Origin of the sequence: Isoptericola sp. NPDC057653 (genome assembly GCF_042799955.1) — a bacterium.
GTDB lineage: Bacteria > Actinomycetota > Actinomycetes > Actinomycetales > Cellulomonadaceae > Isoptericola.
Map to the genome: position 1 here is coordinate 1,044,257 of NZ_JBHVHP010000001.1, position 55,304 is coordinate 1,099,560.

53 protein-coding genes and 1 riboswitch (2 of these 54 running past the window's edge) are annotated in these 55,304 nt (G+C 75.9%); of the genes, 25 read left to right on the forward strand and 28 right to left on the reverse strand.

What is annotated here, in order from left to right:
- From ACFU9A_RS04735 to fbaA, 3 genes are all read left to right on the forward strand, one after another.
- Positions 1-701, forward strand: the 3' portion of a protein-coding gene (locus ACFU9A_RS04735) for an SDR family oxidoreductase (RefSeq protein WP_430574109.1). 133 nt of this gene lie to the left of the window's left edge; the window shows 701 of its 834 coding nt (coding positions 134-834); its start codon lies off the left edge, out of view; the stop codon is at positions 699-701.
- On the forward strand, positions 698-1,381 hold the full coding sequence (locus ACFU9A_RS04740) for a TrmH family RNA methyltransferase (RefSeq protein WP_430574110.1): 684 nt from the start codon (positions 698-700) through the stop codon (positions 1,379-1,381). The genes ACFU9A_RS04735 and ACFU9A_RS04740 overlap by 4 nt, the downstream gene beginning before the upstream one ends.
- A gap of 108 nt (positions 1,382-1,489) precedes the next feature.
- Positions 1,490-2,509 (forward strand): class II fructose-bisphosphate aldolase, encoded by a 1,020-nt coding sequence (fbaA, locus tag ACFU9A_RS04745; protein ID WP_430574111.1) that lies wholly within the window; start codon positions 1,490-1,492, stop codon positions 2,507-2,509.
- A gap of 111 nt (positions 2,510-2,620) precedes the next feature.
- On the opposite strand, the gene ACFU9A_RS04750 is transcribed toward fbaA, so the two are convergent.
- On the reverse strand, positions 2,621-2,947 hold the full coding sequence (locus ACFU9A_RS04750) for an STAS domain-containing protein (protein ID WP_139820970.1): 327 nt from the start codon (positions 2,945-2,947) through the stop codon (positions 2,621-2,623).
- A gap of 228 nt (positions 2,948-3,175) precedes the next feature.
- Here ACFU9A_RS04750 and ACFU9A_RS04755 point away from each other — a divergent pair, with 228 nt between their 5' ends.
- Positions 3,176-5,341: a SpoIIE family protein phosphatase gene (locus ACFU9A_RS04755; RefSeq protein WP_430574112.1), complete on the forward strand. Its 2,166-nt coding sequence runs from the start codon at positions 3,176-3,178 to the stop codon at positions 5,339-5,341.
- 67 nt (positions 5,342-5,408) lie between these two features.
- Here ACFU9A_RS04755 and ACFU9A_RS04760 read toward each other — a convergent pair whose 3' ends face one another.
- Positions 5,409-5,867 carry a DUF3151 domain-containing protein gene (locus ACFU9A_RS04760; protein WP_430574113.1) on the reverse strand — a complete coding sequence of 153 codons (459 nt, stop codon included), beginning with the start codon at positions 5,865-5,867 and terminating at the stop codon, positions 5,409-5,411.
- A 68-nt stretch (positions 5,868-5,935) separates the two neighbouring features.
- On the opposite strand from ACFU9A_RS04760, the gene ACFU9A_RS04765 reads away from it, so the two are divergent.
- The 5 genes from ACFU9A_RS04765 (at position 5,936) to purD (ending at position 10,281) form a co-directional block, all read left to right on the forward strand.
- A complete protein-coding gene (locus ACFU9A_RS04765; protein WP_380326122.1) occupies positions 5,936-6,298 on the forward strand; it encodes an STAS domain-containing protein in 363 nt (120 codons plus the stop codon).
- A 128-nt stretch (positions 6,299-6,426) separates the two neighbouring features.
- Positions 6,427-7,719 (forward strand): adenylosuccinate synthase, encoded by a 1,293-nt coding sequence (locus ACFU9A_RS04770; RefSeq protein ID WP_430574114.1) that lies wholly within the window; start codon positions 6,427-6,429, stop codon positions 7,717-7,719.
- A gap of 1 nt (position 7,720) precedes the next feature.
- Positions 7,721-8,455, forward strand: coding sequence for a transporter substrate-binding domain-containing protein (locus ACFU9A_RS04775; RefSeq protein WP_430574115.1), 735 nt, complete (start codon positions 7,721-7,723; stop codon positions 8,453-8,455).
- 19 nt (positions 8,456-8,474) lie between these two features.
- Positions 8,475-8,939 (forward strand): PPOX class F420-dependent oxidoreductase, encoded by a 465-nt coding sequence (locus ACFU9A_RS04780; RefSeq protein WP_430574116.1) that lies wholly within the window; start codon positions 8,475-8,477, stop codon positions 8,937-8,939.
- Positions 8,940-9,000: 61 nt separating this feature from the next.
- Entirely contained in the window at positions 9,001-10,281 is a 1,281-nt protein-coding gene (gene purD / locus ACFU9A_RS04785; protein WP_430574117.1) for a phosphoribosylamine--glycine ligase, read from the forward strand.
- Positions 10,282-10,303: 22 nt separating this feature from the next.
- On the opposite strand, the gene ACFU9A_RS04790 is transcribed toward purD, so the two are convergent.
- Positions 10,304-11,821 (reverse strand): AAA family ATPase, encoded by a 1,518-nt coding sequence (locus tag ACFU9A_RS04790; RefSeq protein ID WP_430574118.1) that lies wholly within the window; start codon positions 11,819-11,821, stop codon positions 10,304-10,306.
- Between the two features lie 18 nt (positions 11,822-11,839).
- On the opposite strand from ACFU9A_RS04790, the gene ACFU9A_RS04795 reads away from it, so the two are divergent.
- Positions 11,840-12,811, forward strand: a complete 972-nt coding sequence (locus ACFU9A_RS04795; RefSeq protein ID WP_430574119.1) for a phosphoribosylaminoimidazolesuccinocarboxamide synthase — start codon at positions 11,840-11,842, stop codon at positions 12,809-12,811.
- A 16-nt stretch (positions 12,812-12,827) separates the two neighbouring features.
- Here ACFU9A_RS04795 and ACFU9A_RS04800 read toward each other — a convergent pair whose 3' ends face one another.
- Positions 12,828-13,703, reverse strand: a complete 876-nt coding sequence (locus ACFU9A_RS04800; protein ID WP_430574120.1) for a septum formation family protein — start codon at positions 13,701-13,703, stop codon at positions 12,828-12,830.
- A gap of 222 nt (positions 13,704-13,925) precedes the next feature.
- Here ACFU9A_RS04800 and purS point away from each other — a divergent pair, with 222 nt between their 5' ends.
- The 3 genes from purS to ACFU9A_RS04815 are packed head-to-tail and all read left to right on the forward strand — an operon-like array spanning position 13,926 to position 15,426.
- Positions 13,926-14,189: a phosphoribosylformylglycinamidine synthase subunit PurS gene (gene purS, locus ACFU9A_RS04805; protein ID WP_430574121.1), complete on the forward strand. Its 264-nt coding sequence runs from the start codon at positions 13,926-13,928 to the stop codon at positions 14,187-14,189.
- Positions 14,189-14,908, forward strand: coding sequence for a phosphoribosylformylglycinamidine synthase subunit PurQ (purQ, locus tag ACFU9A_RS04810; RefSeq protein WP_430574122.1), 720 nt, complete (start codon positions 14,189-14,191; stop codon positions 14,906-14,908). Before purS ends, purQ begins: the two co-directional genes overlap by 1 nt.
- Positions 14,905-15,426: a GNAT family N-acetyltransferase gene (locus ACFU9A_RS04815; RefSeq protein WP_430574123.1), complete on the forward strand. Its 522-nt coding sequence runs from the start codon at positions 14,905-14,907 to the stop codon at positions 15,424-15,426. The genes purQ and ACFU9A_RS04815 overlap by 4 nt, the downstream gene beginning before the upstream one ends.
- A 24-nt stretch (positions 15,427-15,450) precedes the next feature.
- Here ACFU9A_RS04815 and ACFU9A_RS04820 read toward each other — a convergent pair whose 3' ends face one another.
- The 3 genes from ACFU9A_RS04820 to ACFU9A_RS04830 form a co-directional block, all read right to left on the reverse strand.
- Positions 15,451-15,837 (reverse strand): VOC family protein, encoded by a 387-nt coding sequence (locus ACFU9A_RS04820; RefSeq protein WP_430574124.1) that lies wholly within the window; start codon positions 15,835-15,837, stop codon positions 15,451-15,453.
- A gap of 71 nt (positions 15,838-15,908) precedes the next feature.
- Complete coding sequence (locus ACFU9A_RS04825) at positions 15,909-16,820, reverse strand: LLM class flavin-dependent oxidoreductase (RefSeq protein WP_430574125.1); 912 nt, start codon at positions 16,818-16,820, stop codon at positions 15,909-15,911.
- Between the two features lie 62 nt (positions 16,821-16,882).
- Entirely contained in the window at positions 16,883-17,656 is a 774-nt protein-coding gene (locus ACFU9A_RS04830; protein WP_430574126.1) for an MBL fold metallo-hydrolase, read from the reverse strand.
- A 118-nt stretch (positions 17,657-17,774) separates the two neighbouring features.
- Here ACFU9A_RS04830 and ACFU9A_RS04835 point away from each other — a divergent pair, with 118 nt between their 5' ends.
- The gene (locus ACFU9A_RS04835) at positions 17,775-18,578 is read left to right on the forward strand and encodes a DNA polymerase beta superfamily protein (RefSeq protein WP_430574127.1); all 804 of its coding nucleotides are present in this window, start codon (positions 17,775-17,777) and stop codon (positions 18,576-18,578) included.
- An 8-nt stretch (positions 18,579-18,586) separates the two neighbouring features.
- Here the strand turns inward: ACFU9A_RS04835 and ACFU9A_RS04840 are convergent, their stop codons facing one another.
- The 5 genes from ACFU9A_RS04840 to ACFU9A_RS04860 all read right to left on the reverse strand — a co-directional run bounded on the left by ACFU9A_RS04840 (position 18,587) and on the right by ACFU9A_RS04860 (position 29,410).
- A complete protein-coding gene (locus ACFU9A_RS04840) occupies positions 18,587-19,660 on the reverse strand; it encodes an LLM class flavin-dependent oxidoreductase (protein WP_430574128.1) in 1,074 nt (357 codons plus the stop codon).
- Positions 19,661-19,781: 121 nt separating this feature from the next.
- The gene (gene recD, locus ACFU9A_RS04845; RefSeq protein ID WP_430574129.1) at positions 19,782-21,758 is read right to left on the reverse strand and encodes an exodeoxyribonuclease V subunit alpha; all 1,977 of its coding nucleotides are present in this window, start codon (positions 21,756-21,758) and stop codon (positions 19,782-19,784) included.
- Complete coding sequence (locus ACFU9A_RS04850) at positions 21,755-25,279, reverse strand: UvrD-helicase domain-containing protein (protein WP_430574130.1); 3,525 nt, start codon at positions 25,277-25,279, stop codon at positions 21,755-21,757. The genes recD and ACFU9A_RS04850 overlap by 4 nt, the downstream gene beginning before the upstream one ends.
- Complete coding sequence (gene recC, locus ACFU9A_RS04855) at positions 25,276-28,701, reverse strand: exodeoxyribonuclease V subunit gamma (protein ID WP_430574131.1); 3,426 nt, start codon at positions 28,699-28,701, stop codon at positions 25,276-25,278. The genes ACFU9A_RS04850 and recC overlap by 4 nt, the downstream gene beginning before the upstream one ends.
- A gap of 184 nt (positions 28,702-28,885) precedes the next feature.
- On the reverse strand, positions 28,886-29,410 hold the full coding sequence (locus tag ACFU9A_RS04860) for a DUF1992 domain-containing protein (protein ID WP_430574132.1): 525 nt from the start codon (positions 29,408-29,410) through the stop codon (positions 28,886-28,888).
- A gap of 73 nt (positions 29,411-29,483) precedes the next feature.
- Between ACFU9A_RS04860 and ACFU9A_RS04865 the strand changes: the two genes are divergently transcribed.
- The 5 genes from ACFU9A_RS04865 to ACFU9A_RS04885 all read left to right on the forward strand — a co-directional run bounded on the left by ACFU9A_RS04865 (position 29,484) and on the right by ACFU9A_RS04885 (position 33,978).
- A complete protein-coding gene (locus ACFU9A_RS04865) occupies positions 29,484-30,083 on the forward strand; it encodes a TetR/AcrR family transcriptional regulator (protein ID WP_430574133.1) in 600 nt (199 codons plus the stop codon).
- Between the two features lie 139 nt (positions 30,084-30,222).
- A complete protein-coding gene (locus ACFU9A_RS04870; protein ID WP_430574134.1) occupies positions 30,223-30,936 on the forward strand; it encodes an ABC transporter ATP-binding protein in 714 nt (237 codons plus the stop codon).
- Positions 30,936-31,862 carry a hypothetical protein gene (locus tag ACFU9A_RS04875; RefSeq protein WP_430574135.1) on the forward strand — a complete coding sequence of 309 codons (927 nt, stop codon included), beginning with the start codon at positions 30,936-30,938 and terminating at the stop codon, positions 31,860-31,862. Before ACFU9A_RS04870 ends, ACFU9A_RS04875 begins: the two co-directional genes overlap by 1 nt.
- Before the next feature lie 134 nt (positions 31,863-31,996).
- On the forward strand, positions 31,997-33,322 hold the full coding sequence (locus ACFU9A_RS04880; protein WP_430574136.1) for a sensor histidine kinase: 1,326 nt from the start codon (positions 31,997-31,999) through the stop codon (positions 33,320-33,322).
- Entirely contained in the window at positions 33,319-33,978 is a 660-nt protein-coding gene (locus tag ACFU9A_RS04885; RefSeq protein ID WP_430574137.1) for a response regulator, read from the forward strand. The genes ACFU9A_RS04880 and ACFU9A_RS04885 overlap by 4 nt, the downstream gene beginning before the upstream one ends.
- Positions 33,979-33,987: 9 nt before the next feature.
- Here the strand turns inward: ACFU9A_RS04885 and ACFU9A_RS04890 are convergent, their stop codons facing one another.
- From ACFU9A_RS04890 to ACFU9A_RS04900, 3 genes are all read right to left on the reverse strand, one after another.
- Positions 33,988-34,386 (reverse strand): hypothetical protein, encoded by a 399-nt coding sequence (locus ACFU9A_RS04890; RefSeq protein ID WP_430574138.1) that lies wholly within the window; start codon positions 34,384-34,386, stop codon positions 33,988-33,990.
- 102 nt (positions 34,387-34,488) lie between these two features.
- Positions 34,489-36,471: a DUF5107 domain-containing protein gene (locus ACFU9A_RS04895; RefSeq protein WP_430574139.1), complete on the reverse strand. Its 1,983-nt coding sequence runs from the start codon at positions 36,469-36,471 to the stop codon at positions 34,489-34,491.
- A 73-nt stretch (positions 36,472-36,544) separates the two neighbouring features.
- The gene (locus ACFU9A_RS04900) at positions 36,545-37,132 is read right to left on the reverse strand and encodes a TetR/AcrR family transcriptional regulator (RefSeq protein WP_430574140.1); all 588 of its coding nucleotides are present in this window, start codon (positions 37,130-37,132) and stop codon (positions 36,545-36,547) included.
- Positions 37,133-37,238: 106 nt separating this feature from the next.
- On the opposite strand from ACFU9A_RS04900, the gene ACFU9A_RS04905 reads away from it, so the two are divergent.
- Positions 37,239-37,625: a DUF1304 domain-containing protein gene (locus tag ACFU9A_RS04905; RefSeq protein WP_430574141.1), complete on the forward strand. Its 387-nt coding sequence runs from the start codon at positions 37,239-37,241 to the stop codon at positions 37,623-37,625.
- Between the two features lie 49 nt (positions 37,626-37,674).
- Complete coding sequence (locus ACFU9A_RS04910) at positions 37,675-38,691, forward strand: NADP-dependent oxidoreductase (RefSeq protein WP_430574142.1); 1,017 nt, start codon at positions 37,675-37,677, stop codon at positions 38,689-38,691.
- Positions 38,692-38,697: 6 nt separating this feature from the next.
- Here the strand turns inward: ACFU9A_RS04910 and ACFU9A_RS04915 are convergent, their stop codons facing one another.
- The 9 genes from ACFU9A_RS04915 to ACFU9A_RS04955 form a co-directional block, all read right to left on the reverse strand.
- Positions 38,698-39,429 carry a class I SAM-dependent DNA methyltransferase gene (locus ACFU9A_RS04915; protein ID WP_430574143.1) on the reverse strand — a complete coding sequence of 244 codons (732 nt, stop codon included), beginning with the start codon at positions 39,427-39,429 and terminating at the stop codon, positions 38,698-38,700.
- 58 nt (positions 39,430-39,487) lie between these two features.
- Positions 39,488-39,973, reverse strand: coding sequence for a hypothetical protein (locus tag ACFU9A_RS04920; protein WP_430574144.1), 486 nt, complete (start codon positions 39,971-39,973; stop codon positions 39,488-39,490).
- A gap of 64 nt (positions 39,974-40,037) precedes the next feature.
- On the reverse strand, positions 40,038-41,237 hold the full coding sequence (locus tag ACFU9A_RS04925; RefSeq protein WP_430575341.1) for an O-succinylhomoserine sulfhydrylase: 1,200 nt from the start codon (positions 41,235-41,237) through the stop codon (positions 40,038-40,040).
- A gap of 74 nt (positions 41,238-41,311) precedes the next feature.
- On the reverse strand, positions 41,312-41,788 hold the full coding sequence (locus ACFU9A_RS04930; protein WP_430574145.1) for a rhodanese-like domain-containing protein: 477 nt from the start codon (positions 41,786-41,788) through the stop codon (positions 41,312-41,314).
- A 257-nt stretch (positions 41,789-42,045) separates the two neighbouring features.
- Complete coding sequence (locus tag ACFU9A_RS04935; protein ID WP_430574146.1) at positions 42,046-42,648, reverse strand: OmpA family protein; 603 nt, start codon at positions 42,646-42,648, stop codon at positions 42,046-42,048.
- A 4-nt stretch (positions 42,649-42,652) separates the two neighbouring features.
- The gene (locus ACFU9A_RS04940) at positions 42,653-43,312 is read right to left on the reverse strand and encodes a hypothetical protein (protein ID WP_430574147.1); all 660 of its coding nucleotides are present in this window, start codon (positions 43,310-43,312) and stop codon (positions 42,653-42,655) included.
- Positions 43,313-43,410: 98 nt separating this feature from the next.
- The gene (locus ACFU9A_RS04945) at positions 43,411-43,983 is read right to left on the reverse strand and encodes a hypothetical protein (RefSeq protein ID WP_430574148.1); all 573 of its coding nucleotides are present in this window, start codon (positions 43,981-43,983) and stop codon (positions 43,411-43,413) included.
- Between the two features lie 125 nt (positions 43,984-44,108).
- Positions 44,109-45,311, reverse strand: a complete 1,203-nt coding sequence (locus ACFU9A_RS04950; protein WP_430574149.1) for a protein kinase — start codon at positions 45,309-45,311, stop codon at positions 44,109-44,111.
- Entirely contained in the window at positions 45,311-45,967 is a 657-nt protein-coding gene (locus ACFU9A_RS04955) for an RNA polymerase sigma factor (RefSeq protein ID WP_430574150.1), read from the reverse strand. Before ACFU9A_RS04955 ends, ACFU9A_RS04950 begins: the two co-directional genes overlap by 1 nt.
- Positions 45,968-46,053: 86 nt before the next feature.
- A riboswitch (SAM riboswitch) is annotated at positions 46,054-46,171 on the forward strand.
- 34 nt (positions 46,172-46,205) lie between these two features.
- Here ACFU9A_RS04955 and ACFU9A_RS04960 point away from each other — a divergent pair.
- The gene (locus ACFU9A_RS04960; RefSeq protein WP_430574151.1) at positions 46,206-47,657 is read left to right on the forward strand and encodes an aminotransferase class V-fold PLP-dependent enzyme; all 1,452 of its coding nucleotides are present in this window, start codon (positions 46,206-46,208) and stop codon (positions 47,655-47,657) included.
- 78 nt (positions 47,658-47,735) lie between these two features.
- Here ACFU9A_RS04960 and ACFU9A_RS04965 read toward each other — a convergent pair whose 3' ends face one another.
- From ACFU9A_RS04965 to ACFU9A_RS04975, 3 genes are all read right to left on the reverse strand, one after another.
- Positions 47,736-47,909 (reverse strand): CsbD family protein, encoded by a 174-nt coding sequence (locus ACFU9A_RS04965; RefSeq protein WP_380327194.1) that lies wholly within the window; start codon positions 47,907-47,909, stop codon positions 47,736-47,738.
- Between the two features lie 96 nt (positions 47,910-48,005).
- Positions 48,006-48,662 carry a hypothetical protein gene (locus ACFU9A_RS04970; protein ID WP_430574152.1) on the reverse strand — a complete coding sequence of 219 codons (657 nt, stop codon included), beginning with the start codon at positions 48,660-48,662 and terminating at the stop codon, positions 48,006-48,008.
- A 100-nt stretch (positions 48,663-48,762) separates the two neighbouring features.
- On the reverse strand, positions 48,763-50,238 hold the full coding sequence (locus tag ACFU9A_RS04975; RefSeq protein ID WP_430574153.1) for an amidase: 1,476 nt from the start codon (positions 50,236-50,238) through the stop codon (positions 48,763-48,765).
- Between the two features lie 50 nt (positions 50,239-50,288).
- Between ACFU9A_RS04975 and ACFU9A_RS04980 the strand changes: the two genes are divergently transcribed.
- From ACFU9A_RS04980 to ACFU9A_RS04990, 3 genes are read left to right on the forward strand one after another with little or no spacing between them, the layout of a single operon-like run.
- Positions 50,289-50,852 (forward strand): GNAT family N-acetyltransferase, encoded by a 564-nt coding sequence (locus tag ACFU9A_RS04980; RefSeq protein ID WP_430574154.1) that lies wholly within the window; start codon positions 50,289-50,291, stop codon positions 50,850-50,852.
- A gap of 52 nt (positions 50,853-50,904) precedes the next feature.
- A complete protein-coding gene (locus tag ACFU9A_RS04985; RefSeq protein ID WP_430574155.1) occupies positions 50,905-52,407 on the forward strand; it encodes a peptide MFS transporter in 1,503 nt (500 codons plus the stop codon).
- 18 nt (positions 52,408-52,425) lie between these two features.
- Positions 52,426-54,540 (forward strand): CocE/NonD family hydrolase, encoded by a 2,115-nt coding sequence (locus ACFU9A_RS04990; protein ID WP_430574156.1) that lies wholly within the window; start codon positions 52,426-52,428, stop codon positions 54,538-54,540.
- A gap of 3 nt (positions 54,541-54,543) precedes the next feature.
- Here ACFU9A_RS04990 and ACFU9A_RS04995 read toward each other — a convergent pair whose 3' ends face one another.
- Positions 54,544-55,304 carry the 3' portion of an LLM class flavin-dependent oxidoreductase gene (locus tag ACFU9A_RS04995; RefSeq protein WP_430574157.1) on the reverse strand. Its footprint extends 160 nt past the window's final position, so the window shows 761 of its 921 coding nt (coding positions 161-921); its start codon lies off the right edge, out of view; the stop codon is at positions 54,544-54,546.

A 55,304-nucleotide genomic window follows, 5' to 3' on the forward strand; every position in this document is an offset into this window, starting at 1 on the left:
ACGCGGTGGACCTGCTCGCGGACGACGACGCGGCCGTGATCTCGGCCCTGGCCGCCGCGTTCGACGGCGCGGACGCCGTGGTCGACACCAGCAACGGCATGACTCCCGGCGCGCAGGCCGTGTTCACGACCGGCGCCCGGCGCGTCGCGGAGGCGGCCGGTCGCGCGGGCGCCGGCCGCGTCGTCGTGCTCTCGATCGCCGCGGTGGACCGGAGCGCGTACCCGTACTACCGCGCGCACGCCGAGCAGGAGCGCGTGTACGCGGCCGGGCCCGCGCCGGTGACGGTCGTGCGGGTCACGCAGTTCCACGAGTTCCTCGGCATCTTCTTCGGCGCCGACAGCCGGCTCGGCGCCTGGTCGCGCCTCGGCCTGCTGCCGTACCCGCGCGGCTGCCGCTTCCAGACGATCGACCTGCGCGACGTCGCCCGCGCCCTCGTCGACGCCGCGCAGGGCGACGACCCGCTGGGCGTCGCGCCCGCGCCGGGACCCAGCGGCGCGCCGACGGCCACCGTCGGCGGCCCGCAGGTGCTCGCCGTCCGCACCATGGCCCGCGCGTGGCGCCGGGCGCACGGCTCGCGGCGGGTGCCGGTGGGTGTGCCCCTGCCCGGGCCGCTCGGTGAGTTCTTCCGCGCGGGCCGCAACCTCGTGCCCGACGCCGCCGTCGGCACCACGACCTACGACGACTGGCTGGCCGGCCGGTGAGCGCCGACGAGCGCGAGGTCGGCGTCGGCCCCTGGCCCGGCGGCCCGGACGCGTGGCCGCGCACGCCCGACGGCGCCCCGGACCCCCGCTACGACCCGGACCTGCTGGCGCACGGCGACCGGCGCAACGTCGTCGACCGGTACCGGTACCGGACCGTCGAGGCGGTGGTCGCCGACCTCGACGCCCGCCGCCCCGCCGACCGGCAGCTGCACGTCGCCATCGAGAACTGGGCGCACGACCTCAACATCGGCTCCGTGGTGCGCACCGCGAACGCGTTCAATGCCGCCGGCGTGCACGTCGTCGGGCGGCGGCGGTGGAACCGGCGCGGCGCCATGGTGACCGACCGCTACCTGCACACCCACCACCACCCGGACGCGGCGGCGCTGGCCGCGTGGGCGGCGACGGCGGACGACGGCGCCGCCCTGCCGGTGGTCGGGATCGACAACGTGCCCGGGTCGGTGCCGCTGGAGGGCTACGCGCTGCCGGCGCGGTGCGTGCTGCTGTTCGGGCAGGAGTCCACGGGCCTCACGCCGGAGGCCCAGGACGCGTGCGACGTCGTCCTCCACATCACCCAGCACGGGTCCACGCGCTCCCTCAACGCGGGCGCCGCGGGGGCGATCGCGATGCACGCGTGGGCCTCGCGGTGGCTCGCGCCGTCTCACCCAGCCGACGGAACGTGACTCCCATGACGCGGACGTGAGAAAATCCGGGTGCATGCGGGTCGCACGGCGCCCGTCGCGACGAAGCCCCGCTGCATCCTCGTACGCCCCGTCATTGGAGTACCGCAGATGCCTATCGCAACCCCCGAGGTCTACGCCGAGATGATCGACCGGGCGAAGGCCGGCAAGTTCGCCTACCCCGCCGTCAACATCACGTCGTCGCAGACCGTCACCGCCGCGCTCCAGGGCTTCGCCGAGGCCGAGTCGGACGGCATCATCCAGGTCTCCGTCGGCGGCGGCGAGTACGCCTCGGGCGCCACGATCAAGGACCGCGTCGTCGGCTCGCTGGCCCTGGCCGCCTACGCCACCGAGGTCGCGAAGAACTACTCGGTGAACATCGCCATCCACACCGACCACTGCGTCAAGAAGAACCTCGACTCCTGGGTGCGCCCGCTGCTCGCCCTCGAGGCCGAGCAGGTCAAGGCCGGCAAGAACCCGACCTTCCAGTCGCACATGTTCGACGGTTCGGACATCCCGCTGGAGGAGAACCTCGTCATCGCCGCGGAGCTCCTCGAGCTCTCGCAGGCCGCGCGCACCATCCTCGAGATCGAGGTCGGCGTCGTGGGCGGCGAGGAGGACGGTCACGAGGCCGCCATCAACGACAAGCTCTACACGACGGCCGAGGACGGCCTCGCCACCGTCAAGGCGCTCGGTGCGGGCGAGAAGGGCCGCTACCTGACGGCCCTCACCTTCGGCAACGTGCACGGCGTGTACAAGCCGGGTGCCGTGAAGCTGCGCCCGTCGATCCTCGCGGACATCCAGAAGGCCGTGGGCGACGAGATCGGCAAGGAGAACCCGTTCGACCTCGTGTTCCACGGTGGTTCGGGCTCCACGGCCGAGGAGATCTCCGAGGCCGTCGACAACGGCGTCATCAAGATGAACATCGACACCGACACCCAGTACGCGTTCACGCGCCCGGTCGTCGACCACATGTTCAAGAACTACGACGGCGTGCTCAAGATCGACGGCGAGGTGGGCAACAAGAAGGCCTACGACCCGCGCGCCTGGGGCAAGCTGGCCGAGGCCGGCATGGCCGCCCGCATCGTCGAGGCCGCGCAGCAGCTGCGCTCCGCCGGCCACAAGATGTGACCCTCGCGCCGAGGTAGCTCGACACTCGGCGAGGTAGTTCGAAGGGGCGGTCCGCACATGGTGCCGGCCGCCCCTTCGACTACCTCGGCGAGAGCCGCACGGCGTCGCCGCCTATCGGGGTGCCGGGGTCTCGAGGTCGAAGCCCGGGTCGACGTCGACGATCTCCAGCAGCTCGCCGATGCGCGTGACCTCGAGGAGGAAGCGGACGGTGGGCGGGGCGCGCAGCACCCGCACGCGGTGCGGGCTGCGCGACGCGAGCCGTGCGAGGAACGCCACGCCGGAGGAGTCCATGAACGTGACGTGGTGGGCGTCGATCTCGACGGGGAGCCCGGAGCCCTCGGCGTCGGAGATCGCCTCGCCCAGCTCCGCGCCGATGTCGGCGTCGATCTCGCCGGACAGCACGACGCGGGCGCGCGAGGCCCCGACGATGACGTGCACGCTGGCGGGATCGCCCAGCTCAGGCGGCAGATCCGCTTCCCTGACGTCCGCACGCCGCAGGTCACGTGGGGTCGTGTTCGATCCGTCGTGCACGGTGCTCCTTCCACGCGCGGGGCGTTCATCTCGAGTCTCGGCCGACACCAATCTACGGTTGAATGACCAGCAAGAACACCAACCAGGGCGGGGAATCTTGGCAGTGGAGGCATTATGACCGAATCATCCGGTCCTGTGCCGCCCCTTCCCGAGGGGTTTCTTGACGCCGCGATCGCGGACGCCATCTTCCCGGTCTTCGTGACCGGACCGTGGGACGAAGGCATGCCCGTGCTGTGGGTGAACGACGCCTTCGCCCGGGAGACGGGCATGGGCGTGGCCGAGCTCGCCCTGCTCGGGGAGCACCCGCTGCTGTCGCTCGTCGACGACGACGCCGAGCGCGCGCGCAGCCAGGACGAGCTGCGCGCGGGACGACCCACGACGCGCATGGTGCGCGGCCGACGCGCCGACGGCGCCCTCACCTGGTGGCAGCTGACGGTGTCGCCCGTGCGGGACGCGGACGGTTCCGCCGGCCGCTGGTTCGGCACCGCCACCGACGTCTCGACCCACGTCGAACGGCAGGCCGCCCAGCTCGCCTCCCTGGAGGTGGAGCGCCGCGAGCGCGCCGACCTGGACCTCATCGCCCAGACGACCGAGCTGCTGGGCGACCTGGAGTACCCGTACGCCCTGCGCGACATCGCCGACCTGCTGCGCTCGCTCGTGCCCTGGGCCGGCTTCTACGTCAACGACGACGGCCTGCTCTTCGCCGACGGCGTTGACGTCGCCTCGCCGCCGAGCGGCCGCGGCCGGAGGCACGCCCGCTACGTCCCCGAGGCCCCCGAGGGGGAGGCCGCGGACGGGCAGCCGCACGAGGCCCACGAGCCCACCCGCGACGAGGTCCAGGACCTGCTCGAGGGGGTCGTCGAGGGGCCCGTGATGCTGCGCCTCGACGCGCGCTTCCCGGCGCACTCGGCCTCCGGGTGGCTGCGCCGCGACCTGCTGCGCCGCGTGGTCGAGGAGACCGGGGCCCTGCCGCGCGCCGTCGTCGTGCACGCCGTCGCCGGCCGCCGCCGCGTGCTCGGCCTCCTCGCCACCTGGCACGGCGTCGGCGTCGCCGCCGACGGCACCGTCACCGAGGACCCCCGGCCCACGGCGCCCGAGCCGCAGCACGTGCACACCGTGATCGAGGTCGTCGCCCGCCGCGCCGGCACCGCCATCGACAACGCGCGCCTGTACGCGCGCGAGCACCGGCTCGCCGAGGCGCTGCAGCGCGCCATGCTGCCCGAGCAGGCCGACGTCTCCGGGCTCGACGTGTGGACGTACTACGCGCCCAACGCCGAGCACGCCCAGGTGGGCGGCGACTGGTACGACGTGCTGCAGATCAGCGACGGCACCGTCGGGCTGGTCGTCGGGGACGTCGTCGGGCACGACGTCGAGGCCGCCGCCGCCATGGGGCAGCTGCGGTCGGTGGTCCGGTCGTACGCGTTCGAGCTCGCCACGCCGGGGATCGTCGTGGACCGCGTCGACCAGCTCGTCACCGGCATGCGGATCCCGCGCTCCGCGTCGATGGTCTACGCGACGCTCCGGCACCAGCCCGACGGCGACGCCTGGACCGTCCAGTACACCCGCGCCGGCCACCTGCCGCCGCTGCTGCTGCGCGACGGCACCGTCACGCAGCTCGCCGGCGGCGCCGGGTCGCTCGTGGGCTTCGGCTCGCGCCCCCGCACCACCGGGCAGGCGGAGCTGCGCCGCGGCGACGTGCTGCTCTTCTACACCGACGGCCTCATCGAGCGCCGCGACCGGTCGCTCAAGGTCGGTCTCGACGCCCTCGTCGAGACGTCCGCGCGCATCACCGCGCGCGACGCCGCCGGCGTGGGGGAGGAGCTGCTGTCCCGGCTCGCCGACGCGCCCGAGGACGACGTCGCGCTCGTCGTCGTCCGCGTGCCCGACCCCGTCGCCGACGCCGAGATCCAGCCGCTGAGCCCCCGCTCGCGGCGGTGGCTGCTGCCCAGCGAGCCCGCGTCCATCGGCCGCGCCCGGCACGCCGTGCTGCGCACCTGCCAGGCGTGGGGGCTGCCGGAGTCGGCGTCCGCGGAGCTCGTCGTCTCCGAGCTGGTCGCCAACGGCGTGCTGCACGGGTGGGGCAACATCGCCCTGCGGCTCTTCGACACCGGCGACGGGCTGCGCATCGAGGTCGAGGACTCCAACCCCGCCCCGCCCGTGACCACCGACGGCCACCCCAACCGCGTCGGCGGGTTCGGGATGCAGATCGTCGAGCGGCTGGCCGACTGGGGGTGGCGGCCCGCCGGGTCCGGCAAGCTCGTGTGGGCCAAGCTGCACGCGAGCTCGGTGACCCCCGGCTGACTCCCGGGGTGCCGTCGTGCGGCACCTCGGCGCCGGGCCGGGGGTCGTGTCGCGGGTCGCGCCCGGGTCAGTCGCGGAGGGCGCGGACCTCGTCGGAGGACGTGCCGGAGTCGCGGAGGAACTGCTCGCAGCGCTCGGCCTCGGCGGTCTCGCCGATCTGGGCGGCCGCGGTCGCGAGGGCCGTGAGGGCGCGCAGGAAGCCCTGGTTCGGCTCGTGGTCGGCGGGGATCGGGCCCTGGCCGCGCCAGCCCGCCCGGCGCAGCGCGTCGAGCCCGCGGTGGTAGCCGGTGCGCGCGTACGCGTACCCCGTGACGGACCGCGCGGCGCTGGGCCCGGCGCCCGCGCCGTCGAGGGTGCGCTCCGCCAGCACGGCCCAGGCCAGCGAGGACGCGGGGTGGTCGGCCGCGAGCTGCGCCGGGTCCGCGCCCACGTCGAGGCCGTCGCGCACCTGGGGGTGGTCGTCGGGCAGGCGGGTCGGGGGCGGGCCGGCGAGCAGGTCGTCCACAGGGGAGGTCATGGGCCCCATTCTGGCCCGGGAGCCGGGCCTCGCGCCTGGGGCGCCGTGCAACGCCCGTCGCGGGTACGCTCGGCAGCATGATCGAGATCGCGACGTCATCGACGACGACGACGCTCGTGATCGCCGGTGACCTCGACCTCGCGGAGCGCGACCAGTTCCCGGAGATCGCCACCCGGGTGGTCGGGCTGCGCCGTCAGCTGCTGGTGATCGACATGTGCCGGGTCACGTTCATGGACTCGACGGGCGCCGCGTTCCTCATCTCGCTGGCCGACTCCGGCCGCAAGCGCGGCGGAGCCACCGTGCTGCGCGGCGCCGACGAGCGCGACCTGTTCGTCCTCGAGGTCTGCGGTGCCCTCGACCTGTTCCGCATCGACCGCGACCACCGGTGCGAGTCCGCCCCGGCACAGCCGGCACCCGCGTCGCACCACCCCGCCGGCTGAGCTCGTCGGGACGCCCGTCGCGGCGGCTCAACGCACGAGGTCACGGGCAGGTAAACTCGGGCGCGGTCCGGCCGAGGAGGCCCGCCTGACGGGTGACATGCCGGGCCTCGTCGACGCGAGGAGATTTCATGCCAGCCGTGGTGCTCGTCGGTGCCCAGTGGGGCGATGAGGGCAAGGGGAAGGCCACGGACCTGCTCGGGTCACGGGTCGACTACGTCGTGAAGTTCAACGGCGGCAACAACGCGGGGCACACCGTCGTCATCGGCGACGAGAAGTACGCCCTGCACCTGCTGCCCTCCGGCATCCTGTCGCCCGGCGTCGTGCCGGTGATCGGCAACGGCGTGGTCGTGGACATCGACGTGCTGTTCGAGGAGCTGGACGACCTCATCGAGCGCGGCGTGGACGTCTCCCGCCTGCTGGTGTCGAGCCAGGCGCACGTCATCGCCGGCTACCACCGCACGCTCGACAAGGTCACCGAGCGCTTCCTGGGCAAGCGCCGCATCGGCACCACGGGCCGCGGCATCGGGCCGGCGTACGCGGACAAGATCAACCGCGTCGGCATCCGCATCGCGGACCTGTTCGACCCCAAGATCCTGCGGGAGAAGGTCGAGGGCTCCCTCGACCAGAAGAACCACCTGCTGGTGAAGGTCTACAACCGTCGCGCCGTCGAGATCGACGAGACCGTCGACGAGCTGCTCGCGCACGCCGAGCGCCTGCGCCCCATGGTCGCGAACACGCCCCTGGTGCTGAACCAGGCGCTGGACGCCGGCAAGAACGTCCTGTTCGAGGCGGGGCAGGCGACGATGCTCGACATCGACCACGGCACGTACCCGTTCGTCACGTCGTCCAGCGCGACCGCCGGCGGCGCGGTGACCGGCTCGGGCATCGGGCCCACCCGCGTCGACTCCGTCATCGGCGTCATCAAGGCGTACACGACGCGCGTCGGCGAGGGCCCGTTCCCCACCGAGCTGTTCGACGACATGGGCGAGTACCTGCTCAAGACCGGCGGCGAGTACGGCGTCACCACGGGCCGCGCGCGCCGCTGCGGCTGGTACGACTCCGTCATCGCCCGCTACGCGGCACGCATCAACGGGCTCACCGACCTCGTGGTCACCAAGCTGGACGTGCTCACGGGCCTCGAGAAGGTGCCGGTCTGCGTCGCGTACGACGTGGACGGCACGCGCTACGACGAGATGCCCGACGACCAGTCCGCGTTCCACCACGCGAAGCCGATCTACGAGGAGATGCCGGGCTGGTGGGAGGACATCTCCGGCGCCCGCACCGTCGAGGACCTGCCCGCCAACGCGCAGGCGTACCTCGCCCGGCTCGAGGAGCTCTCCGGCTGCCGCGTCTCCGCGGTGGGCGTGGGCCCGCGCCGCGACGAGATCATCCCCGTGCACGACCTGATCCACGCGCGCTGACGTGGGGGCTCCCGCGCAGGTCTCCCCGGAGGTCCTCGCCGCGCTCGCCCCGCAGGGGGAGCTGCGCGCGGTGGTCAACCTCGGCAACCCGGTGCTGGCGCAGGGCACGCCGGACGCCCCGTCGGGCGTCACGGTCGACCTCGCGCGGGAGCTTGCGCGCCGTCTCGGCGTGCCCGTGCGCCTCGAGTGCGTGGACGCCGCACGGCTGTCGTTCGCGGCCGTCGCGGAGGGCCGGGTCGACGTCGGCTTCCTGGCCGTCGAGCCCGAGCGGGCGGCGCTGGTCGCGTTCACCGCGCCGTACGTGCTCATCGAGGGCGTGTTCGCCGTCCCGGAGGGCTCGCCCGTGCGCACCGCGGACGACGTCGACCGGCCGGGCGTGCGGGTCGGCGTCAAGCAGGGCTCCGCCTACGACCTGTACCTGACCCGCACGCTGCAGCACGCGGAGGTGGTGCGCGGCGCCGACGGCACCACCGTGTTCGAGGCCGACGGCCTCGAGGTGGCGGCCGGCATCCGGCAGCCGCTGACGCGGTACGTCGCCGAGCACCCCGGGCTGCGGGCCGTCGAGCCGCGGTTCACGGAGATCCGCCAGGCCGTGGCCACGGGTCGCGACCGCGACCCCGCCGCCGTCGCGTGGCTGCGCGACGCGGTCGCGGACCTGGTGGCGGACGGCTTTGTCGCCGCCTCGCTCGTCCGGTCGGGGCAGGACGCCACGGTGCCCACGGGAACATCCGCCTGACCTGCCCGGTTGTCCCGGCATGACGACGTCGAGCACGACCGGGACGGACGAGCAGCGGGCCCTGCTCGCCCTGGTGGCGGACGGCCACCAAGGGGTCCTCACGACCCTGCGGCGCGAGGGTCGCCCTCAGCTGTCCAACGTGCTCTACGCGTGGGACGCGGAGTCGCGGACGGCGCGCGTGTCCGTCACGGCCGACCGAGCCAAGACGCGCAACGCCGCCCGTGACCCGCGCGTCTCTCTGCACGTGAGCGCGCCCGACTTCTGGAGCTACGCCGTCCTCGACGGCACGGCCGAGCTGAGCGACGTGGCCGCCGACCCGCACGATGCCGCCACCGACGAGCTGGTCGAGACGTTCCGCGTCGCGGCCCGCCAGGAGCACCCCGCCTGGGAGGAGTTCCGGAGGGCGATGGTGGCCGACCGCCGCCAGGTGCTGCGCCTGCGCGTCGACCGCGTCTACGGGATGGCCCGACTGCCGCAGCCCTGAGCGGGCCGCGGCGGCGGACGACGCGGCACCCCCGCCGCCGGGGTCGTTAGCATGGTCGCCCGTGAAGATCCTCGTCGTCGGGACCGGTGCCCGCGAGCACGCCATCGTCCACGCCCTCGCGTCGGAGGAGCCCGCGCACGAGCTGCACGCCGCCCCGGGCAACCCCGGCATGGCCGCGCAGGCCGCCCTGCACCCGGTCGACGCGAACGACGGCCGCGCCGTCGCGGCGCTCGCCCGGACCCTGGGCGTCGACCTGGTCGTCGTCGGCCCCGAGGCGCCGCTGGTGGCCGGCGTCGCCGACGCCGTCCGTGAGGCCGGCATCGCCTGCTTCGGCCCGTCGGCCGAGGGCGCCCGCCTCGAGGGGTCCAAGGCGTTCGCCAAGGACGTCATGGCCGCCGCGAACGTGCCGACCGCCATGGCGCACGTGTGCACCACCGTCGACCAGGTCGCCGACGCGCTCGACGCGTTCGGAGCCCCCTACGTCGTCAAGGACGACGGGCTCGCGGCCGGCAAGGGCGTCGTCGTGACGTCCGACCGCGACGCCGCCCTCGCGCACGCCCGCGAAGCGCTCGACGCGCGCGGCGCCGACGGCCGCGTGGTGGTCGAGGAGTACCTCGACGGCCCCGAGGTGTCGCTGTTCTGCCTGAGCGACGGCGCCGCCGTGGTGCCGATGGTGCCCGCCCAGGACTTCAAGCGCGTGGGCGACGACGACGCCGGCCCCAACACCGGCGGCATGGGCGCGTACACGCCGCTCGACTGGGTGCCGACCGGCCTGGTGGCCGAGGTGGTCGAGCGCATCGCGCAGCCCACGGTGGACGAGATGGCCCGCCGCGGCACCCCGTTCGCGGGCGTGCTGTACGTGGGGCTCGCGCTGACCAGCCGCGGCACCCGGGTGGTCGAGTTCAACGCCCGCTTCGGCGACCCGGAGATCCAGGCGGTCCTCGCGCGGCTGCGCACCCCCCTCTCCGGCGTCCTCCTCGCCGCCGCCACCGGTCGCCTCGACGGCATCGAGCCGCTGCGCTGGTCCGACGACGCCGTCGTCAACGTGGTCGTCGCGTCCCAGGGCTACCCCGAGTCGCCGCGCAAGGGCGACCCGATCACCGGCATCGGCGACGCCGAGGCGCTCGACGGCGTGCACGTGCTGCACGCCGGCACCGCCGTCGCCGACGGCGCCCTCGTCTCCGCCGGCGGGCGCGTGCTGTCCGTCGTGGGCCGGGGCGCCGACCTCGCCGCCGCGCGTGCCGCGTCCTACGCGGGCGTCGCCAGGATCGCCCTGGACGGCTCGCACCACCGCAGCGACATCGCCCTCAAGGCCGAGCGCGGCGAGGTCGCCGTCCCCTGACGCCGTCGGGCCGGACCGCGGCTCAGGGGCCGGGGCGGAAGGTCCCGGGGCCGGGGGCCTCCGGGAACCAGCCGAAGGTGTCACCGCCGTCGAGGTCGTCGTCCTCGCCGTCCACGTCGTCGACGTCGGCCGGGTCCATCGCCGCGCCCCCGAGCAGCGAGCGGGTGATCCGCTCGCCGTCGGCGGTCATCTCCGTGACGGCGGCGGCCAGGTCGCCGTCCGCCGCAGGCCGGTCGTCGTCGGCCGCGAGCAGGACGGCCCGGCGGATCGCCTCCTTGACGAAGGACGCCGTCACGCCCTCGGTACGCTCGGCGGCATCGTCGAGGGCCGCGCCGCCGAAGCCCTGCCCACCGCCGTACAGGTCGAAGAGGCGGCGCCGCGCGACGGCGTCGGGCAGCGGGATCTCCACGGCGAGGTCCACGCGCCCCGGGCGCTGCGACAGGGCCCGTTCGAGGAGGTCCGCACGGTTGGTGGTCAGGACGAAGGCGACGTCGGCGTCGGGAGCCAGCCCGTCCATCGCGTCGAGCACCTCGAACAGCAGCGGCTGCGGCCCGTCGTGGAACGAACGGTCCTCGGCGATGAGGTCGCAGTCCTCGAGGACGACGACGGCCGGCTGCATGGCCCGCGCGGTCTCGGCGGCCACCCCCACCAGCTGGAGGGTGCTGCCCGCGAGGAGGATGACGGTGGTCCCGTCGGCGCGACCGACGAGGTGGCGGACGGTGTGGGTCTTCCCCGTGCCGGGCGGCCCGTAGAGCAGCACCCCACGCTTGAGGTGCTGCCCGGCGGCGAGCAGCCGCTCCCGGTGCTCCGCGACGCCGAGGACCTGGCGGGTCACCCGGTCGAGCGTGCCCGACGGCAGGACGACGTCCGCCGCCGGCACGGGGTCGCGCCGGTGGTACGTGACGCCGGCGCTCGTGGCCTCGTAGTCGCCCGCGGTGAACGACACGACCTGACCGCGCAGCACGCTGTGGGCGACCATCGCCTCGCGCAGCTCGGCGAGGAACGCGAGCGCGTCGTCCTGGTCCGGGGCGAGCACCTCGAGCGCCCCCTCCATCCCGAACCGGGGCGCCGCGGCCCGCTGCAGCACGGCCACCGGGGTACCGCCCACCGTCAGGAGCCGGAGCCCGAAGGAGACCACGCGGCGCTCGGAGTCCGGTCCGGTCGCGGTGCGCGTGTAGTCGACGGCGCCGACCGGGAACTGCCGCCACTGCGAGGACTGCTCGACGATCTCCGAGAGCGAGCAGTGCATCCGCTGCTCACCGCCGCCCACCCCGACGACGCGGCCCCCGCCGTGCCGCTCCGCCAGGACGTCGAGCGCGACGTCGGCGTCCACCGTCCGCAGGGGCGAGAGCGTCTCGGCGACGACCGGCAGGGACCGCGGGTCGCGGCCCAGATGCTCGGCCAGGACCTCGGCGATCGTCGTGCCGCCGGAGGTCCGGGACTGCTGCGTCTCTGCCGCCAGCTCGGACACCCGCTGGAAGGCCGCGAGGAAGGGCAGGAGATCCACGGAGGGGACGGCGGTCCCGTCGTCGGGCGACATGCTGGAACACTAGGGGGCGTGACCGACACGCGCGATGCCGACCAGAACGACGCCTTCGCGGGCGGACCGCTCGACCTGCCGGGGTGGCGGCACGTCTACTCCGGCAAGGTGCGCGACCTGTACGAGCCGGACCTGCCGGCCCTGGGCGGCGTGCACCCGCTGGGCGACGTCGTCCTCGTCGTCGCGTCGGACCGCGTGTCCGCCTACGACCACGCGCTGTCCCCGGGCATCCCCGACAAGGGCGTGGTGCTCACCCAGCTCAGCCTGTGGTGGTTCGACCAGCTCGCCGACCTCGTGCCGAACCACGTGGTGTCCACCGAGGCGAGCGCGGAGCCGGGCGACGGCCTGGTGCCCGACGTCGTCGCGGGGCGCGCGATGATCTGCCGCCGCCTGGAGATGTTCCCCGTCGAGTGCGTGGCCCGCGGCTACCTCACCGGCTCCGGGCTGGCCGAGTACCGGGAGTCCGGCGAGGTCACGGGCCTCCCGCTGCCGGCAGGCCTGGTGGACGGGTCGAGGCTGCCCGAGCCGATCTTCACCCCCGCCACCAAGGCGGAGGAGGGCGAGCACGACGAGAACGTGACGTTCGAGGAGGTCGCGCGCCGGGTCGGCGAGGACGCGGCCGCGCGGCTGCGGGAGCTCACGATCGCGGTCTACTCCCGGGCCGAGGAGATCGCCCGGGACCGCGGCGTCATCCTCGCGGACACCAAGCTGGAGTTCGGCGTGGACCCGACGACCGGGGCCACGGTGCTCGGCGACGAGGTCCTCACGCCCGACTCGTCGCGGTTCTGGCCGGCGGACGAGTGGGAGCCGGGCCACGCCCAGCCCAGCTTCGACAAGCAGTTCGTGCGCGACTGGCTGACGTCGCCGGCGTCCGGCTGGGACCGCGCCGCGGACACCACGCCGCCCGCGCTGCCGGCCGAGGTCGTCGAGCGGACGCGCGACCGCTACCTCGAGGCGTACGAGCGGCTGACGGGGGCGCCCCTGCGCTGAGGCGCCCCCGGAGCCGCTAGAGGCCGGAGCCCGCGACGCTCGCGTCGAGCTTCGACCCGTCGCCCGCCTCGGCGACGCAGAGGAGCTGGCGGTCGCCGAGCGTCCACGACACCTCGTCCGGGCCGATGTAGTACGCGGTCAGCGACGTGTCGGCGGGGTCCGAGCCCACGTACGACTCGAAGGCCGGCACGCACGTGTCCGTGAACGCCTGCTCGACGCCGGACTCGCCGGGGAAGTCGCCGCCGGGGAGCTGGGACACCGAGAACACCTCGGCCGCGTGCGGCGCGGCGCAGTCGGCGGGGGTGATGTCGCCGATCGTGGCGGAGCTGCCGGGGTAGTCGAAGCACTCGCCCACCTCGTAGTCGAGCCCCGCGCCCTCCTGGAAGCTCTCCTGGTAGCTGTCCCGGAACGCGTCCTGGAAGTCGTCGTTGTTGACGACGAACGCGGCGAGGCCGATGACCACGATCCAGCCGACGGTGCTCAGCGCGCCCAGCACGATGCCCGCGATGGCCAGGCCGCGGCCCGACCGCGCCGGGTCCTTGGTCCGCACGACGCCGGCGATGCCGAGGCCGAGCGGGATGAGGGCCATGCCGAGGATGCCGGTGACCAGCGCCGCGATCGACACGCCGTCGGTCTTGCGCGGCGGGGCGTAGCCGTACGGGGGCTGCCCGCCGTACGGCGTCGCCGGGGCGGACGGGTCGTACGGGGCCTGCGCCCCGGGCTGGGCGTAGGGCGCCTGGGAGTACGGCGACTGGGAGTACGGGGCCTGCGCGCCGGGCTCCGCGTAGGGCTGCGGCGCGCCCTCCGGTGCGGGGGCGGACGAGCCCGCGTCGGGGGTCGAGTACGGGTCGGGGGCGCTGCCGCCGGAGGGCGGCGGAGTGGGTGCGGACATGCTTCCTCGGGATCGTTGCGGGAGTCGGGACTCGCGGGGTCGGCGGCGCCGGCGTCCGGCAGCGTTCCGCGGCGTCCCGAGGCTAGCGTGCCGACGGTAGACTCGTCGCGGAATCCCGCCGTCGTGCTCCCGCTCTCACGCGCGTCCCCCCGCGGCGCCGCTCGTGCCGGGCTCCCGGAGCGGCGGCCATCTGACTACCCGGTCACGATCCAAGGAGCACCCGTGGGACGCGTCGTCGTCGAGGTCATGCCGAAGCCCGAGATCCTGGACCCCCAGGGCAAGGCCGTCGTCGGGGCGCTGCCCCGTCTCGGATTCACCCAGTTCAGCGGGGTGCGTCAGGGCAAGCGGTTCGAGCTCGAGGTCGACGGCGAGGTGACCCCCGAGGTCCTCGCCGCCGCGCAGCAGGCCGCCGAGACGCTGCTGTCGAACCCCGTCATCGAGGACGTCGTGCGCGTCGCCGACGCCTCCGCCGAGGTCGTCGCCTGATGACCGCGCCCGCCCTCGACGCCGCGCGCATCGGCGTCATCACGTTCCCGGGCACGCTCGACGACCGCGACGCCTCCCGGGCGGTGCGGCTCGCGGGCGGCGAGCCGGTCTCCCTGTGGCACGCGGACGGCGACCTGCACGGCGTGGACGCCGTCGTCCTGCCCGGCGGGTTCTCCTACGGCGACTACCTGCGCGCCGGCGCCATCTCGCGCTTCGCGCCCGCGATGGACGCCGTCGTGGACGCCGCCAAGGGCGGCATGCCCGTGCTCGGCATCTGCAACGGCTTCCAGGTGCTGACCGAGGCGCACCTGCTGCCCGGCTCGATGGTCAAGAACGACCACCTGCACTTCGTGTGCCGCGAGCAGGTGCTGACCGTCGAGAACACGGCGACGGCCTGGACCAACCGCTACGAGCGCGGCCAGCAGATCACCATCCCGCTGAAGAACCAGGACGGGCAGTTCGTCGCCGACGAGCACACCCTCGACGAGCTCGAGGGCGAGGGCCGCGTCGTGTTCCGCTACCAGGGCTGGAACCCGAACGGCTCGCGCCGCGACATCGCGGGCATCACCAACGCGCGCGGCAACGTGGTCGGCCTCATGCCGCACCCCGAGCACGCCGTCGAGGCCGGTTTCGGACCGGACGGCGAGGACGGCCCGCGCAGCGGCACGGACGGGCTCGGCTTCTTCACGTCGGTGCTCGCCGCCCTCGTCCGGGCATGACCGCGACCGCCACGCTGCCGGCGGCCCGCCCCGACGACCTGACCGTCGAGGTCGTCGAGTGGGACGACCCGGCCGCCGCGGGCCTGCGGGCCGCGCAGGAGGCCGAGATGTCCGTCCGCTACGGCGGCGTCGACCCCGCGCCCGCCATCGACCCGCGGTCGATCGTCGTCACCCTGGTCGCCCGGGTGGGGGAGCGCGCGGTCGGCACGGCGGCCGTGCGGGACGTGTCCGGCACGGACGACCGTCGCGGCCAGGGCGCCATGCACCCCGCCGCCACCGGCGAGGTCAAGCGGGTGTTCGTGGACGCCGACGCCCGCGGGCACGGCATCGCGCGCCGGCTCATGGCCGAGCTGGAGCGCGCCGCCCGCCAGGTCGGCTTCCGCCGCTTCGTGCTCGAGACCGGTACCGCCCAGCCCGAGGCGATGTGCCTGTACGAGGCGATCGGGTACGAGCCGATCGACTCGTTCGGCGACCACGTGGGCTCCGAGCAGCAGCGCTGCTACGGCAAGCGGCTCTGACCGTCGCGGCCGGCCGCCGCGGGCTCAGCCCGCGGCGCCGGCGGACCACGCCGGCAGCTGCTGCAGCGTCCAGGAGTTCCCGTCCGGGTCGGCGAACGTGACGAACCGGCCCCACGGCTGGTCGTCCACGCCCTGCGCCTCGACGCCCACGCCCCGCAGGTGCTCCAGGGCCGCGTCGGCGTCCGGCACCACCACCTGGATCGCGTCGAGCTGACCGGGCGCCAGCCCGCCGCCGAGGCCCTCGCCGAAGGCGATGGAGCACGCCGAGCCGGGCGGCGTCATCTGCACGAACCGCAGGTCCTCGTTGACGCGCTGGTCGTGGTCCGCGTGGAAGCCCACGCGCTCGTAGAACTCCTTGGCGCGGTCCACGTCGCTCACGGGCACGTGGATGAGCTCGATCTTCCAGTCCATGACTGCTCCTTCGTCGGTGTTCCGTCGGGCGGTGCTCCGTCGCGGGTGGTCGGTCGTGGCGCGGGGCGTGGTCAGGCGTGCTCGAGCAGCGGGCGCACCTCGCGGCCCAGCAGCTCGACGAGGCCGGCGAGGTCCGGCTCGTCCGCCGTGGGCTGCACGGCGACCGCGGACGCCCCGGCCGCCGCGAGCCGGAGCACGGCGTCGGCGATGGCGCGGGCGTCGCCGGCGGCCCCGATGCCGCGGCCGGGTTCCGCGCCCCACAGGGGCAGCTCGGCGTCCAGGCGCTCCTGGGCCTTGTCGCCGGTGGCGGCGATGAGCGTCGCGTACACCTCGGGCACGGGCCGGCCCACCGGGCTCGCCGCGGCCGTGGCGGCCTCGGCGGCGGCGCGCACGTCGTCGGGGGTGAGCGCGTTGGCGAGGATCACGCCGTCGCCCAGCTCGCCCGCGAGGGCCAGCGAGCGCGGCCCGACGCCGCCCAGCACGAGCGGGACCCGCGGCGCGGGCCAGTCCAGGCGCACGCGGTCGAGGTGCACGTAGCGGCCCGACGTCGTGACCTCCTCGCCGGCGAGCAGCAGGCGCAGCGCCTCGGTGTGCTCGCGCAGCAGCGTCAGCGGCGAGTCCACCCGGACGCCGGCCTGCCCCATCCACGCCTGCACCCCGTGCCCGACGGCGGGGACGAACCGGCCGGGGAACATGCGCGCGAGCGTGGCGACCTCCATCGCGGTGACCGCGGTGCTGCGCAGCGGCGCCGGCATGAGGCCGATCCCGACCCGCACGTGCTCCGTCCACCCGAGCGCGGCCGCCGCGGACGCGACGCCGCTCTGCTTGAAGCAGTCCTCCCACACCCACAGGTCGTCCAGGCCGGCGCCCTCCACGGCCGTGGCGAGGCCGCGCAGCGACTCGGGCGCCATCGTGGGGACGAAGGCGACGCCGAGCCGGACGGCGGGGCGGGCTTCCGGGCGGGGGGCGGGGGTGACCGTCATCCCGCCATCGTGCCGTGGGCCGCCGACACGCGCCCCCGGGCCCCCTCCGGGGTGTGCCGGGGTCAGGCGGGCGCGTCGGCCAGGTACGCCAGCTGCGCCACCACCGACTGCCGCGCCGCGCGCCGCACGGACGGGTCCACGTCGGCGTAGACCTGCGCGACGACGGCGTCCGCGAGGTCGTCGTCGGTGCTCGGGTCGCGGCCCAGCCCCGCCAGGGCGGCCCGGACCTGGTCCAGGCGCTCCAGGCGGTGGGCGCGGTAGGCGCGCACGGCCTCGCCCAGGTCGTCGAGGGCGGGGCCGTGGCCGGGCAGGCCCACCCGGCCGTCGCCCGCGCGCTCCAGGACGTCGAGGCTGGCGAGGTAGTCGCGCAGGGAGCCGTCCGGCTCCGCGATCACGGTGGTGCCGCGGCCCAGCACGGTGTCGCCGGTGAGCACGACCGGCACGTCGTCGGGTCCCGTCACGACGAACGACACCGAGTCCGCGGTGTGTCCGGGGGTGGCGACGACGTCCAGGCGCAGCCCCGCGGCGTCGATCCGCTCGCCGCCGCGCAGGGGCTCGCCGCCGTGGCAGTGCGCCGGGTCGGCCGCGCGGACCGGCGCGCCGGTGAGCTCGTGCAGCCGCGCCGACCCGGCCGTGTGGTCCGCGTGCCGGTGCGTCACCAGCACCACCTCCACGGGTCCGGCGCCGGCGAGCGTGGCCAGGTGCCCCTCGACGTCCGGGCCCGGGTCCACCACCACGCACGACGCCGAGCCCGGCGCCCGCAGCACGTACGAGCGCGTGCCGTCCAGCGTCATCGGGCCGGGGTTGTCCGCGCGGACGACCGTCACGTCGGTCATGGGGTTCGCCTCTCGTGCGACGTCGGGTCTGACCTGCCGGACCACGGTAGTCGAGGCCCTCGGCGGCCCGGCGCGGAAAAGGCGGGACGTCGGGGCGGACCGCGCCTACGGTGGCCCGATGCGTGCCGTCCCCGCCTCCCTGGACCGCGCCGTCGTCGCGGCGATCGACGCTCGCCTCGACGGCGTCGCGGCGACCGACCAGGTCCGCATCCCCTGGGCGATCGAGTCCGGGAGCCGCGCGTGGGGCTTCCCGTCCCCGGACAGCGACTACGACTGCCGGTTCCTCTACCTGCGGTCTCCCGAGGGGTACCTGTCGCTCTGGCCGGCGCGGGACGTGATCGAGACGCCGCTCGACGCCGTCCTCGACGTGAACGGATGGGACCTCGCCAAGGCCGTGCGCCTGCTGGTCAAGGGGAACGTCACCGCGATCGAGTGGCTGCGCTCGCCGATCGTCTACCGCGGCGACGCCGGGTTCCAGGACCGGCTGCTGGCCCTCGCCGGCGAGGTCGTGGACCGTGGCGCGGTGGGCCGGCACTACCTCCACGTGGCCCGGCAGCAGCGGCTGGGCGGGGGCTCGCTCAAGCGGTTCCTCTACGCCCTGCGCCCGGCCGTCGCCCTGCGCTGGCTGGCGGACCACCCCGGGGCCCGCACCCCGCCGATGGACCTGCCGACCCTCGTCGCGGAGAGCTCGCTCCCGGCCGGCGTGCGCTCCGCCGTCGCCGACGTCGTCGCGCTCAAGGCCGTGACCCGCGAGCTCGGGGTCGCGACGCCGCCCGCCGTGCTGGAGCGGTTCGTGGACGCCGAGATCGACCGCGCCGGTGCCTTCGACGAGATGGCCCCGGCGGTCGACCTCGTCGAGGCGCGCGCCCGCGCGGACGAGGTGTTCCGCGCCGAGGTCGCGTCGGCGCCTGCGGTCGTCTGACGCGGGCGTCAGGCGGAGAGGGCCTCGGCGAGCAGCTCGAGGGTCCGGACGCGGCCGGGGGTCGCGTCCAGGGGCTCCGACTCGTAGGTGCCGGCGACGGGCACGACCATGACCTCGTCCACGCCGTGCCGCGTGGCCAGGTCGCGGAGCTGGGCCGCGGCCTGGTGCGGCTCGCCGACCACCCAGCGGGCGCGCATGTCGGCGATGATCTGCTCCGCCATCGGGTCGAGCGGCTCGGCGGCGGCCTGCTCGACGGTCTCCGCGCGGCCCATCGGCTTGCCGGTACGCAGGCGTGCCATCGACCGCAGCTGGGGCAGCGCCCGCTCGTGGGCCTCGACGGCGGTGGGCGCGACGACGACGTTCACCGTGAGGAACGTCTGCGGCTCCGGGTGGGCGGCGCTGGGCCGGTAGTTGTCGCGGTACAGGGCGAGCACCTGGTCGACGCCCGCGCCCGAGAAGTGGTTCGCGAAGACGTACGGCAGCCCCAGCTCCGCGGCCAGACGGGCGGAGTAGTCGCTGGAGCCGAGCAGCCACACCGTCGGCGTGCCGTCGGCGGCGGGCGTGGCGTGGACGTCGTAGATGTTTCCGTCGCCGAGGCGCAGCGCGGCGCCGTCGGGGCTCATCAGGGCGAGGATGTCGCGCACGTGCTGCGGGAACCGTTCGACGTCCGAGGTCGGGCCCGACTGCCGCAGCAGCGCCGTGACCACGGGGTCCGAGCCGGGCGCCCGCCCGATGCCGAGGTCGACGCGGCCCGGCGCGAGCGCCTCGAGGGCGGCGAACTGCTCGGCCACGACGAGGGGCGCGTGGTTGGGCAGCATGACGCCGCCGGAGCCGACGCGGATGCGCTCCGTGACGGCGGCCGCCGCCGCGATCATCACGGGCGGCGTCGACGCGGCCACGGCGGGCATGTTGTGGTGCTCGGCGAACCAGTACCGCTCGAACCCCAGCTCGTCCGCCCGCCGCACCAGCGCGAGGGAGGCGGCCAGCGCCTGGGGGCTGGACTGGCCGGTGCGGACCGGGACGAGGTCCAGCACGGACAGCCGGGGGGAGGTGGGCGCGGGGGTCGAGGCGTCGGCGTTCATCGCCTGGGACAACCCTCGCGGGCCGGGCTCCTATTCCGTGACTATCGACGGCGCGAGCGTGATCTCGGGCGCACCCCGCCCGCGCGAGGGCCCCCAGACCACCCTCACGGCGGCGGGCGCGTCAGGGGAGGGGGTCGCGGAGACCGCTCGCGCGGCGGACGGGGTGCGCGACGGCGGCCCGCACGGCCTCCGCGGTGCCCACGACGCGCACGAACTCCTGCGCGCGCGTGACCGCCGTGTACAGCAGCTCGCGGGTGAGCAGGGGCGAGGTGGGCGGGGGCAGCACGAGGGACACGCGGCGGAACTGGCTGCCCTGCGCCCGGTGCACCGTCATGGCGTGCACGGTCTCGACCGGCGGCAGCCGGTGGGTGCGCAGGCGCAGCGGGTCCCGCGGGTCGCCGAAGGCGGCGACGACGCCGTCCCCCTCGGCCACGAGCACCCCGGTGTCGCCGTTGTACAGGCCCACGTCGGCGTCGTTGGTCGTGACCAGCAGCGGCCGGCCCACGACCCACGGCGTCCCCGGGGCGGCGGGCAGCGCGCCGTCGGCGGTCGCGTCCTCGACCCACGCCTCCACCTGCGCCGCCCAGCGGGCGACGCCGACCGGCCCGCGGCGGTGCGCGACCATCACGCGGTGCGCGGACAGCGCGTCCAGGGCGCCCGCCGCGTCCCCGGCGCGCGCCGCGGCGACCAGCCGCCGCCCGGCGTCGACCGCGTCGTGGTGCAGACCTGCCACGGCGTGCTCGTCGAGGCGCTCCGTGTCGGCCTCGACCAGCTCGACACCGCCGTCGCCCGCGCGCAGGACGTCGAGCACGGCGTCGGCGTCGCCGTCGCGGATCGCCGCGGCCAGCGGCAGGATCGCGGAGTCGGAGCCCTGGCGGTGCACGGTGACCAGTCGCACGACGCCGTTGGCGAGGGAGCGGCGGTCGTCGTCCGCACCGCACGTGGGCTCGCCCGGCTCGCCCGGCTCGGCCGGCGTGGCGGTGGTGAGGTGCTCGGCCAGCGTGCCGACCACCGGCGGGCGGGCGACGAGGTCGCCCAGCACGGCTCCGGCCTCGACGGACGCGAGCTGGTCGGGGTCCCCGACGAGGACGAGCCGGGCGTCCGGGCGCAGCGCCTCGAGCAGCCGCGCCATGAGCGACAGCGGCACCATCGACGTCTCGTCCACCACGACGACGTCGTGCGGCAGGTGGTGCCCCGCGTGGTGGCGGAAGCGGGTGGCGCTGCGATACCCGAGCAGCCGGTGGACGGTGGTCGCGTCGGGGCGCCCGGTCCGCTCGCGGTCCTCCGACGGGAGGGCGCCCACCACCTCGCGCACCGCCTCCTGCAGCCGCGCGGCCGCCTTGCCGGTCGGCGCGGCGAGCGCGACCCGCAGGGGAGGTCCTCCGGTCGGATCCTCGCCGGCGACGTCCTGCAGCACGGCGAGCAGCCGCGCGACCGTGGTGGTCTTGCCGGTGCCGGGCCCGCCCGTGAGCACGGTGAGGCGGCGGCCTGCGGCGTGCGCGGCGGCGAGGCGCTGGCGGACGTCGCCCGCGGCGGGGAACAGGCGGGCGAGCGCCCCCTCGAGCCGGTCGGCGCCGGCGGGGACCAGGGGTGCCGCCTGCAGGCGGGCGTCGACCAGGCGCCGCACGGTGAGCTCGTCGCGCCAGTAGCGGTCGAGGTACAGGCGGCCGCCGACCCAGCGGGCGGGGCGGTCCACGGGCTCGCCGGCGCCGACGGCCACGGCGGGGCTCGCCTCGATCGCGCGCACCCACGCGCCGTGCTCCGGCCAGGGCGGGGGAGCGGCGGCGGGGCTGTCGGCGAGCGCGTCGCCCCGGTCGGCGTCCTCGGGCAGCGCGAGCGCCGCCAGCTCGTCGGGGTCGTCCAGCCGCACGCACACGGACCCGCCGCGCAGGGCGCGGACGGCGAGGGCGACGGCGAGCAGCACCGTGGCGTCCTCCTCGCCGGTGAGCCGGCCGAGCCGGGTCGCGACGTGCACGTCCGTGGCCGCCACCAGCCCGGCGGCGTTGAACTCCCGCAGCAGGCCGGGGGCCGCGGCGGCGACGCGGACGTCGCCGGCGGACTCGGCCGGGCCGCCGGGCAGCGTGGCGGTGTCGGTCATGCGTCGCCTCCGTCGAGCAGCGCGGACAGGGCGGGCACCAGCCCGCGCGGCGGCACCCAGGACACGACGCCGTGGGGCGCGCCGTCGGGCCCGGTGGGCGTGCCCGGCCCGCACATGCCGCGCACGAACAGGTAGAGCCCGCCGCCGAGGTGCACCTCCGGGTCGTAGCCGGGCAGCCGCCAGGCCAGGTAGCGGTGCAGCGCCACGAGGTACAGCACGAGCTGCAGCGGGTAGTGGGCGTGCAGCATGGCGTCGACCGTGGCCTCGGGGCGGTAGTCGTACGCCGTCAGCGGGGTGTCGGGGACGCCCAGGCGGTTGGTCTTGTAGTCGACGACGAGGAACCGCGGGGCGCCGTCGTCGCCCGGGACGCGCAGCACCATGTCGATGGACCCCGTGAGGTAGCCGCGGAGCGGGCGCGCGCCCGGGTCCGCCTCCGCGAGCTCCGCCAGCGCGGCGGGGTAGGCGGCGAACGCGTCGTCGTCGCCGAGGTAACGGCCGAGCAGGGCAGCGATGTCGGTCAGGCCGGCGCCCTCCGACGTCGTCCCCTGCGAGGGGGCGTCACCGTCACCGCCGGCGAGCGGCAGCTCGAACTCGAGCTCGGCGAGCCGGTCGCGCGGGGTGACCTCTGCGAGGGTGCGGCCGGCCGCGAGCGGCCCGAGCGGCGTGCGTGCGACGACGCCCAGGGCGGCGGCGAGCTCCGCCGGGTCGGTGCCGGGCACCCGGGAGGTCGCGGCGGCGGCGCAGCGGGCGAGCAGCTCGGCGTCGAGGTCGGGTGCGGCGGTGTCCGCGTACTCGAGGACCTCGTGCACGAGCGTGCCGAACCCCGTCCCGGCGGGGAGCCCGGACATCGGCGAGGGCAGGTCCGCGCCCGGTGCGTCGACGGCACCCGGGGTGGAGGGGCCGCCCGGCCGGACGGCCGTGGGGGCGGCGTCGGCCGGCTCGTCCTGCACCCCGCCGCCCTCCGGCTCGGACTCCACCCCGCCGGACGCGGGCCCGGCGGCCGCCGTGGGGGCGAGCCCGCCCGGTCGCCCGGTGTGGGCCGCCGCGGTGAGCGCGGAGTACGACGCGCGCCGCCACGTCTGGTCGGGTAGGCGGTCGAGGTGGGCGACGTCGAGGGAGGGCTCGTGCTCCGCGGGCGGGCGCCAGCGCGCGGTCGACGGCTCGGCGGGCACCTCCTCGGCCGAGACGGTGCCGCCGGAACGGCCGGCCAGCGCACCGAAAGCGGCGCGCACCGCGTCGTCGCGCATCGCCTGCTGGGAGGCGTGCGGCGCGGGCTCGCCGCCGAGCGTGCGCTCACCCAGCACGACGCGCGTCAGCCCGCCCTTGGAGGTGTTGGCCTTCGACGGAGCCCAGTGCGCGACGACCTGGTGCCGGGCCCGCGTCAGGGCCACGTACAGCAGGCGCAGGTCCTCGCCGCCCTCCTCGCGGCGGTGCCGCTCCAGGGCCGCGTCGTACCCGAACGAGCCGGGGCCGCCCACGTGCAGGATGCGGCGCCCGTCACCGGCGTGGAAGCGCAGCACCTCGGGCTGGCGCGGCTCGAACCGGTCCCACGCGAACGGCACGTAGACGACGCCGAACTCGAGCCCCTTGCTCGCGTGCACGGTGACGACCTGCACCGCCGCGGCGTCCGTCTCCAGGCGGCGGCTGCGCTCCTCGTCGTAGTCCTGCGCGGCCTCGCGGATGCGGCGACGCAGCCACGCGGTCAGCGCCGACGCGCCCAGCCCCTCGGTCACGGCGGCGACGTGCAGCACCTCGCCCACGTGCCGCAGGTCGGTGAGGTGGCGCTCGCCGGTGCTGGTGCGCATCAGCCGCTCCGCCAGGCCCTCGCGCGTCACCGCCTCCTGCAGCGCCGCGACCCCGCGCGCCCACAGCAGCCGCGACCAGCGGCGCACCGTGTCGGCGAGCGCGTCGTGCGCCGCGTCGTCGGCCGTCGCCAGTCGTTCCGCGTCCCAGCCGACGAACGGCGTGAGCGCGAGCGCGGCCGCCCGGCCGTGCGCGCCCGGCTGCTCCAGCGCGGCGAGGAGCGTCAGCCAGTCGCGCGCGGACGGGGTGGCGAAGACGCTCGACAGCCCGGAGACGACGGCCGGCACCCCGCGCTTCATGAGCTCGGACCGGACCGTCTCGGCCTGGACGTTGGTGCGCGTCAGCACCGCGACGTCGCGCGGTTCGAGCGGGCGCCAGGTGGCGCCCTCGTCGCCGGTCCCGTCGTCGGCGCCGTCGAGCAGCCGGTCGCGCCCGAGCCGGGCGGCGATGTCCGCCGCGACGTCGCGCGCCACGAGCTGGCGCGGCGGGCCGACGGGCGGCGTCTCGCCGGGGGACATCTGCAGCGCGGCGCGCGTCACCTGCCGCAGTCGCAGGGGCGCGCCGCCGTCGAACCGCGAGCCGCGGTGCGCGGCCTCCACCGGCCGCACGACGATCCGCTCGTCGCCCAGCGCCGCCCCGCCCAGCACCGTGTCCAGGGCGCGCAGCAGCGGCTCGTCGCTGCGCCAGCTGGTGCCGAGCGTGGCGACGGCCGTCGCGTCGCGCTGCGCGTCGAGGTACGCCACGACGTCGGCGCCGCGGAAGGCGTAGATCGCCTGCTTGGGGTCGCCGATGAGCACGAGGGTGCGGTGGCCGTGGAACGCGGTGCGCAGGATCTCCCACTGCACGGGGTCGGTGTCCTGGAACTCGTCGACCATCACCACGCGGTAGCGCGCCCGCACGCGGGCCGCCGCCGTCGGCCCGTGCACGGGGTCGACGAGGGCGTCGCGCAGCATGACGAGCAGGTCGTCGTAGTCCAGGAGGTGCTGCGCACGCTTGCGCCGCAGGGTCTCGGTGCGGGTCTCCAGGGCGACCGCCTGGCGCAGCGCGCCCTGGGTCGACGGCGCGCCGCCGGCCGGCTCCGCCGGCTCGACCACGGCCTGGTGGTCGCTGACGGCGGCGCGGCCCAGGTCGGCGGCCATGGGCGGGGTGAGCGCCGGGTGCGCCTCGTCCGCGAAGCGGCGCACGTACAGGTCGTCGGACACCTCGCGCACCAGGTCGGCGACGTCCGCGACGAACGTGGCCGCCGGGTCGACGTCCGCGGCGATGCCGAGCGAGGTGAGCATCTGCTGGCAGAAGCCGTGCGTCGTGGTGATCGTCGCGGCGTCCAGCTGGGACAGCGCGGCCGTGAGCCGGGACCGGCGGCGGTCCAGCTCGGTGGCGTCGACGTCGGCCAGGAGCGCCACCACCGGGTCCGGGTGCGACGCCGGGTCCGGGCCGCGCAGCGCGCGCTCGGCGCTCACCAGGCGCTCGCGCACGCGGTCGCGCAGCTCGGACGTGGCGGCGCGGCCGAACGTCACGAGCATGAGCTCGCGCAGCTCGGCGCGGCCCTCGGCCACGAACCGCGTCGCGAGCGCCGCGATGGTGAACGTCTTGCCGGTGCCGGCGCTCGCCTCCAGCACGGTGGTGCCGTCCGGCAGCGGGCCGCAGACGTCGAAGACCGGGCGGTCGGGCGTGCCCGCCAGCCCGTCGACCGCGTCGGTGCCGATCCCCGCCGTCATGAGGTGCCCTTCTGCTCGTGCGCCAGCAACGGGTCCCACACCCGCCGGGCGAGCGCGCCCAGCCGGGACGGCTCGTCGGGGAACCGTCGCCGGTCGTCGTCGTCCGGGGTGCCGGCGATCGCGTCGAACGACGCGCCGTCCCCCCAGACCATGAGGTGGTACGGATCGGTCTTCTCGAAGCCGCCGGTCCAGGTGTAGCGGGCCTCGCTGGTCGCCTGGCCGGGGTCGCCGGTGCCGCCGGCGCGGGTGGTGGCGTAGGCGTGCGCCGCGTCGGGCGGCAGGGGCAGCGGCGCCCGGGCCGCCTCGGCCCGCAGCGCCACGAGGTCGTCGAGGAGGCGTGCGGCGTCGGACGTGTCCGGGGCCTGGATCAGGCTCCACGCGGCCTTGGCGCCGCGGCCGGGGGCCCGTCCGACGGTGCCCGCGTGCCACCGCTCGCCCTCGGGGAGGCCGCCGTCGCCGTCGGACGCGGCGAGCGCGAGGGTCTGCACCCAGGCGCGCAACCGGTGCTTCGGCCCCAGCTTGGAGTACTCGGCGCGCACCACCCGGCCGCCGTGCACGCCCGGGACCGTGCCGGTGACGAGCACCCCGGAGGGCAGGGCGGTGGCGACGTCGACGGCGCGTGCGGCCTGGTCGGCGCGCACCTGCCGGGCCATGACCTCCACGGGCTGCACGCGCGCGACGACGTCGCGCAGGGACGTGCGTCCGAGCTCGCGAGGCGGCGCCTGGCCGCGCCGCCACTCCGCCTGGAAGGCCCGGCCGGGGTCGGTGCCGCCGAGCACGGCGGTGAGGACGCGGTCGCCGGCGCCCCACGCGGCCAGGGGCGGCATGGCCAGGGGCAGTCGGTCGTCCACCTCGTCCTCGTCCTGCGCGATCCGCACGTCGAGCGTGGTCCGCAGGAACCAGCGCACGGGGTGCTCGAGCATCGCGACCAGGTCGTCGAGGTCGACCTCGGAGGGTGCGGTGGCGTCGAGCGCGAGCGGCTCGGGCACGAGGAGGCCCGGCTCGACGCGCTCCCCGCGCCCGGCGGCCGCGCCGCGGAACGCGGCCTGGTCGAAGCTGAACGGCCCGGGGGTGCCGAGCGCGCCGGCCTCGAAGTTGCGCTCGCCCACCACCTGCAAGGGGTGCCGCACGACGACCTGCCGCCGGGCCGGCCCGCCGTCCGCGGTGGCACCGACCCGGTCGATCGCGTCGAGCAGCTCGGCGACGGGCACGGCGGGCGGCCGGTCGGCGCCGGTGCGCTCGTCGGCGCCGGAGTGCAGCACCACCAGGTGCTCGCGCGCGGCGGTGAGGGCGTCGAGGAAGATCTGCCGGTCCTCGCTGCGCCGGTCACGCTCGCCGAGGCACGCGCCGCGGGCGAGCAGGTCGTCGCCGTCGGGCGTGGCCGAGCGGGGGAACGCGCCGTCCTCCATGCCGAGCAGGCACACCACCCGGTGCGGGACGGCCCGCATCGGCTCCAGCGAGCAGACGGTGAGCGCGCCGGTGCGGAAGCCGGCGCGGGTGGGGCGGCCGGCGAGCCGGTCGGCGAGCAGAGCGCGCACGTCCTCGAGCCGCAGCCCGCCGCCCGAGGTCGCGGCGGGGCGCCCGGCCCCGGCCGCCCGCACGTCGCCGAGCACCCGGCGTGCCTGCACGGACTGCCAGGCGTCGTCCGGGGCGGGGTCGGTGAGCAGGGTGACGGCCCGGTCGAGCGTGTCGAGCCAGTGCTCCAGCGGGTGGGTGCCGTCGAGGTCGGCGAGCAGCCCGGTCAGCCGTGCCACCAGCTCCGCGAACCGGCCCGCGACGTCCACGTCGGTGGAGCCGACGTCGTCCAGCGGCAGCGCCGGGCCCACGAAGCGCGAGTCCTCCTCGGCCATCGCCACGCCCAGCAGCACCCGGTCCAGGGCGGCGTCCCAGGTCCCCTGGCGCACGCGCGGGTCGATGCCGAAGCGGGCCCGCCGCGTGCCGTCCTCGCCCCAGCGCACGCCCACCTCGACGGCCCAGGTGCGCCAGCGGTCGAGGTCGTCGTCGGACAGCCGGAAGCGGCGCCGCACGGGCTCCGTGGTGGCGAGGTCGAGGACCTCGGAGGCGGTGACGCGCCCGTCGGCCAGGCGCAGGAGCGTGGCGAGCACGCCGAGCACGGGGTTGACGACGCCCGGCCCGCGGTCGGCCAGGCTGACGCGCAGCCGCTGCCCCGGGTGCACCTGCGTGACGCCGTCGGGCGCCGCGCCGAACGTCGCCGTGACCAGCGGCGCGAACGACTCCACGTCGGGGCACATGACGATGACGTCGCGCGGCTCCAGCGTCGGGTCGGCGGCGAACAGCCCGGTGAGCACCTCGCGCAGCACCTCCACCTGGCGCGCGCGCCCGTGGCAGGCGTGCACCTGGACGCTGCGGTCCGCGGGGTCGACGGCGTGGGGCGCGGCATCGGGGTCGTCCGCGCGCAGCGCCCCCTGGAGCGCGCCGAGCAGCGTGGCGGGCGGGAGCGGCGCGGCGTGATGCGTGACGTGGAGCTCGGGGGTCTCGTCGCCGGGGGCGTCGAGCGTGCCCGACAGCCGCAGCTGCAGCTCGACGGAGTCGCGCGCGGTGGACGCGAGCAGCGCGTGCCGGGCAGCCGGCGGCACGTCGTCGCGACGCGGGCCGGTGACCGCGCCCCCGGCAGCGAGCTCCCCGACCGCGTCCCACAGCGCGGGGGAGGGGTGCGGCAGCCAGAGGTGCACGTCGCGGTGCAGGGCGAGCGCACGCAGCACGCGGCGCTGGTCCTCGGGCAGGCGGGTGGGGCCGAAGACGGAGATCCGGGCGGGGAGGTCGACGGCGCCCGGGTCCGCGCGCAGCGCGGCGACGGCCTCGGCGAGCACCTCCGCCGGGCCGGGCGCGTCCACACGCTCGCGCACGCGGCGCCACAACCGGGGCTGCCAGGCGAGGTCGTCGGGGACGGGCGCGCCCGCGCCGTCGTCGTCCGCGCCGTCGAGCCAGCGCGCGAGCAGGTCCGGGCGCTGCTGGGCGTACGCGGAGAACAGGTCGGCCACCCGCTGCGCCAGGGCGAGCCGGCGCGAGCGTCGGACGCCGTCACCGTCCTCCCCGACGTACCGGGCGAGCGGGGCCGCCCACGCCTCGTCCAGCGACGCGTCGACCGTCTCCAGCACGGGCCACACGAGGCGCGAGCGGCGCCACGGGTCGTCGTCGTGCTCGACGCCCGTCACCGCCGTCACGGCGGACGCCACCAGGCGCGACGGGGACGAGAAGTCCACGTTGGCGCACACCCCCGCGCCCGACGGGCCGTCCACCCCGAGCCGGTGCGAGAGCCGCTGCGCCAGCCACCGCTCGATGCCGCGCGTGGGCACGGCGACGACGTCGGGCGTGAACGGGTCGTCCGGCGGCGCGGCGAGCACGTCGGCGAGGGGAGAGACCAGCGCGTCGGAGCGCTCGGACCGGTGGACGTGCAGCACGTCGGCCAGGTTACGGGCCTGCGCCGACACGGGCAGTCGGTCATCCACAGGTATCGCGACGGACCAGATCTTCGTCTTCAGGGTCGAGGATGCCGAGGCCTCCTCCTGGCGCTCGGAGCTCGGCGTGGTCGCCCCCGACGGGGCCGCGGCCGCGCGGCGGCTCCCCTGACCGCCTCGGCGCCGGTCAGCGGCGTCGCCGACGGACGCGTCGACGGCGGCGACCGTCGTCGTCCGGCGCCTCGGTCTGACGCCGCTCGCGCGCCTGCGCGGCCCGCGCCGCACGACGCTCGGCCCATGCGGCGACCGTCGCGTCGACGTCGCGCGGCATGGTGACCAGCGGCGGCCCGGCCGGGGGCTGGTAGCGACCACGCAGGACCCGCTCGTTGAACTCCTCGACCTCCTGGCGCGCGTCGTCCTCGCTCCACAGCTCGTCGAGGCGCCCGTCCAGCGCGGCGTCGTCCTTGCGGAGCTGGATGGAGGGCGGCAGCACGACGAGCTTCTCGCGCCGCATGAAGGCCTTCAGCCACCAGTCCGGGTCGTGCAGGTCCCGCAGGTCGAGCGGCTTGCCGCTGCCGGGCAGGTCGTCGAACTCGCCGCGTTCGATCGCCTTCCGGACGTGCATCTCGGCGAGCAGCGCGATCGCCACCTCGTCGTCGATGGCGACCGCGTACGGGTTGAAGAACGGGGCCGGCGGGTGCTCGTCGCTCATCGTGTCTCCCGTCCCGTCTTGTTCCAAGTCAACTGTATTGTATCGAGCGCACGACACCCGGGGGAGGAGCAGGATGCCGAAGCAGGTGGACCACCAGGAACGGCGCGAGGCGATCGCCCACGCGCTGTGGCGCGTCGTCGACCAGCACGGCTGGTCCAGGGCCACCCTCCGCGAGGTCGCCCGCGAGGCGGGCGTCTCGCTGGGGCAGCTGCAGCACTACTTCGCGTCCCGCACGGCGATGCTGACCTTCGCGATGGAGTCCGCCGCCGAGCGCACCGCCGACCGGGTCGCGCGGGGGCTGGCCGCGCTCGACCAGCCCCCGCACCCGCGGGACGTGCTGCGCCTGGTGCTCGTCGAGATGCTGCCCCTGCACCCCGACGCGCGGGCGTCGAGCCGCATGAGCGCCGCGTACGTCCTGGAGGCCCTGCACGACCCGGCGCTGCGCCGGCAGGCGGGCCTCGGGCTCCGCGACGGCAGGGCCATGGTCGAGCGCCTCGTCCGCGATGCGGTCGCGCAGGGCCAGATCGCCCCGGACCGGGACCCGGGCATCGAGACCGATCTGGTCCTGGCGCTGACCGGGTTCTCCCCGCTGCTCGAGCTCGGCGTCGTCGAGCCCCGGGCCGCGCTGGCGGCGATCGACCAGCACCTCGACCGCCTCTTCGCGGGGGCCTGACCCGCACCACCCCCCCCGAAAGGCGCAACGCAGGTTCCGCCCTCCGCCCCAAGACCCGCCCACCCGGTCCCGGGGAGGCTCGGGGTACCGGCACAGGGCTCCGGACGACCGGGGCGCCGGGACGACGAGGGAGGGACGGATGACCACCATCCGGATCGAGGGGCTGCACAAGTCCTATCGCGGCTTCGAGGCCGTGCACGACGTGAGCTTCACGGCACAGCCGGGCCGAGTGCTGGGCCTGCTGGGCCCCAACGGCGCGGGCAAGAGCACGACGCTGCAGGTGCTGCTGGGCCTGGCACGGGCGAGCTCGGGCACGGCGACGTTCGACGGCCGCCGGTACGCCGAGCTGGAGCACCCGGCGCAGGAGGTCGGCGCGCTGCTCGACGCGGGCGGCCTGCACCCCGGACGCACGGGCCGCAACCACCTGCGGGTCCTGGCCACGGCGTCGCGGCTGCCCCCGGGCCGGGTCGACGAGGTGCTCGCCGCCGTCGGCATGACGCCGGCCGCCGACCGCCGCGTGCGCACCTACTCCCTGGGGATGCGGCAGCGCCTCGGCATCGCCGCCGCGCTGCTCGGCCGGCCCCGCGTGCTCGTCCTCGACGAGCCCGCCAACGGCCTCGACCCAGCCGGCATGCGCTGGCTGCGCGAGCTGCTGCGCGCGTTCGCCGAGGACGGCGGCACCGTGCTGCTGGCCAGCCACGTGCTCGGCGAGGTCGCGCAGGTCGCCGACGACCTGGTCGTCGTCGGCCAGGGCCGCGTCGTCGCCGCCGGGCCGCTGGCCGAGCTCGTCACCGACCGGAGCCTCGAGGACGTGTACCTCGACCTCACCGCCGCCACCGAAGGAGTGCGCTGATGTCCCTCGCCGTGTTCAGGGCCGAGCTGCTCAAGCTCCGCACCACCCGGACCCCGTGGGTCGTCGCGGCCGTCGCGGTCGCGGGCATGGTGCTCACCCAGGTCCTCACGCTCGTGCTGCCGCGCACCCTGCGCACCCTGGAGGCGCTGAGCGGGTCGGACGCGGGGTTCCACGTCGGGGCCCAGATGTCCCCGGCGGACACGAGCGAGCTCCTGTCCGGGCTCGCCTCCGCCACCGACCTCGGCACCGCCGCCGCCCAGCGCGGCCTGCTCGACCTCCTGGGCAACGGGCCGGCCGGGTCCGGCTCGAGCGGCGTCACCGCGCTGTGCCTGCTGCTGCTCGGGGCGCTCGCGGCCACGGCCGACTTCCGCACCGGCGGCATCGTGCCGACGGCCCTCGCGGTTCCGGACCGGCTGCGGGTCCTCGCCGGCAAGGCGGGCGCGACGGCGGTGGCGGCGCTCGCCATCGGCGTGGCGCTGGCGCTGGTGACGGCGGTCGGCCTGGTGCTGGCCGTCGCGACGACGCCGGGCGCGAGCCTGGCGATCGGCCCGGTGGAGGCGCTCGGCGTGTGGGCCCGCGGCCTGGCAGTCCTCGTCCTGCTCTCGTGGCTGGGGCTCGCCGTCGGTACCCTCGTGCGGGGGCAGGTCGCGGCGGTCGTCGTGGTCGTGGCGCTGGCCCTCGTGGAACCGATGGTGCAGGCCGCCGCGCTCGTCCTCACGGGCGGCGCGACGACGGCGACGTCGTGGCTGCCGATCACCCTCGGCTCCCTCGCGTCGGCGGGGCAGGGCGCGGCCCAGCTGTTCGGCGCGACCACCGACGCCGGGGCGGGCGTCGGGGTCGCGGCGGCGCTGGCGGGGCTGCTCGCCTGGGCGGCCGTGCTGCTGGTCACCGCCGGAGCGGTGTTCCGACGCCGTGACCTGGCGTGACGCATCACACCGCCTGACCTGGCGTGACCTGCACGGACACCTCCCCGCCCGGCGCACGGACGTCGTACCGTGTGCCGGGCGGCACGCGCCCCGCGACCGCACCCGACCGACCCCACGACACCGACGGAGGACCCGTGCTCGACGCGCTGCGACGGCGGCTCGACGCCCTGGGCGTCCGGACGGCCACGGGCCGGGACGCGCTGCTCGGAGGCGTCGTCGCGGTGCTGTCCGTCGCGCTGTTCCTCGCCGTGCTGCGGGTCGTGTCGTCGGGCCTCGGGGAGACGTTCGGGGCGTCCGCGTCGGTCGGCGCGATGAGCACCGGCGCGACGGTGGCGACGTGCGTCGTCCTGGTCGGGCAGTCGATGGCGCTGACGCTGCGCCGCCGGTGGCCCGTGCTCTGCCTGGCGCTGACGCTGCTGGGCCAGCTCGTGCTGGTGCCGCTGCTGCCGCCGTTCGTGAGCTTCCAGGGGCCCGCGGCCCTGGTGGCGGCCTATTCGGCGGGTGTCTACGCCCCGCGCCGCCCGGCCCTGGGCGCGGCGGCGGGCACCGCCGTCGCGCAGGTGCTGCTCGGGTTCGTGCTCGGCGGCCCCGCGACGGCCGCCGAGCTGGGCGTCCCCGTGGGCACGCAGCTGTGGGGCGGCCTCGTGTCCGCGCTGGTCACGTACGTGGGCGCCGCCCTCGTCGGGGCGTACGTCGGCACGCGGCGGGAGCTGCTGGCGGAGCTGCGGGCGCGCGTGGCGCAGGCCGAGCGCGAGCGCGAGGCGCTCGCGGCGCAGGCGGTCCTCGCCGAGCGCGGCCGCATGGCCCGCGAGCTGCACGACGTCGCGGCGCACCACCTGTCGGGCATCGTCGTGCAGGCCGCCGCCGCGGAACGGCTCGTCGACGGCGACCCGGAACGGGCGCGGGAGTCGCTGCGCTGGATCCGCGCGCAGGGCCGCGAGACGCTCGAGAACCTGCGCCTCGTCGTCGGCATCCTGCGCGACACCGGGGACCGTGGCGAGGACGCGCCGTCGGCCCCGCAGCCCACGCTGGCCGACGTGCCCTCCCTGCTCGACCTCGCCCGCAGCACGGGCACGCGCGTCCAGGAGACGCGCCGCGGCGAGCCCTTCGAGCTGCCGCCGACGGCGCAGCTCACCGTGTACCGGGTGCTGCAGGAGTCGCTCGCCAACGCCCGCCGCCACGCGCCGGGCAGCGCCGTCGACGTCGAGACGGCCTACGACGAGGACGCGATGGAGCTCACCGTGCGCAACGGCCGCGGCGACCCCTCGTCGGCGGCGACGCAGGTCGACGACGAGGTCCCCGGGCACGGCGTCATCGGCATGACGGAGCGCGCGGAGCTCGTGGGCGGCCGGCTCTCGGCGCGGCGTACCTCCGGGGGCGGCTGGCAGGTGCGGCTCACCGTGCCGCGCCCGGAGGGCGCGACGACGGGGGCCCCTCGGGCCGGTCAGGGTGCCCGGTGACGCGCGTCGTGCTGGTCGACGACCAGGCCGTGGTGCGCGCCGGGTTCACCGTCATCCTCGAGAGCGAGGGCCTGGAGGTGGTGGGCGAGGCGTCGAACGGCGCGGACGCCGTGCGCGTGGCCCGCCGCGAGCGGCCGGACGTCGTGTGCATGGACGTCCGGATGCCCGGCGGCGACGGCATCACCGCGACCCGCGAGCTCGCGGGCCCGGGCGTCGCCGACCCCGTGCCGGTGCTCGTGGTCAGCACCTTCGACCTCGACGACTACGTGTTCGGCGCCCTCGAGGCCGGCGCGTCCGGCTTCCTCCTCAAGGACGCCGAGCCCGACGTGCTCGTCGACGCCGTGCGCCGCGTCGCGGCCGGGGACGGCCTCGTGGACCAGACGCTCACCCGCCGCGTCATCGACGAGTTCGCGCGCCGCCGCGGCCCCGTCGCGCCGGACGAGGCGGCCGCGGGCCTGCTCACCGGGCGCGAGCGGGAGATCGTCGCGCTGCTGTGCCGCGGGTCGTCCAACGCGGAGATCGCGGCGGCCCTGTTCCTGGAGCCCAGCACCGTGAAGTCGCACCTGAGCCGGATCATGACCAAGACGGGAGCCCGCGACCGCGTGCAGCTCGTCGTGTGGGCGTACGACTCCGGCCTCGTCGTGCCGGGGGCGTGACGTCCCGGGTCAGCCGTTCCCGGCGTCCGTGATGCGCCACCCGTCGGCGTCGCGGGTGAGGAAGTAGGTCCACCAGTACCCGCCCTCGGGGATCGAGCCGTCGTCGGCGAAGAAACGCCAGTCGACGTCGAACCCCGCGTTCACGGCGCCCGTGCCGACGGTCTCGAGATCGGTGATCTCCAGGCTCGCGGCGTCGTGGCACATGGTCTCGGTGGTCGTCGCGAACGGGAGAGCCGTGAGCTCCTGCGCGGTGGCGCAGTCGTGCGCGTCCACGGCGGTCAGGTAGGCCCGCACGACGTCCTCGGCGGTGGCCTCGGGCGGCGGCACCGCGACGTCCGCGGTCCGGGGCAGCGGGAAGACCTGCGCCATGCCCGTCACGACCACCGCGGCGACGACGGCGAGCGTCACCCATCAGCCCGCGCGCGGCCGTCGGCGCGGTGGGGTCCGGACCGTCTCCGTCGACATGACCGGAACATAGCGCCGCGGCCGACCTCAGGACACTCAGGACACTCAGGACACCGCGGCACGCCCCTCCGACGACCCGTGCATCGAGAAGTCGAGCCGCTCGGGCAGGGGCGCGCCGCCGGCCGCGCGCTCCCAGAGCGCGGCGACGAGCGACTCGCCCTCGCGCAGGTTGGCGGGGACGACGTCGCCGGTCTCGAGGACGTGGCGGGCGGAGGCGCGGTCGTCCAGTCCGAGCAGCGCCTCGACCTCCGCGAGCCTGAACCGGGCGCGCTCGGACGCGGTGGCCTGCGCGGGCGGCTCCGCCGACGCGGCGCTCGCGAGCTGGAGCGCGCGGTCGTGCCGCCCGGAGTCGAGCAGGCGGCGCAGGGCTTCCAGCACGAGGGCGGGACGCTCGACGGAGCCCGGGCCGGCGAGGGCGAGGGCGGCGTCGAGCTCCCGGACCGCGGCGTCGGTGTCGCCCCGCCGCAGCGCGACGTGCGCGAGGGCGCGGTGCGCGGCGGCGCTCGGCGCGGCGTCCAGCGACGCGCGCAGGTGGCGTCCGGCCGTGTCCGGGTCCCCGTCGACGAGCTCGAGGACACCCAGGTGGTAGAGCGCGAACGCGTCGCCGTCGTGGGCTGCGTCCGCCAGCAGGTCGGCCCAGTGACCGCCCCGCACGTGCGCGCGGGCGTCGACGTCGGCCGGGGCGGTGCCGTCGGTCACGAGGCCCTGCCAGGGGCGGTGCGGGCCGTCGGCGACGTCGGGGAACGGCGTCGCCGTCTCGTCGACCCAGCCCGCGGGGCCGCGGAGCAGCGCCTCCACGTGCCCCCAGCCGGAGCCGACGGCGACGGTCTCGCCGGGCGCCTGGCGGGCGACCCGCGCCAGCTCGGCGTCGAGCGCCGCGAGGTCCGCGGCGGGCACGCGGGCCGACGCCGCGGCGCCGGCCCGGGCGAGCCCGTCCTCGGGGCCGGTGGTCGCCGGCACCGGGCCCAGGTCGACCCGCCCGAGCACCTCGGTCCAGGACCACTCCTCGCGCGCGCCCAGCTCGAGGTACTCGAACTGGGTGGTGGCGAGGCCCGCCTGGATCTCGGCGTACCGGCCGCCCTCGGGGGAGAGCCATTCCTGCCAGTGCCGCGACCCGCGGCCGGAGCCCCAGCAGAACAGCTTGCAGGCCGACAGCCGCGGGGTGCTGGCGTGCAGCAGCCCGGTACCCGCCGGGTCCACGGCCAGCGCCCACGGCACGTCGACGCCCCGGCAGTCGACGAAGTAGTCCGCCGCGTCGGCGTGACGGCCCGGCCGGGTGATGTCCACGTCGCCGCGCCACGGCGCCGTGATCCCCGTGAGCCCGGTGGTGTAGTCGGAGAGGTACACGTCGCGCGCCGCCGCGAAGACACGCGTGTCGTCCTCCTCGGGCACCGCGATGTTGGTCCACCAGTACATCGGCACCGGCACGTCGCCGGGGTTGGTCACGCGCACGTGCACCGCCAGCATCGTCGCGTCGTGGCCCAGGTGGACGTCGATCTGCACGACGGCGCCGCGCACCCGCTCGTACTCCCACATCCGCAGGCCGGGCGCGCCGTCCGGACCGGCCACCACGGCCGCGTGCAGCGGGGAGCACGTCGTGGGGGAGTGCCCGCGCGTGCCGACGTTGAACTCGACCCCGCCGGCGAACCACGCGTCGCGCAGGGCCAGGTTCGCGGGCTGCAGCACCCGGTTCGCGTACACGAGGTCGGCGCCGGTGGGGACGTCGACGAGCGACCAGATCCGGCCCCCGAGCCCCGGCACGACCGTCGCCCGCAGATGCGCGTTCTCCAGCACGACGACGTCGAGGCGGCCGGGCGTGCGGTCGCGGCCGTAGTCCGACTGCGGGTGGTACGGGAACACCCACGGCGGGGCCGCCGCCTCCACCCGGTCGGCGATGTCGGCGGGGACCGTGGTGCGGTCCGGGGGCTGGTGGGGCACCTTCTCCGGCTCGAGCGGGGGGAACGGGCCCTCCGCGCCGACCGCCGCCACCGGCAGCTCCATCGTCTCGTGCCGCAGGGTCGTGCTCATCGGCGTCCTCCCGGGATGCTGCGGCCCCGCGTCGCCGTCGAGCGCGTCCGCCGCGGCACGAGCATGCCACGGGTCAGCGGCGCGCGTCCTCGAGCAGCGCGACGGCGGTGTCCAGGCAGTGCAGGGCGCTGGGCGGGTCGACCCGCACGAGGGTGAACGCGCTGATCACGAGGGCCGTGCACACGTCGGCCAGCCGCCCGGCCTCGCTCGCCGAGGCGTCGGGGAGGGCGGCCGCGACCCCGCGGGCGAGGGCGTCGTGCAGCTCGGCGCGGTAGTCGGCGACGGTCTGGCGGACGGCGTCGTCGCGGGCGATCGGCGAGCTCGACGTGTTGACGAGCAGGCAGCCCGAGGTGCCCTGGACCTCGTCGGCGCGGGCGAGCGCCGCGCGCAGGCCCGTGAGGTAGGTGACGAGCGCCCCCGGGGCCACGTCGTCGGCGACGAGCGGGCCGAGGCGGGGCCGCACGATCTCGTCGAGGTAGCTCTGCACGGCGGCGTCGAAGAGCCCGCGCTTGGAGCCGAAGGCGTGGTAGATGCTCGACCGGTTCAGGCCGGTGGCCCGCTCGAGGGCGGGGACGGACGCCTCCGCGTAGCCCTCGCGCCAGAAGACCTCGCGGGCGGCGCGGACCACGTGCCCGGTCTCGAACCCCTGCGCCCTGCCCATCGTGCCTCCCGGTTTGTGGAACGGTCGGTCCAACTCTATGTTGTGAACCGTACGTTCCATAAACGACCGGGCGCCGAGGCGCCGGCAGGCATGCAGGGAGCAACCGATGGTCGCCACGGGACTGGTCCTGGCGGGAGTCGCCGCCGCGCTCCACGTCTACATCTTCTGGCTCGAGTCGCTCGCGTGGACCACGCCCCGGGCGCGGGCCACCTTCGGCACCACCGAGCAGGAGGCCGTCGCGACCCGCGAGCTGGCCTTCAACCAGGGCTTCTACAACCTGTTCCTCGCCGTCGTGACCGCGATCGGCGTCGTGCTCGTCGCCGCCGGGACCACGGGGGCCGGCGCGGCCCTCGTCCTCGCCGGCACGGGGAGCATGCTCGCCGCGGCCCTCGTCCTGTTCCTGTCCTCGCCCGGCAAGCGCGGCGCGGCCGTCAAGCAGGGCGCCGTGCCGCTGCTCGCCGTCGTCGTCCTCGTCGTCGGCCTCGCGCTCTGACCGGCGCGCAGCCCGTCACCACCCGTACCGGAAGAAGGCTCCACCCCGCATGTCCTCGATCGTCTCCACCCAGGTCCAGCTCGCCGCCCGCCCCACCGGGTGGCCCACGCCGGACGACTTCCGCACCGTCCAGGTCACGTACGGCGACCTGGAGCCCGGCCAGGTCCGCGTGGCCAACGAGTTCGTCTCCGTCGACCCGTACATGCGCGGGCGCATGAACGACGTGAAGAGCTACACCCCGCCGTTCGCGCTCGGGGAGACCATGACGGGCGGCGCGATCGGCCGCGTCGTCGGGTCCGCGTCGGACGACGTCCCGGTCGGCGCGGTGGTGCTGCACCAGCACGGCTGGCGCGACGTCGTCCAGGAGGACGCGCGCGGCTTCCGCGTCGTGCCGGAGCTGCCGGGCGTGCCGCTGTCGCTGCACCTGGGCATCCTCGGCATGACGGGCCTCACCGGGTACGTCGGGCTCACCGCGATCGCGGGCATGAAGCCGGGCGACACCGTCTTCGTCTCGGGCGCCGCGGGCGCCGTCGGCACCGCCGCGGGCCAGATCGCGCGGCTGCTGGGCGCGGGCCGGGTCGTCGGCTCGGCCGGGTCGCCCGAGAAGGTCGAGCTGCTCACGTCGAAGTACGGCTACGACGCGGCACTGAACTACAAGGACGCTCCCGTGCGGGAGCAGCTCCCCGGCCTCGTGCCCGACGGTGTCGACGTCTTCTTCGACAACGTCGGCGGCGACCACCTCACCGCGGCCCTCGACGTGATGAACGACGGCGGCCGCGTGGCGCTGTGCGGCGCCATCGCCGGCTACAACACCACGGACCGGCTGCCCGGTCCGGACAACATGGCGAACCTCATCACCCGCGGGCTCATGCTCAAGGGCTTCACGCTCGCGGGCTACCTGGACCACGCGCCCGCGTTCGGCGAGCTCATGACCGGCTGGTTCGCGGACGGCAAGATCGCCTACGACGAGACCGTCGTCGACGGCATCGAGAACGCCCCGCAGGCGTTCGTCGACATGATGCGCGGCGCCAACACCGGGAAGATGGTCGTCCGCACGGCGCGCTGAGCGCCGTCAGCCGCGCTCGACCGCTCGCGCGACGAACACCCACTCCAGGCCGGGCCGGTCGGGGGCGTCGCGGACCTGCTCGACGACGAAGCCCGCGTCGTCCAGAGACGCCGTGAGCTCGTCGTGCCCCCGGAAGCGCAGCGTGGAGTCGGACTGCAGCACGCGGCCGTCGGGCAGCACGAACGTGCCGCGGAAGGTCACGAGCGGCAGGGACACCTCGAGGAGGTCGGTCCAGCTCTCGACGACGCCGAACCCGGGCACGTCGGTGCGGGCGTGCGTGTGCTCGCGCGTCCAGCGCTCCCAGTACCGCCGGGCCGGGTCGCGGGTCTCGAAGACCAGGCGCCCGCCCGGCGCCAGCGCGGCGCGGACGCCCCGCAGGGTCGCCGCCCAGTCGTCGTCGGTGACGAACACCTGCGCCACGTTCGCCGTCATGGTGGCGAGGTCCACCTCCAGCGGCGGCAGGGTGGTGGCGTCGCCGTGCAGCCAGCGCACGCGGTCGGCGCCGGGCTTGCCCCGCGCGACGTCCAGCGACGCGCGCGCCGGGTCCACGCCCACGACGTCGACCCCCTCCGCCGCGAGCAGGACCCCGAACGTGCCGGTGCCGCAGCCGACGTCGAGCACCCGGCGCGCGCCCAGCTCGCGGGCGAGGGCCAGGTACGCGTCGAGGTCGCTGCGGTCCGGGTCGAGCGGGTCGTACAGCCGGGCCAGCGTGGGGTCGTCGAAGATCGCGTCGGGCACGGTCCGACGGTAGGCACCGCCCGTGCGGCGGGCCAGCGAATTCCGCGGGCGGCCAGGTTCAGCGCAGCCGGGTGTGCGTCATGACCCAGTTGACGGGCGCCCAGCTGTCGCCGCCGTCGAACGAGAAGTCCTGCTCCCACCGGGGGTGCTCGGAGGCCGTGTCGAGCCAGTGGAAGCGCGCGAGCAGCGTCCGGCCGTCGTGCTCGAACGGGCCGACGAAGGTGCCGGTGCCGTCCGTGAACCGCCCCTCGACCGGCGGGTCCAGCTCGCCCGGGTTGCCGGTCGACGCCCACCAGATCCGCCACAGGTCCCGCGCCGGGTCGTAGAGGCGCAGGCTGTGCCCGCTGAACCGCGTCCCGTCCGGAAGGGTGCCCGTCGTGTCGTCGGCGTTCCCGAGACCGTCGAGGATGTGGCCGACCGTGGCCTCGGTCTCGAACTCGGTCCAGGTGTCCGAGGGGCCCGCCGGGTTCAGGGAGTCCCCCCGACGGCGATGACGCACCCGCCACGAGCCGACGAGGAAGTCGAAGTCGTGCATCGAGCCCATGGGTCCTCCAGGTCGTCCGAGGGGCAGGGGCCCGATCCTGGCAGGCGCCTCCGACAGGGCGACGTCAGGCGCGCAGCGCCTGCTCGACGTCCTCGAGGATGTCCCGCGGGTCCTCCAGCCCGATCGACAGCCGCACCGTCGTCTCGGCGATGCCGACCTTGGCGCGGCCCTCGGGGCCGAGCTTGCGGTGCGTCGTCGTGGCGGGGTGGGTGACGATCGACTTCGCGTCGCCGAGGTTGTTCGAGATGTCGACGATCTGCAGCGCGTCGAGGAAGGCGAACGTGCGCTCCTTCGCGGCCTCGGGGTCGGTGCCCTCGGGCACCGCGAGGTCGAACGTCACGACGGTGCCGCCGCCGGACTGCTGCGACAGCGCCAGCTCGTGCTGCGGGTGCGACGGCAGGTACGGGTAGCGCACGGCGGCGATCCCGTCGAGGCCCTCCAGCGCGGTCGCGATCTGGAGCGCGGCGGCGTTCTGCGCGCGGACGCGCAGGTCGAGCGTCTCGAGGCCCTTGGCGAGCACCCAGGCGTTGAAGGGGCTGAGCGACGGCCCGGTGTTGCGGATGAACGTCTGGACGGGGCCCTCGAGGAACTCCTTCGGGCCCAGGATGGCGCCGCCCAGCACCCGGCCCTGGCCGTCGATGTGCTTGGTGGCGGAGTAGACGACGATGTCGGCGCCGAGCGTCAGCGGCTGCTGCAGGACCGGGGTGGCGAACACGTTGTCCACCACCACCTGCGCGCCGGCGGCGTGCGCCAGCTCGGCCACGCGCCGCACGTCCACCAGGTCCTGCATCGGGTTGGACGGGGACTCGAAGAAGACGACGTCGGCGGGGGTCGCCAGCGCCTCCTCCCACTGCGACAGCACGTGGCCGTCCACGTAGTCGACCCGCACGCCCCACTTGGCGAGGATCTCCTCGTAGATGACGTTCGTGGAGCCGAACAGCGCCCGCGCCGAGACGATGCGGGAACCGCTGGAGACGAGCGCGGCGAGCGTCGTGAAGACCGCCGACATGCCGGACGCCGTCGCGTAGCAGGCCTCCGCGCCCTCGAGCAGCCGCAGCCGCTCCTCGAACGTGTGCACGGTCGGGTTGCCGTACCGGGAGTACACGAACCGCGACAGGTCGCCGCGGAACGACGCCTCGGCGTCGGCCGCCGTGTCGTAGGTGTAGCCCTGCGTGAGGAACAGCGCCTCGGACGTCTCCTGGTACTCCGAGCGCCGGTGACCCCCGCGGACGGCGAGCGTCGCCGGGCGGGCGGTGGCGGGCAGGGGCCCGCGGCCCGAGCCGCCGTGGACGACGTCGTCGGCTGCCGGGCCGGTGGGGATGTCCCGGTTCCCGGCGCTCACGCGCGGGCCTCCGCCGCGTCGTCGGTGTCGTCGGCGTAGGTGCCCCAGGGCAGCCCGCGCACCTTCCAGCCCTCGCGGTCGCGGACGCCGTCGAAGCCGGGCCCGCCCTCGAAGCCCTCGAGGATGTTGTACGCCGGCCCGAGCCCGGCGGACGTCGCGAGGCGTGCGGCGCCGATCGAGCGCTGGCCGGAGCGGCACAGGAAGACGACCGGGGCGTCGGCGGTCACGCCGGCGCCGGCCAGGTCGGCGAGGAAGCCGGCGTTGGGGCGCCCGCCCGCCTGGACCCACTCGACGAAGACGGGGCGCTTGCCCGCGGCGGACGTGTCGGGCACGCCGATCGCGCGCCACTCGCCCTCGGTGCGCACGTCGACGAGGACGGCGGCGGGGTCGGTGGCGAGCAGGTCCCACGCCTGCTGCGGTGTGAGGTCGCCGGCGTAGCCGTCGGCGGGGCGGGGGTCGATCTGGGGCGTCATCGCGTTCCTCCCATCGGTCGTGGCGGTAGCACCCTCGTCCGGACCGTCCGCCGCCACGAGGACGACGACCGGCCCGCGGGTTGCTGCGGCGTCGACGTGCCACGTCACTCGGCCGCTCGGGATGGTCGTGGCGATCGTACGACAGCCGTCCGCGTGGTGGTCGTGCGTCTCGCGAAGCGAACGGCCGTGCGCCGGAGGGCGGGCGCCCGCACGGGGTGCCCGCCCTCCCGGGGGGTGCGGCCGACGGGCCGCGGTCGTCAGCCGCCGTAGCGGAGCTCGACGCGCCGGTTCTGCGCGCGGGCGTCGGCCACGGCCTGGGCGTCGCCGGTCTCGGGCGCCTCGAGCCGGGACTCGCCGTACCCGTGGACCTCGAGCCTCAGGTCGCCGCGCGCGGCCCTGACCGCGCCGGCCACGGCCTTCGCCCGCCGCTCCGACAGCTTCTGGTTGAACGCGTCAGAGTCGACGGAGTCGGTGTGGCCGTCGACCGAGACGGTGGCGCCCTCGGGCACGTCCTGGACGAGGTCCGCGACCTTCGCCCTCGCCGCCTTCGACAGCGCGGACTCGCTGGGGTCGAACAGGATGTCCGACGACAGCGTCACGACGGTCTCGGCGCCGTCCGTCGTCGTGTCGTCGACGGAGAGGACGGAGCCCTCGGTCACGTACTCGGTGACCGACCGGACCATGTTCTCCTGCGACGGGTCGCCGAGGTCGAGCGCGCCGATGGCGGGCCAGGCGTAGCCGCCCGCCGGGTCGTCGTCGGCGGCGACGGCGGCCGGTGCGGCGGCGCCCAGGCCCGTCAGGACGGCCGCGGCCGCGGCGAGCGCGCGCCAGGGGTGTCGGGTGCGCAGGTGGGGTCGCATCGGCTCAGTCCTCGAAGGTCAGCGGGACGTCCTCGAACACCGGCATCGAGTCGGCGAGCTTGACGTCGACGGCGGTGATGTCGTCCTCGGGCGCCGCGAAGAACGCCTGGTAGCCGACGGACCGGCCGGGCAGAGCCGTCGTGAAGACGGGGTCGGACCGGTACCACCGGCCGCCCCCGTCGGCCTCGAGCACGCTGTACTCCTTGAGGTTCTCGCGGTCGATGAGGGTGAGGGCGGGGGCCTCCCCGGTGGCGTCGTAGAACGACGCGGGCTGGCCGCCGTCGTCGAACTCAGGGGTCATGACGAGCCGCAGCTCCGTCGTGCGCCCGGAGACCACGACGGACTCGACGCCGATGCGGACCTTCTTGTCCTCGGTCCCCGGGACGGTGAAGGTGGCGTCCGCGATCACGTCGTCCGGGTCGGGGAAGTCGACGCCGGGTCGGCCCGAGCCCCCGCCCGATCCCTCGCCCGATCCCGTGGTCGAGTCGTTCGAGGCCGGGTCCGCGTCGTCCTCCCCGTCCGCGGCGGGCGACGTCGTCGCGTCCGTGACCTGGGCGGTGGCGCCGGCGTCGTCGAACCCGGCGGCGTCGCCCGGGGAGCAGGCGGCGAGGGCGAGCAGGCTCACGACGGCCAGGGGGGCCAGTCGCAGGGGGGAGATTCGCATGATCTGTCCTGTCGGTGAGGTCGTTCGGGACGTGCCTGTCAGGGAGTGCCGGCCGCCGGGCCGGATACATGCCGCGGCGTGCGCGGGGCGGGAGCCGCTCAGTCGTCGTCCTCGCCGAAGTGCGCGACGTGGGCGTGCTGGTGGTGGGCGACGTACAGCCGCAGCTCGACGTCGCGGCCGTCGGCCATCGTGCCGAGGACGCGGTCGATGCGGTCGGACTCGCGGTCGGCGGCGTCGACGACGACGACGCCGGCATGCTCCTTCGTGTCGGCGCCCGACCAGGTGTCGCGCTCGGCGAGCGCACGCTCCGCGCCGGCGACGCCCGCGGCGAGGTCGGTGCCGGTGAGCTTCTCCACCTGCGTGCGGTCGAGGGTGATGACGGTCTTGTAGCCGTCGGAGTAGCGCACCGTGTACGCCGACGCGTCCTTCGCCGACGCCTTCACCGACGCCTTCGCCGACGCCTTCGCCGACGCCTTCGCCGACGCCTTCGCCGACGCCTTCGCCGACGCCTTCGGCTCGGCCTTCGAACCCGTCCTGACCTGCGCCTGCGCGCCTGTTGCCGGGGCCCCCGCGTCGTCGAACCCGGCGTCCGGGCCCGGGGCCGCGCAGGCACCCAGGGCGAGCAGGCCGGCGAGGGCGATCGGCGTGAGTCGGCGGGGAAGGTGTCGCATGGTGTCTCCTGTCGATGGGGTCAGCGGGATCGCTGCTGACACCCGTGAGTCGGAGGCGACGGACGAAAGGTTGCACGCGGACCCGGATCGGTTCCTGCCGGCCTCGCCGTCGGGGCCCCGGAGGGTCACGACCCGGCGGCGACCTCGAGGCGGTGGACGGCGGTGATCGGCGTCCCGTCGGGGGCGCGGGCGTCCAGCACGACCTCCGCGGAGCCGGCCCGGTTGGCGGTGAGCTCCACGGTCTCCTCGTCCGTCGCGTAGGCGCCGTTGGGGAGCGTCCAGACCCAGTGCGCGGCGCCGTCGACGTCCGCCGTGAGCGTCACCGGCGTCCCGACGGTCGCCGTCGCCGGACCGGAGATCGACACGCTGGCCCCGCCCGAGGCCGACGACGGGTGGTCGTCCAGCCAGAGCGTGCCGCCGACGCCGGCGCCGAGACCGAGCGCGGCACCCGCCACGGCGGCGACGACGGCGCGCGCGGGGCGGCGGCGCCCACGTCCCGCGGGCGTGCCCGTGCCCGTGCCGTGCGCCGGGTCGAGGGCGCGCTCGACGTCGGCCAGCCAGGCGGCCGCGTCGGGGTGCCGCCTGGCGGGGGAGCCGGCGAGGCTGCGGCCCAGCGCGGTCGTGAGGGCGCGGGGCGGCGAGGCGCCCTCGGTGAGCCAGGTGACCAGGGCGGACATCGCCCACAGGTCGGCGCGCGTGTCGACGGTGCCGGGGCCGTCCTGCTCGGGTGGCCGGAAGCCCTCCGTCCCGCCCGCGACGGTCAGCCCGGAGCTGAGCGCCAGGTCCTTGCACATGCCGAGGTCGGCCACGACGAGCCGCTCGTCGGCCCGCACGACGGACGAGGCGGCGCCGTCGCCGGCGCCGTCCGGGCTGGTGCGCAGCAGCACGTTGCCGGGGCTGAGGTCGCGGTGCACGAGCTGCGCGGCGTGCACGGCCTCGACCGCCGCGGCGAGCCCGCGGGCGACGGCGAGCACGTCGGCCGGCGTCGCGGTCCACCCGTCGGCGCGCAGCGCGCCGACGCGCTGCGCCAGCGTGCCGCGGTCCGCGTGCTCCAGCACCAGGTACGGCTGCTGGCGGTCGCTCTCGCCGATGTCGTGCACGGCCACCACGTGCGGGCTCGCCACCCGGCGCAGCGCGCGGCCCTCGGCGATGAACCGCTCGCGGATCTCCGGGTTCAGGCTGTGGTTCTCCGCGAGGACCTTGACCACGACGACGTCGTCGAGCCGTTCGTCGACGGCGCGGTGCACGGTGGCGAACGACCCTGCGCCGATCACCTCGCCCACCCGGTACCGGCCGAGGAGCCGCTCGTTCGCGCCGGTCCCGGCCATCAGGGCACGCCCCCGAGCGCCGCCGCCACGAGGGCGCGGCCCCGGGAGATCTGGGACTTCACCGTGCCGACGCTGCGCCCGAGGCGCTCGGCGACGTCGGCGTACGGCAGGCCCTCGATGTCCCGCAGCGTGACGGGCTCGCGGTAGAGCTCGGGCAGCGCGGCGAGCGCGTCGCGCACCGTGGCGCGGGTCGCGAGCAGGGAGCTCATCCGCTCGGACGGGCCGACGTCGTCGTCGGGCAGCGTCGTGGTGGCCCGCTGCCGGCGCAGGTGGTCCACCACCCGGTGGCGGACGATGCCGTGCACCCACGTCGTGACCCGCGACCCGCCCGCGAACGACCGGACCGACGTGGCCACGGAGATGAGCACGTCCTGGCCGACGTCGTCGACGGCCGCCTCGTCGAGCAGCGAGCTGCGCACGAACCGCTGCACGACGCCGGACTCGTCCAGCTGCTCCACCAGCAGCTCCGTGGCGAGCGCGGAGCCGCCGGCGGCGCGGTGCGCGAGCAGGTCGAGCACGTCGGCCGCCTCGTCGCCGGCCGCGGCGCGGGCCGCGTGCCGGGCGCCCTGGGCGTCGCCGGCGTCGAGCGCGTGGGCCACCTCTCCGACGAGGTCCCCCGGGGGCGCGCCTGGGGGCGGGGTGGTCCGGCTGGGCATGCCGTCAGCCTCTCACGCGACCGCATCGTGAGAACTCCGGGGGCCCCGCTTGACGGGGTCGTGGTGCCCCCGCACGATGGTCCGCAGGTCATGAGTGCCAGCGCGAAGCCCCGGCTCGCTGGCCGGCAACCCTCCTCTCGCGGCGGGGTGCCCCGGGTGACGACCTGGCCCCCGCGCCGTCCGGCGCGCGGGCAAGCGCGGGGAGCCACCTCCCCGGCACGACCGAGGAGGACCACGCATGACCACTCTCGCCACCGCGCCCGCCGTCCTGCCGGACGCCGCGCCCACCGCCCCGCCCGTGCACGACGTCGCGCCCGTCCTGCCCGTCGTCGGCGCGGACACGCTCGTCCCGCTCGTGGACGGCCGCCGGGTGCCGTACGCCAACCTCGACGTCGCGGCGTCGGCCCCCGCGCTGCAGGCCGTCGCCGACCGCGTCGCGCGCGTCCTGCCGCTGTACGCCAGCGTGCACCGCGGCGCCGGCTACCTGTCGCAGGTCTCGACGGCGCTCTACGAGACCGCCCGCCGCACGATCGGCGCGTTCGTCGGCGCCCGCGAGGACGACCTGACGATCGTCACCCGCAACACCACCGACTCGCTCAACCTGCTCGCGGGCTGCGTGCCCGCCGACCCGGTGACGGGCGAGCCGGGTCGCGTCCTCGTGCTCGACATCGAGCACCACGCCAACCTGCTGCCCTGGCAGCGCGTCACCGACGCCACGGTCGTGACCGGCGGGCCGTCCGTGTCGGCCACGCTGGCGGAGATCGAGGAGGAGCTGGCCGCGGGGGTCGCCACCGGCCGCCCCTACGCCCTCCTCGCGCTCACCGGCGCCTCCAACGTGACGGGCGAGGCGCTGCCGGTGGCCGACGTGGTCGCCGCGGCCCACGGCGCGGGCGCGCGGGTCGTGCTCGACGGCGCGCAGCTCGTGCCGCACCGCCGCTTCTCCCTCGCGGGCACCGGCGTCGACTACGTCGCCTTCTCCGGGCACAAGACGTACGCCCCGTTCGGCGCGGGCGCCCTGGTCGGGCGGCGCGACTGGCTCGACGCCGGCACTCCCTACCTCGCGGGCGGCGGCGCCGTGCGCCGCGTGCGCACCACGAGCACCGACTGGCACGAGGGCCCCGCCCGGCACGAGGCCGGCTCGCCCAACGTCATCGGCGCGGTGGCGCTCGCGGCCGCGTGCGACGAGCTCGCCGCGCTGGACGCGCGCTCCGCCGTCGAGCACGAGGACGCCCTGCGCCACCGGCTCGTGGAGGGGCTGGGCGCCCTCGACCGCGTCGAGGTCGTGCACGTGTGGGACGACGCCGTCGACCCGGTGGGCGTCGTGACGTTCACCGTCACCGGCTACGACCCGGGCCTTGTCGCCGCGTACCTGTCGGCCGAGCACGGCATCGGCGTGCGCGACGGCCGGTTCTGCGCGCACCCGCTGCTCGGGCGGCTCGGCTTCGACGCCGGCGCCGTGCGCGCGTCGGTGGGCCTGGGGACCGCGGGCGAGGAGGTCGAGCGGCTCGTCGCCGCCGTCGGCGCGCTCGTCACCGCGGGGCCGCAGGCGCAGTACGACGTGGTGGACGGCCTGTGGGTCGTGGTCGACGACCCGCGCCCCGTGCCCGACGGCTCCGGCCTCGAGGGGCTGCTCGCCACCGCCGCGCTCGGCGCGGACGAGGCCTTCGGCTGCCTGCCCGACGACCTCTGACGGTCCGGGGCGCGCCGAGGGCCCGGGAACGACGACGGGGTGCCACCGTGCTGGTGGCACCCCGTCGTCCGCAGTCGGTCAGCCCTTGAACGCGTCCTTCGCGTCGTCCCCCGCCTGCTTGAGGTTCGCGCTGGCCTGCTGGGCCTTGCCCTCGGCCTCTTTCTTCTCGTCGTCGGTGAGCTTGCCCGCTGCTTCCTTGACCTTGCCCTCGGCCTCCTCGGCGAGGTGCTTGGCCTTGTCACCCAGTCCCATCGGGGCTCCTTCCGTCGGACGAACAACCTCAGGAACCGAACGTAGGCGGCCGTCCGCACGCTCGCACCCGGGCGTCTCAGCCCGTGGGCCGCGGCGTCAGGCGGCGACCGCGAACGCCACGCAGAGCGCGGCGACGGTGAGGTCGAGCCCGATGCACCACACGGCGAGGGAGCGGTGCACGACGACGTCGCGGCGGTAGTGCACCAGGTCCCACGCGACGTGCGCGGCGAGGGCCACGGCCGCGACGACGAGCCCGACGCGCGGCGGCATCGCCACCGCGGCGATCGCGACCCCGTAGTACGCGGCCATCGCGACGGCCTGCGCGAGGGTGGTCGGGCGGCGGCGGGCGAGCCCGTAGACCAGGAAGGCCAGGCCGACGACCCCGAACGACGCCCAGCGCGGCACGCCGGCGTACTCGAGGAACGGCAGGACGCTGGCCACCGGGACCATCGCCCAGCCCACCCAGCGGCGGCCGGTGGCGGCGGCCGCGAGGTAGCAGACCGCGGCGACGCCGACGGCGGTGGCCGGCACGGTGGCGGTGGTGGTCTCGGCGGGGGAGCCGCCGGCCGCCTCCCCCTCGGCGCCCAGGCCGAGGACGATGCCCAGGCCGGAGACGATCCCCACGACGATCCACAGGGCGTTGACCCACCAGCGCGTGGTCGCGGGCGTCCCGCGGGCGCCGCTCTCGGTGGTCGTGTCGAGTCGTGCTGCCTGCGGTGCTGCCTCGAACGATGCTGCTTCGGACTCCGGCATGGCGTTCACTCCCTTGTGTACCCCAGAGGGGTATATACCCCTCTGGGGTACCGTAGCGCGGACGGCGCGCGAAGGGAAGGGGTGGGCGCGGACCGGGCTGTCACCAGGCCGGCGGGCGCCGCTCCGGCCAGCGCAGCCGGTCCTCGAGCTGCGCGGCGAGCGCGAGGACGGTCGGCTCGCCCCCGGGACGGCCGATCACCTGCACGCCCATCGGCAGGCCGTCGTCGGTCCAGCGGGTCGGCACGGTGATCGCGGGCAGGCCCGCCACGTTGAGCATCGACGTCCACGGCGTGTACTGGCACTGCTGCTCGAAGTTGCGCTCCGGGTCCTCGGCGTCGAACCAGCCGACGGGCCGCGGCGTCAGCGCGAGCGCCGGCGTGACGACGGCGTCGAACCGCGACACCTGCGCCACGAGGCGGCGCTCGAAGGCGGTGAGCGCGCGCAGCGCCTCCGCGACCTGCCGCGCGGGCACCTCGCGACCGCGCCCGATCAGCCAGCGGGTGAGCGGCTCGAGCCGGTCGAGGCGCTCGGGGTCGTCGAGGGGCACGGCCGAGGCGCCCGCCATCCACAGGGTGCGGAAGGCGGGGCCGTACGCCGGGTCCGGCTCGAGCGCCAGGCCCTCGATCTCGTGCCCGAGCCCGGCGAGCGCGGCGACGCCCGCGTCCAGCGCGGCCCGCGCGGCGTCGGACGTCGTGATGGCGTAGAAGTCGTCCCACGCCGAGTCGGTCGTGACGCCGACGCGGAACCGCCCGCGCACGTCCTCGCCGCCGCTGCCTGCCACCTCGCCCCGGCGCGCCGCGGCCAGGTAGTCGCCGGCGCGGGCGGACGGCGCCCGCAGCGTCAGCGGATGGGCGACCCGGCCGTCGGGAGTCCAGGTGAGCATGCCCTCGAGCAGCAGCGCGGCGTCCTCCGTCGTGCGGGCGAGGGGGCCGTTGACGACCAGGCCGCCCAGGGACTCCTGCCCGGACCCGGCCGGCACCAGGCCGCGGCTGGGCTTGAGCCCGACGACGCCGCACGCCGCCGCGGGGATGCGCACCGAGCCGCCGCCGTCCGACCCGGCCGCGCACGGCAGCAGGCCCGCCGCGACGGCCACCGCGGCGCCGCCGCTCGACCCGCCCGCCCCGAGGGAGGGGTCCCACGGGTTGCGGGCCACCGGCCCGGCGAGCGGCTCCGTGTAGGCGGGGAAGCCGAGCTCGGGCGCCGTCGTGCGGCCGAGGCTGACCATGCCGGCGGCGTCGAGGACCTCGACGATCTCGTCGCTCACGGGCGGCACGACGGCGTCGTCGCCCGCGAACGCGCGGGAGCCGAACCCGGCGGGCACGCCGGCGCGCATCCACAGGTCCTTGTCCCCGCCCGGCAGCCCCCACAGGACGGCGCGGCCGTGCGCGCCGTCGCGCTCGAGGCCCGCCGCCCGCGCGCGGGCGGCGTCCGGCGTGACGGTGACGAACGCCCCCAGGTCCGGGTTGGCGCGCTCGATCCGGGCCAGGAAATGGTCGGCCACCTCCGTCGGGGTGAGCTCTCCCGCGCGCAGCAGGTCGCGCAGCCGGGTGGCGGTCATCTCGTGCAGCTCGTCCATGTCTGCACGCTACCCATCGGCCCGCGCCCGTCGTCGGCGAGGATGGTCCCGTGACCCACGACCTCGTCCTCGCCGGCCACGGCGTGCGCCTCGAACCCCTCGAGCCGCGGCACGCCGCGGCGCTGTTCCCCCTCGTCGACGCCGACCTCTGGTTCGGCATGACGTCGCCCGTCCCCGCGACCGTCGCGGACCTCGAGGCGTGGATCGTGTCGGGCGTCACCACGCCGGGCACGACGGCGTTCGCGGTCGTCGGCGCCGACGGGAAAGTCCGCGGGTCCACCCGCTTCTACGACCGGGCCGCGGGCCGCGTCGAGATCGGCACCACGTTCTACGGTCGCGGCTGGTGGGGCGGCACCACGAACCCGGCGTGCAAGCTCCTGCTGCTGCGGCACGCGTTCGAGGAGTGGGGGCTGCGCCGCGTCGCGCTGCGCGCCGACTCCCGCAACGCCCGGTCGTGCGCGGCCATCCAGCGGCTCGGGGCGAAGCCGGAGGGCGTGCTGCGCAAGCACCGCGTCGCCGCCGACGGCACGGTGGGGGACACCGCGTACTTCTCGATCGTCGACGACGAGTGGCCCGCCGTCCGCGCCGGCCTCCTGGAGCGCCTGGCGCGCTGACCGGACGGGTGCTCGACAGGTCGGCGGCGAGCAGTGGTGGGAGCCTGGACGGGTGACCACCGAGGACGCCGCCACGGCCGATCCCGCCCCGGGCCCCGACGAGCGGGACGACCGGGGATTCTTCGGCCACCCCCGTGGCCTGTCGACGCTGTTCGGCCTCGAGGTGTGGGAGCGGTTCTCGTTCCTCGGGATGCAGGCGATCCTCGTCCTGTACTTCACCGCGACGGTGGCCGACGGCGGCCTGGCCATGGAGTCGGGCAACGCGGCGTCGATCGCGGCGGGCTACGGCACGATGGTCTACCTCGTGTCGGTGGGCGGCGGCTGGGTGGCCGACCGGGTGCTCGGCTCGTACCGGAGCGTCCTGTGGGGCGGCATCCTCATCGCCGCCGGCCACTACACGATGGCGATCCCCGCCGAGGCGTCCACGTGGGCCGGCCTGGTCCTCATCAGCCTCGGCACCGGCCTGCTCAAGCCGAACGTGTCGACGCTGGTCGGCAAGCTGTACTCCACCGACGACGACCGCCGCGACGCCGGCTTCGCGCTCTACTACATGGGCATCAACGTGGGCGCGTTCTTCGGCCCGCTGGTGACGGGCTGGCTGGGCGCGGAGATCGGGTGGCACTGGGGCTTCTCGGCCGCCGCGATCGGCATGACGGCCGGGCTGATCCAGTACGTCGCGGGCCGCCGTCGCATCCCGGGGTACGGGCGCGGGGCCGAGGCGCCGCTGCCGCCCGACGCCGCCCGGCGGATGCGCCGGATCCTCGTCGGCGCGGGCGCCGTCGTCGTGGTCGTGCTGGTGGTGCTGGCGCTGCTCGGGCGGCTGGACGTCGACGGCATCGTGGACGCCCTGACCGTGATCGCGATGGTCGCTCCCGTCGTCTACTTCACGGTGATGTTCCGCAGCCCACGGGTCACCGGCGCCGAGCGGGGGCGGCTGCGCCCGTTCCTCGTGCTGTGGCTCGCGTCCGTCGCGTTCAACTTCGTGCTGTTCCAGGCGTACTCCGTGCTCATCCTGCTGGCCGAGGACCACGTGGAGCGCACCATCTTCGGCTGGGACGTGCCGTCGGCCTGGTTCAGCTCCTACCTCGGTGCCGCGGAGGTGCTGGTCGCGCCGCTCGTCGCGGCGCTGTGGACGTGGCTGGGGCCGCGGCAGCCGCACGCGTCCAAGAAGGTCGCGTTCGGGGCCCTCCTCGGCGGCCTGTCCTACCTGGTCCTCGTGCCGGCGGTGAGCGGGCAGTCCGGCGACTGGCGCATCGCCGTCTGGTGGCTGCTGGTCTCCCTGACGCTGCTGGGCCTCGGCGACGTGCTGCTGCAGACCACCGGCCTGTCCGCCACGACCAAGCTCGCACCCGCCGCGTTCTCCAGCCAGTCGATGGCGGTGTGGTTCCTGTCGATCGCGCTGGCCAACGGCATCCAGGCGCAGACGGTCCGGTTCTACGGCGAGGTGCCCGACGGCGTCTACTTCGCCGTGAACGGTGCCGTGCCGGTGGTGGTCGCGATCGTCGTCCTCGCCCTGTCGCCGTGGATGAAGCGCACCATGCACCCCGTCCACTGAGCGCTCCCCGGAGGCACCATGCGATACGTCACCGACCTGCCCCACGAGACCCGCGTCGAGGACCTCTGGATCCCGCTGGCCGACGGCACCCGCCTCGCCGCGCGGGTCTGGCGGCCGGTCGACCCGGCGCCGGTCCCGGCGATCCTCGAGTACCTGCCCTACCGGCTGTCCGACTGGACCGCGCCGCGCGACGCCCAGCGGCACCCGTACTACGCCGGCCACGGGTACGCGTCGGTGCGGGTCGACATCCGCGGCAGCGGCAACAGCGACGGGCACCAGGACGACGAGTACTCGCCCACCGAGCTCGCGGACGGCGTGGCCGTGGTCGAGTGGCTGGCCGCGCAGGACTGGTGCGACGGGTCGGTCGGGATGTTCGGCATCTCCTGGGGCGGCTTCAACTCGCTGCAGGTCGCCGCCCTCGCCCCGGAGCCGCTCAAGGCGATCGTCACCGTGTGCTCCACCGACGACCGGTACGACAACGACGTGCACTACACGGGCGGCTCCGTGCTCGCCGTCGACATGCACGCCTGGGCGGCCACGATGCTCGCGTTCTGCTCCCGGCCGCCGGACCCGGCGTACGTCGGCGAGGGGTGGCGCGAGCAGTGGCTCGACCGGCTGGAGCACACCGAGCCGTTCGTGCACACGTGGCTCGCGCACCAGACGCGCGACGACTACTGGCGCCACGGCAGCGTCATCGAGGACTACTCCGCGATCTCGGCCGCGGTCCTCGCCGTCGGCGGCTGGAACGACCCGTACCGGGACACCGTGCTGCGGCTCGCCGCGGCGGGCGGCGACGGCGCCCTGCGCGCCCCGGTGCGCGGCATCCTCGGACCCTGGTCGCACCAGTACCCGGACCGCGGCCTGCCGCCCGGCCCCGCCATCGGCTTCCTGCAGGAGACGCTGCGCTGGTGGGACCACTGGCTCAAGGGCGCCGACCGGGGCGTGCTCGACGACCCGCCCCTGCGCGCGTGGGTCAGCGAGTCCGTGCCGCCCGCGACGGTCTACGACGAGCTGCCCGGCCGCTGGGTGGGCGAGCCGTCGTGGCCGTCGCCGCACGTGGCCGTGCGCGAGCTGCCGCTCGCCGCCGGGCGGGACGAGGACGTGCCCGCCGCGGCCCTGCGCACCACGGCCCCGACGGTGGAGGCGCTCGCGGGCGGCCACCCGGTGCCGACGTCGTGGCTGGTGGACTCGCCCTCGCACACGGGGGTGGACGCCGGCCGGTTCTTCCCGTTCGGCAACGACGGCGACCTGCCCCCGGACCAGCGCGAGGAGGACGGCCGCTCCCTCTGCTTCGACTCCGCGCCCCTCGACGAGCCGCTGGAGATCCTCGGCCGCGCCCGGGTCCGCCTGCGCCTGACCTGCTCGGGGCCGAAGGGGCAGGTCGTGGCGCGGCTGTGCGACGTCGGCCCGGACGGCGCGTCCACGCTCGTCACCCGCGGTGTGCTCAACCTGTCGGCGCGCCGCGGTCGTGACCGCGTGGAGTCGTGGGCGCCGGGCGCCACGGAGGAGGTGTCGTTCGAGCTCACCGGCACCGGCTACGCGCTGGCGCCGGGCCACCGGCTGCGGCTCGCGGTCTCGTCCGCCTACTGGCCGTGGGTGTGGCCGCAGCCGGGCGGCGCCGTGCTGGCCGTCGCGGTGGGGGACGGCGCCCTCGAGCTGCCGGTGCACGACCGCGCCGCCACGCACCCGCCCGTCGCCTTCGAGGAGCCGGAGCAGACGCCGCCGCTGGGCGTGGTCTTCGGCGACGCGGACGAGGCCCGGCCCGAGCGCCGCGTGGTGCGCGACGTCGCCGAGGGGGAGTGGCTGCTCGAGGTGGACCCGCGCTACGGCGGCACCCGCACCTACCCGGACGGCCTCGAGTTCACCGAGGACGCGCTGGAGCGGTACTGGATCGGCCCGGACGCGACGAGTGCCAGGACCCGCTCGGACTGGACCGTGCGGCTGCGGCGCGCCCCCGGCGACCCCCTGCCGGCGGGCCTGCCGGGCGGCTGGGACGCGAGCGTCGTCACCCGGTCGGAGATCACCTGCGACGAGCACGCGTTCGTCACCGAGAACGAGGTGGTCGCGCGCGACGGCGACGAGGTGGTCTTCGAGCGGCGCTGGACCCGCACGATCCCGCGCACCGCGGGCTGACGCCTACCGCAGCAGCGGCGCGACCTCCTCGCCGAGGAACGCGGCGAAGCCGTCCAGGTCGGGCTCGTCGAGGGTCGGCTGCGCGACGACGGTCGTGACGCCGAGGTCGACGAAGCGGCGCAGGCCGTCGGCGACCTCCTCGGCGGAGCCCCAGGTGGCGTGGTCTCCGAGGACGTCGTCGGACCCGGCGTCGACGTCCCAGCGGGCCAGGGAGCGGCGCAGCCGGTCGGCCGCGCCTGCGCCGGTGGCCACCTGCGCGAAGGCGACCGTCCGGAACGGGTGCTCGCCCTCGGGCGCGGACTCCGCGACCGGGGGCAGGCCGGCGGCGGCGCGCCCCTCGTCCACCAGCGCGACCGCCTGGCGGGCCCCGGAGACGCCGGCGTCGCCGTCGATGACGACGCCCTGGGCGACCTCGCCCACCAGGCGCAGCGTCCTGGGCCCCTTCGCGGCCGCGACCACGAGGGGTGCGACGGCGGGCGGCCAGTCGAGGGCGACGTTGTCGAGCGTGACGTACCGGCCGGAGGTGGTGACGCGCTCGCCGGCGAGCAGGGCCCGCAGGGCGCCGACCTGCTCGCGCATCAGCGTCAGCGGCGAGCCCACGCGCGCCCCGACCTGCCCCATCCAGTCCTGCACGCCGTGCCCGACGCCCGGCACGAAGCGGCCCGGGAACATCCCGTCGATGGTCGCGGTCTCCATCGCCGTGAGGGCCACGTTCCGCAGCGGCAGCGGCATGACGCCGATCCCCACGGACAGCCGCTCCGTGG

Excerpts from the sequence above, each read along its gene's own strand:
- ACFU9A_RS04910 (WP_430574142.1), top strand. The coding sequence starts at position 37,675 with ATGTCCTCGATCGTCTCCACCCAGGTCCAGCTCGCCGCCCGCCCCACC.
- ACFU9A_RS04865 (WP_430574133.1), top strand. The coding sequence starts at position 29,484 with ATGCCGAAGCAGGTGGACCACCAGGAACGGCGCGAGGCGATCGCCCAC.
- ACFU9A_RS04870 (WP_430574134.1), top strand. The coding sequence starts at position 30,223 with ATGACCACCATCCGGATCGAGGGGCTGCACAAGTCCTATCGCGGCTTC.
- purQ (WP_430574122.1), top strand. The coding sequence starts at position 14,189 with ATGACCGCGCCCGCCCTCGACGCCGCGCGCATCGGCGTCATCACGTTC.
- ACFU9A_RS04930 (WP_430574145.1), bottom strand. The coding sequence starts at position 41,788 with ATGACGCCCCAGATCGACCCCCGCCCCGCCGACGGCTACGCCGGCGAC.
- ACFU9A_RS04840 (WP_430574128.1), bottom strand. The coding sequence starts at position 19,660 with ATGAACGCCGACGCCTCGACCCCCGCGCCCACCTCCCCCCGGCTGTCC.
- ACFU9A_RS04940 (WP_430574147.1), bottom strand. The coding sequence starts at position 43,312 with ATGCGAATCTCCCCCCTGCGACTGGCCCCCCTGGCCGTCGTGAGCCTG.
- ACFU9A_RS04830 (WP_430574126.1), bottom strand. The coding sequence starts at position 17,656 with ATGACCGACGTGACGGTCGTCCGCGCGGACAACCCCGGCCCGATGACG.
- ACFU9A_RS04950 (WP_430574149.1), bottom strand. The coding sequence starts at position 45,311 with ATGGCCGGGACCGGCGCGAACGAGCGGCTCCTCGGCCGGTACCGGGTG.
- ACFU9A_RS04965 (WP_380327194.1), bottom strand. The coding sequence starts at position 47,909 with ATGGGACTGGGTGACAAGGCCAAGCACCTCGCCGAGGAGGCCGAGGGC.
- ACFU9A_RS04900 (WP_430574140.1), bottom strand. The coding sequence starts at position 37,132 with ATGGGCAGGGCGCAGGGGTTCGAGACCGGGCACGTGGTCCGCGCCGCC.
- ACFU9A_RS04835 (WP_430574127.1), top strand. The coding sequence starts at position 17,775 with ATGCGTGCCGTCCCCGCCTCCCTGGACCGCGCCGTCGTCGCGGCGATC.
- ACFU9A_RS04970 (WP_430574152.1), bottom strand. The coding sequence starts at position 48,662 with ATGCCGGAGTCCGAAGCAGCATCGTTCGAGGCAGCACCGCAGGCAGCA.
- ACFU9A_RS04765 (WP_380326122.1), top strand. The coding sequence starts at position 5,936 with ATGATCGAGATCGCGACGTCATCGACGACGACGACGCTCGTGATCGCC.
- ACFU9A_RS04790 (WP_430574118.1), bottom strand. The coding sequence starts at position 11,821 with ATGTCGCCCGACGACGGGACCGCCGTCCCCTCCGTGGATCTCCTGCCC.
- ACFU9A_RS04960 (WP_430574151.1), top strand. The coding sequence starts at position 46,206 with ATGACCACTCTCGCCACCGCGCCCGCCGTCCTGCCGGACGCCGCGCCC.
- ACFU9A_RS04800 (WP_430574120.1), bottom strand. The coding sequence starts at position 13,703 with ATGTCCGCACCCACTCCGCCGCCCTCCGGCGGCAGCGCCCCCGACCCG.
- ACFU9A_RS04875 (WP_430574135.1), top strand. The coding sequence starts at position 30,936 with ATGTCCCTCGCCGTGTTCAGGGCCGAGCTGCTCAAGCTCCGCACCACC.
- fbaA (WP_430574111.1), top strand. The coding sequence starts at position 1,490 with ATGCCTATCGCAACCCCCGAGGTCTACGCCGAGATGATCGACCGGGCG.
- ACFU9A_RS04815 (WP_430574123.1), top strand. The coding sequence starts at position 14,905 with ATGACCGCGACCGCCACGCTGCCGGCGGCCCGCCCCGACGACCTGACC.
- ACFU9A_RS04990 (WP_430574156.1), top strand. The coding sequence starts at position 52,426 with ATGCGATACGTCACCGACCTGCCCCACGAGACCCGCGTCGAGGACCTC.
- ACFU9A_RS04820 (WP_430574124.1), bottom strand. The coding sequence starts at position 15,837 with ATGGACTGGAAGATCGAGCTCATCCACGTGCCCGTGAGCGACGTGGAC.
- ACFU9A_RS04850 (WP_430574130.1), bottom strand. The coding sequence starts at position 25,279 with ATGACGGCGGGGATCGGCACCGACGCGGTCGACGGGCTGGCGGGCACG.
- ACFU9A_RS04935 (WP_430574146.1), bottom strand. The coding sequence starts at position 42,648 with ATGCGACCCCACCTGCGCACCCGACACCCCTGGCGCGCGCTCGCCGCG.
- ACFU9A_RS04920 (WP_430574144.1), bottom strand. The coding sequence starts at position 39,973 with ATGGGCTCGATGCACGACTTCGACTTCCTCGTCGGCTCGTGGCGGGTG.
- ACFU9A_RS04905 (WP_430574141.1), top strand. The coding sequence starts at position 37,239 with ATGGTCGCCACGGGACTGGTCCTGGCGGGAGTCGCCGCCGCGCTCCAC.
- ACFU9A_RS04770 (WP_430574114.1), top strand. The coding sequence starts at position 6,427 with ATGCCAGCCGTGGTGCTCGTCGGTGCCCAGTGGGGCGATGAGGGCAAG.
- ACFU9A_RS04895 (WP_430574139.1), bottom strand. The coding sequence starts at position 36,471 with ATGAGCACGACCCTGCGGCACGAGACGATGGAGCTGCCGGTGGCGGCG.
- ACFU9A_RS04860 (WP_430574132.1), bottom strand. The coding sequence starts at position 29,410 with ATGAGCGACGAGCACCCGCCGGCCCCGTTCTTCAACCCGTACGCGGTC.
- recD (WP_430574129.1), bottom strand. The coding sequence starts at position 21,758 with ATGACCGACACCGCCACGCTGCCCGGCGGCCCGGCCGAGTCCGCCGGC.
- ACFU9A_RS04945 (WP_430574148.1), bottom strand. The coding sequence starts at position 43,983 with ATGCGACACCTTCCCCGCCGACTCACGCCGATCGCCCTCGCCGGCCTG.
- ACFU9A_RS04955 (WP_430574150.1), bottom strand. The coding sequence starts at position 45,967 with ATGCCCAGCCGGACCACCCCGCCCCCAGGCGCGCCCCCGGGGGACCTC.
- ACFU9A_RS04760 (WP_430574113.1), bottom strand. The coding sequence starts at position 5,867 with ATGGGGCCCATGACCTCCCCTGTGGACGACCTGCTCGCCGGCCCGCCC.
- ACFU9A_RS04780 (WP_430574116.1), top strand. The coding sequence starts at position 8,475 with ATGACGACGTCGAGCACGACCGGGACGGACGAGCAGCGGGCCCTGCTC.
- ACFU9A_RS04975 (WP_430574153.1), bottom strand. The coding sequence starts at position 50,238 with ATGGACGAGCTGCACGAGATGACCGCCACCCGGCTGCGCGACCTGCTG.
- ACFU9A_RS04825 (WP_430574125.1), bottom strand. The coding sequence starts at position 16,820 with ATGACGGTCACCCCCGCCCCCCGCCCGGAAGCCCGCCCCGCCGTCCGG.